A 40,559-nucleotide genomic window follows, 5' to 3' on the forward strand; every position below is an offset into this window, starting at 1 on the left:
AGAGACAACCGCTAATTCGCAAATTTATTCAGCGGCCGGATTTTGAATTCGCGAATTCGCGGTTTAATCATTTGTAGCGATAAAATTTCATTTCGTGTCGCTCTTGTTTTTGCCACAGATTGCTTTTGGCCAGTTCGCGTTGCTCGGGTCGTGTCCTGATATTTTATAGTTTTTGGCCACGAATACACGAATCTTTGCTGAGATTCGCGTTGCTCGGGTCGCGAATCTATCTTGATGTTGAAAGTAGAGAGTTTCCGTCGGTGGCTAACCTGCAAGGTTTTTTTCAACCTTGTAGGTTTGATGGGTTTTGTTGCGAGCTGTTTTTTTGATTCGCGGACGGATTTGGTTTTTCGCTCGGCTGCGTTAGGGATAAAAGCGGCATCCTTTTGCCAGTCTGAAAGTTCGTGGAAGTGCAAAAGCTGTAGCAAAAGATACAGCGGATAGCCCGGCGCCGGCAAGGATTTGATCTGGAACCCGGGTTTGGACCGGCGCAACGCCCGAAACAAGATTTAAGATTTTTACAGATTTTCTGTAATCAACCATAGCCAGAAAGACCGAAATTAGTAGGGCGGGCGGGTGAAAGTCGCGGTTCCGGTTTCGTGATCCAAAATGAGCGAGTCCAAAAGTCCGGGCGAATTGATTCCAAAAAAAAGCCCCGGAAAAAATCCGAGGCCATTTCTATATTCCAAACAAGAATTAAGCGCGTTGTCTCTTTTCTTCTTTGATCTTCGCTTTCTTACCGGTAAGTTCGCGGAAGTAGAAGATACGGGCACGACGAACGTGACCTTTCTTGTTGATTTCGACTTTCTGCAATGCAGGAAGATTCACAGGGAAGATACGCTCTACACCTACAGCTCCTGACATTTTACGAATCGTGAAAGTTTCAGTGTTACCTGAACCTCTGCGTTGGATTACAACACCTTTGAAAAACTGCGTACGCGTTTTCTCACCTTCCTTGATTTCGTAGTAAACCGTGATCGTGTCACCGGCTCCGAATTCAGGAAACTCTTTTTTAGCTACAAATTCGTCTTGAACGAATTTCATTAAATCTGCCATGATTTAAATTTTAAAAGTTTGAATATCAACGCAACATGCACGGATCTCGTCAGAGGTTGGGTCAATGTGGGCGCAAAAGTAATTAAAAATTGATAATTGGCAAGTAATAATTTGAAAAAGATGGAAGTGATAATTAATGATTGACCAAGAAGCAAATCCCGCTGACCCGCTTTTAGCTTTCTCAAAAACGCCCTGTTTTGCAAGCCCGCGCCAAGAGCTTCCGCTGGTCGCTTTGGCGCGGGTGCAAAACTAGGGCGTTTTTTTCAAAAGGCTAACCGCTTGCATCGGGGCTAGGCCGTGGTTTCCAAAGCGCGATTCGGGATAGGAATGCGTTTGGGTTTCAAAAGGCACAAGGTAAAACGGGAAACGACAGACTTTTCCGTCGGCAGTTATTCTCGCTCACATGAGGACAACGCGTGGATTTCGTCTGTCGTTGACCATTTGTTTTATAGCGATTCGGTTTTCTTTTTGTTGAAAAACCAGAATATGATCGGGAAGACCAAAAGCGTCAAGACAGTTGCGGTGACAAGTCCGCCAATGATTACGATGGCAAGCGGTTTTTGCGATTCCGAACCGATTCCCGTCGAGATCGCCGCCGGCAACAACCCGATCGAGGCCATCAAAGCCGTCATCACGACCGGTCGCGTCCTGACTTTCACGGCTTCAATTATAGAGTCGTCCAGCGTCATTTTTTCCTTGAGATTCTTATGGAATTCCGAGATCAGGATCACGCCGTTCTGGATGCAAATCCCAAGCAACGCAATAAACCCGACGCCGGCCGAAATCCCAAAGTTCATTCCGGTGCAATGCAAGGCGATGATGCCGCCGATTATTGCGAAAGGCACGTTGGCCAGGACCAAAAGCGAATCTTTGATGTTTCCGAAAAGCACGAACAACAACACGAAAATCCCGATAAGACTGATCGGAACCACTTGTCCCAAACGTCCGGTGGCGCGCACCTGGTTCTCGAATTCGCCCGTCCAGCCAATGTTGTAACCCGTCGGAACCTCGACTTTCTTGACTTTTTGTTGGGCTTCGGCGATCGTGCTTCCCAAATCGCGTCCGCGTACCGAGAATTTCACGCCTATGAAGCGCTTGGTGTCGTCGCGGTAAATAAAGGCCGGGCCGGTAATCTTGCGGATCGTCGCGATTTCCTTGAGCGGGATTTTTGCGCCTTCCAACGTCGGAACCTGCAATTTTCCCATATCGGCTTCATCCTTTCGGAACTCACCCGCATAGCGCACCCGAACATCGAATTTGCGCTCGCCTTCGTACTTTTGTGTCGCGGTCTTTCCACCAAAAGCCATTTCCAGAACGGCCTGGGCGTCCGACAAAGTCACGCCGTAAGCCGCCATTTTCTCGCGGTCAAGAATCACGCTGACTTCGGGTTGGCCGATGTTCCTGATGATTCCGACGTCTTCGATCCCTTCGACATTCTCGATCGCCGCGATCACCTTCGTGGCCATATCGTCGAGCTTTTCGAGATCTTCCCCATAAATCTTGACGGCGTTCGCGGCTTTGATTCCGGCGGCGGCTTCGGCCACGTTATCGATGATCGGTTGGGAATAATTGTACGTAATTCCCTGATGGTTCTTGAGTTTGGCGTCCATTTCCGAGATGATGTCATCCACGGATTTTCCGCCGAGTTCTTTCACGGGTTTCAGATCGACCTGGAATTGCACGAAATTGAATCCGTTCGGATCGGTTCCATCGTTCGATCGGCCTTCCTGGGAAAGCACTTTCACGACTTCGGGGAATTCCATGAGTTCCTTGCGCAGTTCGTTGGCGACCTTGGCACTTTCGGGTTGGGAATAACTCATCGGAAGTTCGGCCGTGACCCAAAGCGCGCCCTCGTTGAGTTGTGGCAAAAATTCGGTTCCGAGGAATTTCGCCGATCCGAAAGTCAACGCCATGAAAACCAATGAAATCCCGACGCTCAGTCGTTTGTTTCGATACGTCCACGCAAATCCTTTCTCGACAATTCTGTTCCAGAAGTTGACAAATCTGTTGTTTTTTTCGCGGACGTTCTTGTTCAATAGCATGTGTGCCAAAACGGGAACCAACGTCAGCGTAAAGATCAAAGCTCCGAGCAACGCAAAACCAAGCGTGTAGGCGAGAGGCGAGAACATTTTTCCTTCGACTTTCTGGAAGGCGAAAATCGGGAGCAAGGCCGTGATGATGATGAGTTTCGAGAAAAAGATCGCTTTTCCCATCTCGGTTCCGGTCTTTTTGATGATGCTCGCCTTGGCCAGTTTGTTGAATTTGTCCATGCCTTTTTTGTGGGCGACGTGATCCAAGGTCACGAAAATTCCCTCGACCATGACAACGGCTCCGTCGATGATGATCCCGAAATCGACCGCTCCGAGCGAAAGCAGATTCGCGCCCATGCCTTTCATCCGAAGACAGAAAAAGGCGAACAAAAGCGACAACGGGATCACGATGGCAACGGTCAAAGTCGTGCGCCAATCTGCCATGAACAGGAAAACGATCACCGTGACCAGCAAAATTCCCTCGAGCAAGTTGTGCATTACGGTTTCCGTCGTGAAATTCATCAAGTTGTCGCGGTCGTAAAACGTTTCGATTTTTACGTCAGACGGAAGCACGCGCTCGTTTATTTCGGAGATTTTGGCCTTGACACGACCCAGGACTTCCTGCGGATTCTCGCCTTTTCTCATGATGACGATTCCCTCGACGACATCGTCCCTTTCGTTCAATCCGGCTTGACCGACTCTAGGATAAGAACTGTCGGAAACATCGGCGACATTCTTTACCAGCACGGGATTTCCGCCCGCTTCCTTGACGATGATGTTTCCGATATCGACGCGGGATTGCAGTAATCCGACACCTCTCACGACATAAGCCTGTCCGTTTTTCTCGATCACGTCGCCGCCCACGTTGAGGTTCGATTTGTTCACGGCCTCAAAGACTTCCAAAGGCGTGATGTCATATTTGGTAAGGCGATTCGGGTCGACCGAAATCTCGTAGGTCTTTTCCTGTCCGCCAAAAGATGCGATATCGGCAACTCCCGGAACGGCGCGCAACTGTCTGTCGATGACCCAATTTTGCAGCGTCAAAAGGTTTTGGACGTCCCGGTTTTTGCCTTTGAGCACGTATCGGAAAACCTCGCCCGTCGGTCCGTAAGGCGGTTGCACTTCAGGATCGACATCGTCCGGAAGCGCAACCGTCGCAAGTTGGTTGTTGACTTGTTGTCGCGCGAAGAAATCCTCGACATCGTCGTCGAAAATGATCTTGATGACCGAAAGTCCGAACATCGAAATACTGCGCACACTCGTTTTTTTCTGCACGCCACTCATGGCGATCTCTACCGGAGTTGTCACGAAACGCTCGATTTCCTCGGCACTTCGGCCTTTCCATTGCGTCACGATCACGATTTGGGTGTTGGTCACGTCGGGAAAAGCCTCGATGGGCATTTCGCGGAACGAAAGATATCCGGCAACGGCCACGATTCCGACCCAAAAGAAGGTGAAGGCCTTGTTCTTGAGCGAAAAGGCGATGATGCTTTTTATGAATTTGTTCATGGTTTAGTCGTTTAGGGCGTCGTACACCAAAAGTTGGTTCTGTGTCATGACTTTTTCGTTCTCCGAAAGTCCGGACGAGATGTAAGTGATGTCACCGACTTGTCGAAAAACCTCGACCTGGCGCGTTTCTATGTTGTTCCGATCCTTGAAAACCATCACGAAATTCTTGCTCTTGTCGAAAATTATCGACTTGGACGGAACGGCGATCATCTGCTTGTTTTTTTCCTCGTAGAACAATTTGATGCTGGCTCGCATTTCGGGTTTGAGGCCAAAATCAGGGTTCGTCAATTTGATCACGACCTTCATCGCTTTGGTGTCGGGATCGATGATGTTGAAGATCTTGTCGACTTTGCCGTCGAAAACCTTGTCGGGATAACTCAACGTCGTGACTTGTGCCGATTCGCCTTCGTGCACGCGGTTGATGTCGCCTTCGGTCACGTTGGCGATCGCCCAGACTTCGTTGATTTCGGCTATGTCGAAGATGTTGTCGCTTCGGTCATCTCTCAAAAGCATGTCCTGGTTGATGTTTTTCTGGATGATAAAGCCGTTCAAAGGCGAGCGAACCTCGTAAACCGCACCCGATTTTATGTTGTAGATGCTGTAAGTTTCCTTGACGCGTTGCAGCTGCGACTTCGATTTCTCGTACTCGCTTTTGGCCTGGATGACTTCGCGGTCAGACGTGAGTTTTCCCTCATACATTTCCTGTGCGACCTTGTAATTGTTGCGCGCCACGATCACGTCGTTGTTCGCGTCGTCGAGTTCTTTCTGGAAATTGGCCACTTCGGTACTTCTGATCGTTGCCAAAAGCTGGCCTTTTTTGACGTAATCGCCCAATTCGACATAGACTTTCGAGACGCTTCCGCCAACAATCGGATAAACTTCTATCGTCTTGTTGTTGTCGGCCTGGATTTTTCCGTAAAAAGTGTCTTCGTTCCGCAGCGGTTTTACGGTTGCCGATTCGGTTTGTGTCGTTTTCAGCATAGCGTCGCTGAGTGCGAAAGTCTGGCGCATTTCTGGCGTCTCGCTTTTTTTACAGCCGAAAAGCACAGCCGATGTCGCGAAAAGTAAGATGATTTTTTTCATGGTTGGAATAAGGTATCGTTCACAAGATGATTCAGGGTTTCGCCCGACAAAATGAGTTGTTTGTAGCTTTCGTTCAGGTTGAGCACGCTCAGGTTGTAGCTTTCCATGAAGTCGGTGAATTCGTTCAGCGAAATGTTGCGCTTTTGGAAATTGCTGAGTATGCCTTTGTTGACCGATTCGAGATTGTCGTAAACCGATTCCTTGATGGCCAGAATCTGCTTGCGGTTCTCGTCCCAGATCGCATAAGCCGATTCAAGGTCAGCCTTGAGTTCGAAGAGTTTGCGTTCGCCGTCGGTCTTCGACTTGGCCAGTTCGGCTTCGGACACTTTGATGTTCCCTTTGTTTTTGTTCCAAAGCGGAAGCGGAATCCCGACCCGCATATTGGTCTCGTTTCGGAAAGCACCCGAAAACTGGTCGTATCCGGCGCCGACTGTAACGTCGGGAATGGCAAGTGATTTCTGGAATTTGATGTCGACCTGGCGCGCCTCGATTTCCAGCAAAGCAATTTTGTACTCCGGATTTTTCTCTTTTCCGATGAGCAACAGATCGTCTGGTTTCTCAAGTAGTTTGGCGAATTTTCCGATCAGGTTTTTCGATTCGGCCAAAGGTTCGACGGGCGTGTCGATTCCCGTAAGCAAGGCGAGATTGCGTCTTTCTTCGGACGCGTTTTTGAAAATCTCGATGCGTTCGTGCCTGATGTCGAGCAAAAGCGATTGCAGACGCACGACTTCCTTGAGCGCGACATTTCCTTTTTCGGCCTGGCTTTCGTAGGCCGATACGAGCTGTTCGATCTGGGAAATCTGGTTGTCGAGAAGTGCCAGTTTTTTGGCGTCGAAATAAATCGCGTAGAAGCTTTTGCGCAGTTCGAACCTGAGGTTGAAAAGCAATTCCTCGAATTCCAAGGCTGCGATTTCGGCTTTTTTCCGCGCGAGTCTTACCTCGTTTTTCTTTTTTCCGCCAAGGTAAATCAGTTGGTCGATCGCGATGGTTTTTTGTTTTCCGACGTCGAAGAAAGTGTCGGTCTCCGGATTGTACGCATTCCAGTCTGCCGAAATGTAAGGATGTTCCCAAATTTTGGCTTGGATGATTTCGGCTTGGGCGGACGCGATGTCATACTGTCGGGCGAGCAGCATCAGGTTGTTTTTCTGGAGCGCCTGTTCGCAATCCTCGAGCGTCATCGCATTTTTTTGCGCGAACGCCGAAGCCGCCAAAACGGAAATCAGGGTTAAGGTGATCGTTCTCATCTTTGTCATATTGACGGCAAAGATGTTGAGCCGACCTTAAATCGACCTTTAGTCCGACCTTAAAAATACCTTAATTCGAAGTGGTAAAAAGCAGTGTGAAAGTGTGGATCCCGCCAAATTCGAAATAGGAAACCGACACATTGTGATAGTCAAGAATCCTTTTGGCAATGCGCAGTCCGAGTCCCGAACCTTGAGTTGCCGCCGAATTTTCCCCGCGAACGAAAGGTTCGAAGATTTTGGGGATGATGTCCTGTGAAATCGGTTGTCCGGAATTCGAGATTTCGGCCACGAGCCCTTTGGCCGATTGGGAAATCCTCACGTTAACCTTCTTGTCATCGGAATACAGATAAGCGTTTCGGAACAGGTTCAGGAATACGATCTCAAGAAGCGACTTGATGCCGCGAATCTCCAAATCTGGATCCTGCTCGCCCGAAATAGCGAAATTCAGATGAAAATCAGGATAAACCGACTGTGTTTTCGAAAAAGCGTCGAAAATGATCTCGTCGATGCGCTCCAACCCGAATTCGGACGGCGATTGTTCGTTCATGCGCGCGAGCAGCAAAAGCGAGTGGATCAAATCGGCGATCTGACCCAGATCGGCTTTCATGTTCTGCAAGTAATTCTGCGTTTCCTCCGAATGGTTTTCCTGGCGCAAAAGTGAATCGAGCTGCAACGTCAGTCGCGAAACGGGCGTGCGAAGTTCGTGCGAAGCATTAGAGGTGAATTCCTTTTGGGCGTTGAACGAATTGTCGATGCGTTGCAACATTTCGTTGAAAGTCCGCGTCAACACGGCGATTTCGTCATTTTCACTTGACACTTCCAAGGTCGAATGAAGTTGATTGGCCGTGATATTCGTGATGTCGTTCTGGAAATCGTCAAGCGGTTTGAGCTGTTTCCGTATGAACGCGTAAGTCGAAAACCACACGATCGCCGTTCCCAGAAAAAAGGAGACCAACAAAATCTGCAACAAATAATCGAGTTGTTGGTGGCCGTATTTGTCCTCGGCCGCAATCAAGACGTAGTAGTCGTTCGTGCCTTTGAAATCGTAAAAAACGCCCACGAGATCTTTTTCGGCAACCGATCGGAAAATCTTTTTCTCGGTCTTGAGTCGCTTGAGATCGTTGAGATTCCAGGCGATCGTCGCATCGTCGATACTGCTGTAGATGAGTTTGTAACTGGCGTCGAACACCAAAGTCTTCTCGTTGTAAAGTTTGTTGATCGTATTCTGGTCGATCAGTTTCAGCATTTGCCTGTCGATCTGGCGGATCTCGAACAAAAGCCGCGTCGTAGTGAAAGCCTTGTCTTCGAGGCGATTTCGGAATTCGTCCTTTCGGAAACTCGCCGACGAAATATAAAGCAACACAGCGGAAAGCCCGTACAAAATCGAGAAGGCGATGCTGATGTTGATGGCTATTTTGCGTTTGAGCGTCATTCGTTCGACAGATAATATCCGAATCCCGGTCTTGTGTGGATCAATTTTTCTTCGAAATTCCTATCGATCTTCTTGCGGATATAATTGATGTAGACCTCGATCGTGTTCAGGTTCGTGTCGAAATGCGTGTCCCAAAGTTGTTCGGAAATCGCGGTTTTCGACAACACACGGCCTTTCGCGCGTGCCAAAAGCAATAACAACTGGTATTCTTTCTGCGTAAGCGGGATTTCGTTTCCGCCTCTTACCACTTTTGAGCTGGTCGTGTTGATTTCGAGATCGCTTATCGAAATGATCTCGTCCGATTGTTGTGGAACGTTGCTTCGCCTGAGCAAAGATTGGATCCGCATGAGCAATTCCTCGGGATGGAATGGTTTCACAAGGTAATCGTCGGCGCCCGACTGGAAGGCGTCTCTTTTATCCGATACGTCGCCATAAGCCGTAAGCATCAGGATTGGCGTGGCTTTGTCGGTTTCCCGAACCTTGGCGCAAACATCGAGTCCGTTCATTTTCGGAACGTTTATGTCGAGAACGAACAAATCGTACTTGTCGTTCTTGAGTTGACGGAAAAAAAGTTCACCATCGAATACCGCCTCGCAAACCATATTCTGGCTCGTGAGAAAACCGGCGACTTCTTTTGAAAGCACCGGATCGTCTTCGAGAAGCAGTATTTTGGGCATTCTATGTTTTTTACATTTCCGATGAAAACAATTCTGGATCAAGGTTCAGGGTTTATAACCCTGAGGTCACGGGTTTGGAAACAACGAAAAATTGTTACTCGTTCTCCAGCAAATCCGGACGCCTTGTCTTGGTGTGCTCGTAAGCCATGTCCTCGCGCCATTTTTCGATTTTGGCGAAATTCCCGCTCAATAGTACATCTGGCACTTTCCAACCTTTATACTCGGACGGACGTGTGTAAACAGGCGGCGCAAGCAAATTGTCCTGGAAACTGTCGGTCAAGGCCGATGTTTCGTCGGACAAAACGCCTGGAATCAACCTTATCAATGCATCCGAAAGAACCAGAGCACCAAGTTCGCCTCCGCTCAGGACATAATCCCCGATCGAGATTTCCTTGGTGATGAACTGATCCCGCACGCGCTGGTCGACACCTTTGTAATGTCCGCAAAGGATGATGATGTTTTCGTAAGACGACATGCGGTTGGCCATTTGCTGGTTCAGGGTTTCTCCGTCAGGCGTCATGTAGATCACTTCGTCATATTCGCGTTCAGACCTAAGGTGAGAGATGCAATCGTCTATGGGTTGAATCGTCATAACCATTCCCGCTCCTCCGCCAAACTGGTAGTCGTCCACGCTTTTTTGCTTTTGCTTGGTATAATCGCGCAGGTTGTGGAAATGCACTTCCACGAGACCTTTTTCGATGGCGCGTTTCATGATTGAACCTTCAAAAGGACTTTTCAGCAAGTCCGGCAGAACCGTAATGATGTCGATACGCATGGCTTTATTTTGTGGCTGCAAAGGTAATTATCTTGGCCGAGCAATTAAATTTAGGGAATCATAATATCGCCAATGCGTCTTTATATATATTAGCGCACGAAAAAGTTTGATGATGGAAGTAAAAGAAAATCTGAAGTTTGGCCAGGGATTGATCAGCGGATACGTATCTGTTTTCCTAGGTATAATGGCGCTTTTAGGCGTGATTTGTTTCAAATATCCCGAGTGGCTTACGACACCCGAATTTCGTGCGGTGTATACCGGAGCGTCGATGAAAATACTCTTGACGGCCTCTATCATCGCCGCGATGTTGTTTGCGATTCTGAGTTTTATGCTCAGCAGGAACAAAAAATGGCCTTTGATCGGGCTGTTGTTCATCACCGCTACGATTGTTGTCGGAGGATTCGACGTCGATCCGCGGCCGGTAAGCAATACGCGCTGGCATTTGGGACTTGACTGGCTTTTGCTGGATTTGTTGCTCATGGCTGTTATTTTTATTCCGATTGAAATGGTTTTCCCGAAGCGCAAAGGCCAACGCACCTTTCACGAGGAATGGCGTACCGACCTGGTTTATTTTTGCGTGAGCCATTTGTTGGTTCAGTTCTTTGGTATAATCACGCAACAGCCTGCCAAATTGCTGTTCGGTTGGATGGGATTGTCGGGTTTGCACGAATGGACGCAAAGCCTGCCGTTTGCCATCGAGTTGCTGTTTGCATTTTTCATCACCGATCTGGCCCAATACTGGACGCATCGTTTTTTTCACACGCATCACTTTTTGTGGCGTTTTCACTCGATTCACCACTCCACTGAAAATATGGACTGGCTAGCCGGATCGAGAACGCATTTCATTGATATTTTCGTGACGCGTTCCATGGCGTTCGTGCCGCTTTATGTCTTTGGTTTTTCAACACTGACCTTTAACGTCTACATTGTCTTTATGGCCATTCATGCCGTTTTGATCCATTCCAATACGCGAATCAACTTCGGTTTCCTCAAGTATGTATTTGCCACGCCACAATATCATCACTGGCATCATTGCAAGAATCCGAATCACTATGGGAAAAATTTCGCGACGATTTTTCCTTTCATCGACATGATTTTCGGTACGTATTACCTTCCCAAAAACGAATGGCCGGAAGACACCGGATTACTGGAAGCCAATTTTCCGAAAGGCTATGTGAAACAAGCGATTTATCCGTTTACGAAAAGCCCGTTTGACAGCGACCTCGAAATGGAAGAATACTCAAAACGATAAAATACGACTCCTGCATTGCGGGAGTTTTTTGTTGATGCCAGGCATTCTCTAAAGTGACGTTAGCGATGAACTTGTTCCTGTTCAGGAGCTTTGTCGTTTTTGAAATTTGATTCTCCGTTCGGATAAACATTTTTCCAATAATAGACTGCACGCGATAAAACGCAACGTTCAATCCGGTTGGTGCTGAAAACAATATCCGTTTCCGATACTAGTCATATGCTTGCAGCGCTTTCCTTTTTTGGTCGTGCCCAAGCATTGCATCGTTCCGGGTTTTTCGCCAGAGGTTGATGCCTTTTTAACGACACCCTGAATCTGGCTCGGTTTGCAAATTTTGCAAGGCGTCAATCCAATTGCCGAAGCATCTTCTACAGACAATGCCTCGGACGTATTCTTTACCGTATGGCAGTTCGAAGTGTGATACTTCTTGCCCGACGGTGTCTTATAGACAGTTTGCGCCTTGACAAAAATTGGGGATAACAGTAGCAACAGAACTAAAATTGCGTTTCTCATTCTTTTGGAATAGCGGAGATTCGCGAAAAATACAACTTTTGTTTCCTTTTGGACCGGTAATCACGTCGGTTTGAATTCTTTCCACCGATAACAAATATTGGTGTTGCTGATTTTTTTACCACGAATCCTGGAATTCATGGTTTGCTTTCGCACGATCGAAAATCGACTGCTTAAAAAAGCGTCGGGACAATCTGAATTTTATCAATGCTCAAATTTCTGCCACGGATGCACGTATTTGCACAGATCGAGGTCGCACGCTTCGAAAAACATTGGGACAGCCTTAATTTTCCTTGTGCATTTTTTTTGCCACGAATACGCGAATTTACGCGGATCGCACGAATTAAACGATTTGCTGTCGATTTCCACGGATCGAAGTTGGTTTCTTAGAAAAGCATCGGAAAAACCTTAACGACCTTAATTATCTTAATTGTTCAATTTTTTGCCACGAATACACGAATTTACGCGGATCACGAGTTAAACGATTTGCTGTCGAATTCCACGGATCAAAGTTGTTGTCTTCGAAAAGCATCGGAAAAACTTTAACGACCTTAATTATTTTAATGGTTTAATTTTTTGCCACGAATACACGAATTTACGCGGATCGCACGAATAGGCGATTTGTTGTCGAGTTCCACGGATCAAAGTTGTCGGCTTCGAAAAGCATCGGAAAAACCTTAACGACCTTAATTGTTCAATTTTTTGCCACGAATACACGAACTTACGCAGATCGCGCGCGTTAGACGATGCTGTCGAATTCCACGGATCGAAGTTGGTTTCTTCGAAAAGCATCGGAAAAACCTTAATGACCTTAATTATCTTAATTGTTCGATTTTTTGCCATGAATACACGAACTTACGCAGATCGCGCGCGTTAGACGATGCTGTCGAATTCCACGGATCGAAGTTGGTTTTTTCGAAAAGCATCGGAAAAACCTTAACGACCTTAATTATCTTAATTGTTCAATTTTTTGCCACGAATACACGAATTTACGCAGATCGCGCGCGTTAGACGATGCTGTCGAATTCCACGGATCGAAGTTGGTTTCTTCGAAAAGCATCGGAAAAACCTTAACTACCTTAATTATCTTAATTGTTCAATTTTTTGCCACGAATACACGTACTTACGCAGATCGCGCGCGTTAGACGATGCTGTCGAATTCCACGGATTGAAGTTGGTTTCTTCGAAAAGCATCGGAAAAACCTTAACTACCATAATTATCTTAATTGTTCAATTTTTTGCCACGAATACACGTACTTACGCAGATCGCGCGCGTTAGATGATGCTGTCGAATTCCACGGATTGAAGTTGGCTTCTTCTAAAAACATCGGAAAAACCTTAACGACCTTAATTATCTTAATTGTTCAATTTTTTGCCACGAATACACGAACTTACGCAGATCGCGCGCGTTAGACGATGCTGTCGAATTCCACGGATTGAAGTTGGCTTCTTCGAAAAGCATCGGAAAAACCTTAACGACCTTAATTATCTTAATTGTTCAATTTTTTGCCACGACTCTACGAACTTACACGGATCGCACGAATTAGACGATCTGGTGTCGAATTCCACGGATCGAAGTTGGTTCCTTCGAAAAGCATCGGAAAAACCTTAACGACCTTAATTATCTTAATTGTTCAATTTTTTGCCACGAATACACGAACTTACGCAGATCGCGCGCGTTAGACGATGCTGTCGAATTCCACGGATCAAAGTTGTTGTCTTCGAAAAGCATCGGAAAAACCTTAATGACCTTAATTATCTTAATTATCTTAATGGTTTAATTTTTTGCCGCGACTCTAAAACAAACTTAGCTTTCCAATCATCTTAATTGGTCTATCAGTGATAACAAACGGACAGCAACCCGAAAACCCAAACTTCAATCCATCCCGAACAGGAACCAAAATCACCGTTTCCGTAAACGTTGTGCAAAACATCCGTCACTTCGAACCTTGCAAACATAGCAAGTCGAAATGGATGAAGCCGTTTTTAAACGTTTACTGTCGTTTATAAGCGTTTACAAACGTTTACTGTCGGATAAATCGGGTGACAGGGTTCGGACAAACGCGCAATTATCCCAGCAGTCAAAAGGGTTTACGACAAAGTGAGAGGCAACCGAGCAATTTTTTTCGGAGGGAAAAATAGTTAGGAGACGATGGATTTCATTGCCGTTTACGTCCGCTCAGGGATCAAATCAGGTTGTGTTTTGTTGACCTGATAGACAAATTCCAACATGCAATAAGCGGCAATTGCGCCGAAAGTGTGCCACAGGAAATGCGTCCCGATCGAAATCCAGCCGTATTTGTCGATAACCCGGAAAGCAAGCGCGAACACGAACGAAATCCAGGCGAATCCAACCCATCGGCCATTGCGGAAATGGTTTTTGAAAAGGAAAGCCAATACGGGGAAAAGCACCAAAAGTCCCAGAACGGCATAGTTGAGGTTGATGTAGAATTGAATAGCATCGCCGTCACCCTGAAGCTGTTGCCTGATGAAATACTGGAAAAAGCCGTAACCCACGATCAAAAGCGCGCCTATGTACCAACGCGTGAGCTTGGCCACGAAGTAAACTCCGGTAAAAACGCACAGTAACATTATAGGTAGCCAGTCCATCATGATGAAGAATCCCCATTGGCGCAAACCGTGATAGATGCTGCCGCCAACGGCTCCGATCGTGAGCAGCAAAACGGAAAATGTCAGGTAGAGATGTTCGCGATAGGTGCCTTTGAGTTTCCAAAGCCAGAAAATGGCGAGCGCAAGAAAAAACAGTGACGTGATGGCGTTCAGCGGTTCTGGAAATAGGTTTTCCAGATTCGTTTCGGTGTAAGGCATTCCGCCGTCCAGCGGGATTTTTGGCGTTTCCATGTCGCAACTTTTCGACTAAAATTAAAGCAATCGAGCTTACCTCCGACATACATTTCACTAACTTTAACCGTTTCCTAACCCATAGCGATGAAACGGAACTTACTGCTGCTTTTTTTTATACTCGTCAAATTCGCGCTCAATTTCAAATTGGTCAATCCGGTTTACGAGCTGCATCGCGACGAATTCCTGCACTTGGATCAGGCCAACCACCTTGATTTTGGCTATTTGTCGGTGCCGCCTTTGACTTCGGTTTTTGCTGTCGTGATCCAGGTTTTTGGGAATTCGGAATTTTGGGTGCGATTTTTCCCATGTCTTTTCGGAGCCTTGACTCTGACAGTCGTGTGGAAAACGATAGAATCGCTTGGCGGAAGTTGGTTTGCATTGATTCTTGGTGCATTTTCGGTGCTTTTTTCGGCCTTGCTTCGCATCAATATGTTGTTCCAACCCAATTCTTTCGAGGTTCTGGCGTGGACATTTTCATGTTTTGCCTTTATACGGTATTTCCAGTCCGGGCAAATTCGTTGGATTTATTTCGCGTTTGTCTCGCTGGGATTTGGCTTCCTTAATAAGTACAACATCGCATTTTTGGCGATTGGATTTTTCGTGCCATTTGCTTTTTCGATGCATCGGAAATTGCTTTTGAACAGCCATTTTTGGTTCGCTGCATTGGTCGGTTTCGCGATTGTCCTTCCAAATTTGATCTGGCAGATTCTGAACGGATTTCCCGTCATCCATCACATGAAACTGCTCAAGGAAACCCAATTGGACAACGTATCGACAGCCGACTTTTTGAAAGAGCAACTCTTGTATTTTATAGGTGAAATCCACGTAATGATCGCGGCGATAGTGGGACTTTTGGTGTCGAAATCGCTGCGTCCGTATCGCATTTTTGTATGGAGCCTGATCTCGACGCTGGTCATTTTCGTGCTGCTTCACGCAAAAGGTTATTACGCGATTTCGTTGTATCCGATTTTCCTCGCGTTCGGATCTGTCGTCTTGGAGCGACGTCTCACAGGAAAATCCGGACTGATTCTGAGAGGTATTTCTCTGGCGCTTCCCGTCGGATTTTTGGTCGCGATTTACCCGATAGCGTTTCCTGTGAGCGAGCCATCGATCATGAAAGACCGCGTGGCCGACAATCCCGATTTGCACCTGGCGCGTTGGGAAGACGGAAAAGACCACGATCTGCCTCAGGATTTTGCCGATATGTTGGGTTGGAAGGAACTCGCAGCAAAGGTCGATTCGGCACTGGCGCAACTTCCGGCGAACGAAAGGACGATCGTGCTTTGCGACAATTACGGTCAGGCCGGAGCGGTAAATTTCTACAGTAAAAATCGCGCAATCAACGCCGTGACGATGAACGCCGATTACGTGAATTGGTTCGATTTGCGCCAGCCGATACGAAATGTGGTTTTGGTGCGCGAGAATTCCGAGGAAAATCGGTTCATAAGCCGCTATTTCGGTTTTTTCGAATCGGTTTACGAAACTGGGGAAATCGAGAATGCATTTGCGAGGGAAAAAGGAACTTCGGTTTACGTTCTCAAAAGTGCGTCGGCAAACATCAATTCGTTGTTGCAGAATGACATTGCGTCGGAAAAACAAAGCTGGAAAAATTGAGTCGTAACAATACCATCGTATTTGACGTTATGTTAAAAACCACGAGCATGATCAGAAATCTTACACTTTCGGCAGTTGCGCTGCTACTTTTTTCGTGTGACAAAAGAGAATCTTCAGTCAAGGTTGGGTCGGATCGCGATAGTTTAAAACCGATTTCATCCGAAGCGGAAAACGCAAATTCGATGTTTGACAGTGTTTCCGGAAAATCGAATTCCGAAGTAAAATCAGATCCAAAAGTCGAAAAATGGACGACACGACGTTTCGCAAAACCATCGGTTTCCATTGTGATCGATCCGAAAAAGGACACCATCATCACTTTGCCCGAAGGCACGAAACTCAATATCGCAGGCGACAGTTTCGTTTTCGCGACTTCACAAAATGCGGTTTCGGGGAAAATCACGCTCAAAGTCAGGGAGTTTTATCGTCTGGAAGACATTTTGAAAGCCGGATTGTCGACCACGAGCGGAAATCGGATGTTGGAAACAGGCGGAATGTTATTTATCGAAGCCGAATCCGAAGGCAAGAAACTTAAATTGGGTGAAGGAAAGGAAATGGAAATCGCATTCGCATCGGCGGTAAAAAGCGACATGGAACTTTTCCTGGGCAAAGAAGAAAAAGAAGGCATCGATTGGGAAAAGCCTGCTATGAGCGAGTATGTCGTGCCGAATGTCAGTCGCGTCACAAGCTTTTCTATGCAAGATATACGATTGAAATTCAAGTTCGATCTCTCCGAAGAAAAGCAAGGTCTTTACCGAATTAGGATGAAGCCCGACGGAACGATTCTCGAAGCCAAAACGATCCAAAGCATCACACCAACGATCGACGGACATATCGAACAACAGCTGATTGGGCAAAAGGTGCTGCTTTCCGGGTATTTACCGAACCACGAAATCACGAATGTCATGCCGGTAACCTTGAATCCGGCCGATAGAATAGGACAAAAGGCGATGAAGTACTCGATGGCCAAAACTGAAATTGAGAAAGGGAAAGCGCGTAAACAGGCAATCGCGCAAAAAGAAATTTCCAAAGTCACAAGATTTTTCAGGACACCACAACTTGGTTGGATCAATTGCGACCGTTTCCTGAATTTGCCCGGCGATAAGTCCGATCTCGCATTTGACATCGGGAATAATGAGTTGACCACCATTTTTCTGGTCTTCAGAAACAGCAAATCGGTTCTGGCGCGAACCACTTCGGCAAGTGCGGTAACCTTCGCAAATCTGCCAAGGGGCGAACCTGTGACGGCAATCGCGATCAAGTCGGACAAAGACGGACTTTACATTTCCAGGGAAAACATCGAGGTTTCTTCGGATAAAATGGCGTTCAATTTCCGTAAATCGGATGCGGTATCGGCCCAAAATGAAATTGCGGGCTGGGCGAACCAACAATGGTGATTTGGAAACCGTGTTTTATTTTCTACCTTTAAAACACAACATTTCCAACACATGAGATTGACCATCGCCATTTTGGCACTTACGGCTTCACTCCAAGCCCAGACTTACAAAGACATCAAAGCGACTGCCGACGAAAGAGCCGCGAGTCTGCTCAAAAAAATGACACTCGAGGAGAAAATCGACTACATCGGCGGCTACAAGGATTTTTACATCCGAGGCATTTCGCGCCTCAATCTTCCCGAAATCAAGATGACCGACGGACCTGTCGGAGCCCGCAATTACGGAAAAACCACGGCTTATCCGGCGTCGATCCTGGCTGCTGCCACTTGGGACACGGAACTTGCGTTCGCTTACGGGGACGCGATCGGAAAAGACGCAAGGGAACGCGGCGTGCACATTTTGCTCGCACCCGGAGTCAACATCTACCGCGCTCCCATGAACGGACGCAACTTCGAATATTTGGGAGAAGATCCGTTTTTGGCCGGAAAAATGGCCGTACACTATATAAAAGGTGTGCAGGGTCAAGGTGTCGTGGCGACTGTCAAGCACTTCGCGGCGAACAATCAGGAATGGGATCGCAACAATGTGAGTTCCGACGTGGACGAACGCACGCTTCGGGAAATCTATCTTCCCGCATTCAAAATGGCAGTTCAAGACGCAAAAGTCGGAGCTGTCATGAACAGTTACAATCTTATAAATGGCGAGCACGCGACACAAAATTCGCATCTGAACAACGACATTCTCAAAGGCGAGTGGAAGTTTGACGGGATTTTGATGTCGGACTGGGTTGCGACATACGACGGCGTTGCAGCGGCAAAAGGCGGACTCGATCTGGAAATGCCGTCTGGAAAATTCATGAACAGGGATACGCTTTTGCCCGCAATCAAGAAAGGAGAATTATCCGAAAATGTGATTAACGATAAGGTGATGCGGATTCTCAGGATCATTTTTAAATTCGGATTTTACGACCAACCGTACGAGATGGCCAAGGAATTGAAACCGAATAAAGAGAATGAGAAAGTGGCTCTGGAAGTCGCTCGCGGCGGAATGGTCTTGCTCAAGAACGACGGTGTACTTCCGTTGCAGAAATCGGTGAAAACCATTGCGATAATCGGGCCTAACGCCGATTCCAATGCTGCCGGAGGTGGAAGTTCTTACACGGCGTCTTTCCGTTCGGTTTCTTTGGTCGATGGGATCAGGAATGTGGCTCCGTCGGCAAAAATAACGGTGGTCAAAAACGCGATCCCGGTGTTGGAAACTTATGTGGAAAATTCGCCGTTTTTTGTTGCGAAAGGCGCTTCGGAAAAAGGATTGAAAGCAGAATACTTCGCGAACAAGAATTTTGAGGGGAAGCCGATTGCGACTGTAGTGGACAAAAACATAAACCACAAATGGACCGACAAGCCAGAAGTGGCGAGCGTTCCGGCGGACAATTTCTCGATTCGTTTTACCGGAGTCGTGCGTCCGGCGAAATCAGGATTATACAAGTTTGGAGTAAAAGGCGACGACGGCTTCCGATTGTGGGTCGACGGCAAGGAAATCCTCAACGAATGGGGCGACCACGCGGCTTTGCTCAAAGTCAAGGAATTGAATCTGGAAGCCGGGAAAGAATACGATATCAAACTCGACTATTATGAAAATGGCGGCGATGCGACGATTGTCTTTGCCGCCTATCAGGAAAATGTCGGTTTTGAAGATGCCGTGAAAGCCGCGAAAGCTTGTGAAATCGCGATCGTTTCCATAGGATTCGATTCGAGCGGGGAAAGCGAAGGTTTCGACAGGACTTTTGAGTTGCCGGCCTATCAGGCTGATTTGATCAAGGCGGTTTCGGCTGCGAATCCAAATACGGTTGTGGTTTTGAACGCAGGCGGAAATGTCTTTATGCAAGATTGGTTGCCGAAAGTGAAAGGCTTGCTACACGCTTGGTTTCCGGGTCAGGAGGGCGGAACGGCGGCGGCCGAAATCTTGTTCGGGAAGGTGAATCCGAGTGGTAAATTGCCGGCGAGTTTCGAAAAAGAGTGGAAGGACAACCCGACACACGACAATTATTACGACGCTGACAAAGACAAGAGGGTTTCCTACAAAGAAGGTTTGGATTTAGGCTATCGTTTTTATGACAAAAGCCAGACGAAACCGCAGTTTCCGTTCGGGTTCGGGCTTTCATACACGACGTTTGAGTATTCGGATCTCAAGATCGATGAGAGCTCGAAAGGCTTGGTTTTGGTAACTTTCAAGATAAGGAATGCCGGAAAGTTCGATGGTGCGGAAGTGGCTCAAGTATACGTTTCCCAGGAAAAATCGCCTGTCGAGCGTCCGTTGAAAGAACTCAAAGGCTTCTGCAAGACTTTTCTCAAAAAAGGCGAGAGCAGGACGATCACGATAAAATTGGATGCCGACGCTTTTTCGTATTACAAAACAGATAAAAAGGCATTCGGATACGATGCCGGTGTTTTTGGAATCCTCGTCGGATCGTCTTCCCAAGACATAAAACTCAAAGGCAAAGCCAATCTTTTCTGATAATCCAGACTAGTTCCCAAAATCAATTTGTGAGTGAAAACCGCCGTGAATAAAGGCACAGGCTAAAGATATCCAAGAAATTATCCGACAGTAAACGCTTACAAACGTTTATAATCGACAGTAAACGTTTAAAAACGGCTTCGTACGAAAAGGTTGTTTAAGTTGCGGTCGGATTTGAAATGCAAAAAATTTAGTGTTGCATACAAGGTTGTGTCGCGTTATCGGGATTTGTGAGAAAGTCCGGAATGTGATCTGAATTTTGAAGATAACGATGTTGGACAAAAAGGTAATTTGGCATAGCGCGTATTTCGGTACTGTCGAACGGTGTTGGGTTCGCAAGTTCGAATATGGCTATCGCGTGGATTCGGAAATTGAAATGTCGAATTTTCAGAATCGCGTTTTCGGGAACGCTGTTTATTCCATTGCTACAGACGTGGACTGGAATGTGACCGCTTTTGAAATCACATCTACTTTGGGCGGATCGCGTTTTGTGCTGGCTGGAAAGTCCGATGGTAAAGGCAATTGGGAAATCGATGGCAAAGACGCGCCAAGACTGAGCGGTTGTTTTGATATCGACATTTTGCCGACGCCTTTTACGAATTTGCTCCCTGTTCGCAGGTTGGATTTTACGCAGCAAAAAGTTTGGGAGATTGATGTGATTTACATCGATTTGACGACTGGTTCGTTCGAGCGTAAACGCCAACGTTACACGAAACTGTCTGAACGTGAATTCAGGTTCGAGACGATTCCCGAAGATTTCGAGGCCGTGATTCTCGTGGATGAAATCGGATTGGTGATGGACTATCCGGGATTGTTCCGAAGACAGGATTCCTAGCCCCGATGGCAGTGGAAAGCCCGCAGCGACTGCGCCTTTATTTTTAGGTTTTGGCAAAGCGACCAACGGAAGCTCTTGCCAAGGCCATAAAAATTTGGCGAGGGCGTGAGGACTTGCAGCAGACAGCGGGAATCAGCTACTAAAACCAGTGAAAGTTAACACCGAAAAATGGGCGTAATGCCTACCTTTGTTAAAATTTTATACCATGCAAAATATCATCGACCGTTTCGTCAGTTATGTGACGATCGATACCGAGAGCGACGCCAAGTCGAATACAACGCCAAGCACGCCAAAACAGTTGGTTCTCGCAAGCCTTTTGGCCAAAGAACTCGAGCAAATCGGGATGACTGAAGTGACGCAAGACCAAAATGGTTATGTGATGGGAACTTTGGAAAGCAATATTAGACACGAAGTTCCAACCATAGGATTCGTTTCGCATTACGACACTTCGCCTGATTTCACGGGAGCGAACGTCAAACCACAAATTGTGGAGAATTACGACGGAAAAGACATAGTACTTAACAAGGAACGGAACATAGTGCTTTCGCCAGGTTATTTCAAGGATCTATTGCAATACAAAGGACAGACTTTGATCACGACCGATGGAACGACATTGCTCGGAGCCGACGACAAAGCCGGGCTTACCGAGATCGTCACAGCAATGGAATACCTGATCAAAAATCCCGAGATCAAGCACGGCAAAATTCGGGTTTGTTTTACTCCTGACGAGGAAATCGGGCGCGGTGCGGATCATTTCGACGTGGAAAAATTCGGGGCGCAATGGGCTTACACGATGGATGGAAGCCAGATCGGGGAACTCGAGTATGAGAACTTCAACGCCGCCGGAGCGAAAGTTACCTTCAAGGGAAAAAGTGTGCATCCGGGTTATGCGAAAGGCAAGATGATAAACTCCATGCTGATTGCAAATGCGTTCATCAATGAACTTCCGAAAGGCGAAATTCCTCAGGAAACCAAAGGATACGAAGGGTTTTTTCACGTTGTAGGACTTTCGGGAAGCATAGAGGAAAGTGTGGTCGAACTGATTATCCGAGACCACGATATGGCCAAGTTCCAAAAACGCAAAAAGCACGTGGAAAAGGTCGTCGGGCAAATCAACAAGAAGTTCGCCAAGCAATTTGGTGAAGACATAGCCGTCGCTGAAATCACTGATCAATATTACAACATGCGCGAAAAGGTCGAGCCTGTGATGCACATTGTAGATCTGGCCGAACGCGCTATGAAGGATTTGGGTATCAAGCCGCTTATCAAACCAATCCGCGGTGGAACTGACGGAAGCCGCTTGTCTTATATGGGATTGCCTTGCCCGAATATTTTCGCCGGCGGACACAACTTCCACGGAAAATACGAATACGTTCCGGTGGAAAGCATGCAGAAAGCCGTCGATACGATCATTCGAATCGCCGAACTTACCGCGACGACTGATTTTTCGGCAAAACCAAAACACAAAAAGGACAAAAAAGGCAAGAAGAAAAAGTAATGTTTTTTAGTATAAGGCATCGCAACAAACGGTGCCTTTTCAATTTCCATGATTTTATAACTTGCCCGAAAATAACGCTAGTGTCAACGTCAGAAAAGAAAAATCCGTGGGACAAATCGGGTCAGTGGCCTGAAGAAATGAATGCGCTCAAAGCCATTATCGCCAAAACCGAACTCGTGGAAATGACCAAGTGGGGCGGACCGGTTTTTACTATAGGCATTAAGAATGTGATTGGGATTGGCGGCTTCAAGAACTATGTTGCGCTTTGGTTTTGGAATGGCGTTTTCCTAAAGGACAAAGATAAAAAACTCGTGAACGCGAACGAAGGCGTGACCAAAGGTTTGCGTCAGTGGCGATTTGATTCCAAAGCCGAAATCGAATGCGATGAAAAGCTGATATTTGCCTATATCGAGGAAGCGATCGCGAATGAGAAAGCGGGTTTGTCGATAAAACCCGAGAAAAAGCAGACCGTGATTTCCGAATACTTTCAAAACGCTTTGGACAGCGATTTCGAACTTCAGTCGGCATTTGAAAAACTCAAGCCAGGAAAGCAACGGGAATATCTTGAGTATGTCGATACGGCAAAACAGGAAAAGACAAAAGATGCGCGTTTGGAGAAAATTGCGCCAATGATCAAATCAGCTATCGGGCTCAACGACAAATACAAAAAGTAGTTCTGTCGACCGTAAGCGGATCGATCAAGAAAGCTTTTGAAAAGAAGCCAGCGCAAATTTTCCTATTCAATTACAAATTTTCCAAAAAAAAAAGCCGCCCGAATTAACGACAGCTTTTTGTAATATCTCGGAAAAAAATTACTTTTTCTCTACGACAGGCGCATTCAAAGCGGCGCTCATTTCCATTGAGATTGCCGAACGCTCGTACTTGATTTTTCCGGCCATCGTCTCGATTACGACCGTTTTGTCGTTCAATTCTGAAACGCGTCCGTGCATTCCGCCTTTGGTGATGACCTTGTCACCCACTTTCAGCGTGCTTTCAAAAGCTTTTTCCTTTTTCATTCGTCTTTGTTGCGGCAATATCATGAACAGATAAATGACCACGAACATCAAGACTAACGGTATGATTTGATTGTATCCCATTATTTTATTGATTTTTATCTTTGATCGAAGCGTGAATCTGAAGGCGCTCCATTCCTTTTTCGGTATTGGTTTCCAAAGTCACCGATTTTGTTTGTTTTCCGTGTTTTCCGGTAGAGTTGAACGACACCTTGATTTCGGCTTCCTGGCCTGGTTTTACTGGCTCTTTAGGGTATTCCGGAACCGTGCAACCGCAAGAACCTTTCGCATTTGAGATCAAAAGGTCGCCTTCGCCCGTATTCTTGAACTTGAAGTTGTAAGTGACTTTGTCTCCCGGATTGATCAAACCGAAATCGTGCTCGCTTTTTTCGAAAGCGATGACAGGATATTTCCCGTCGGCCGGTGGCGCAGGTTTTGTTGCGGGAACGTCTGGTCCGCCGATGTTTGGTTCAGGATTTGGAGTCGCATTCGAAATTGGCGTATCCTGTGCATTTGGATCGATTTTGTCCGAAGCGTTCTCCTGTTTGCAAGACGTAAGCACGATAGAGGAAAGTGCCAACGCAAAAACGAGTTTTTTCATTTGGATGATTACTGTTAGAGCAAGCCGCGGCCCGCTTTGTTCAACTTATTGGCTGTCTGGAATTCCTTGACGAGGTTGTCGAGAATCCCGTTTATGAAAATGCTGCTTTTTGGGGTCGAGTATTCTTTGGCGATCTCAAGGTATTCGTTGATCGTGACTTTTATAGGAATTGACGGGAATTTCAAGAACTCACAAATCGCCATTTTGAGGATGATCGTGTCGATTTCGGCAATCCTTTCGGTGTCCCAATTCGGTGTTTTGTCCATGTATTCCTTGGCAAGTTCACTTTCGTTAAGAACAGTCTTGCGGAACAATATCGTCACGAAATCGCGGTCTTCATTGTCCTTGTAAAGTTTGGACACGCGAAACTCCTGACCTGCTTCGATAGCCCTGAATTCTTTCTGTAATTGGGTGTTTACCAACGGAATGTCATCTACCCAAGTCAGTCTGTAATCTTCGAGATAGTCGTAAAGTTTCTCGTTCGGAACGATCACATCTGTAAACAAATCGACCAAAAACTGCTTGTCCTCGGCGAAGTTGTTTACGCGATTCGACATGTATTTTTCGTACAATGCGCTCGCCTTGATGTCTTTCAACAACAGCAAGATGTAATCGTCGTTAAGTTTCCAGTTGTTGATTTTCCTGTCCTCGATGGCGATGCTCAAAGAGTTGCTTTCGTCCAGCATCGTAAGGATGCCGTTGTTGACGAATTTGAGGTTCGGATTGCGTTCGTCCTGAGTACTGAGGTGTTTTTTGCTGGCTTTTTCGAGGTAATCGGATTCGCTGCTGCGGATTTCGATCAAGGCCGACAACATGATGAGATAGAGGTCGAACATGCCCTCGATGCTGTGAAGGAGAAACTTTTCCTGTTTTTCCAAGTTGTCTGAACCATTCTGATGCATCGCGTAAATCGACTGCATCACCTTGATACGGATATGTCTTCTGTTTAACACCTGTAAGAACTTTTTCTAATTAAAAACGGAGCGAAACCATTTTTGATTTCGCTCCGCAAAAATACTATTTATTTCGGGTTCCCGAATTATTTCGCGTTCTCTTTTTTACGGTCGTCGATGCGTTTTTCGGCAATGGCCATCGCAGCTTGAGTCGTCGTGAGATTCTTGGCGTCGGCCAGGTCGAAGATTTCGAGCGTGGTGTTGTAGATGTTCTCGGTTCGCTTCAAAGCTTCCTCTTTTCCGTAGTTTACGATTTCGCCGTAAACGTTGATGATTCCGCCGGCGTTGATCAAGAAATCAGGTGCGTAGGCGATTCCTCTTTCGCGAAGGATCTGACCGTGGATTTTCTCGTTCGCCAATTGGTTGTTAGCGGCTCCGGCAACGACTTTGGCCTGGATTCTGTAAACCGTGTCGTCGTTGATCGTGGCTCCAAGCGCGCAAGGTGCGTAAATGTCGACATCGGCATTGTACAAATCTTCGCCTTCGTAGATCGTAGCTCCGTATTTCTTGGCGACTTCCTCCATTCTGCTTTGGCTGATGTCGGAAATCGTGATGATCGCGCCTTCGTCAGTCAAATGCTTTACCAAAGTTTCGCCTACATGGCCGGTTCCTTGTATGAGGATTCTTTTCCCGCCAAGATTGTCGCTTCCGAATTTGTATTTCGCGGCCGCTTTCATGCCCATGTAAACGCCGTAAGCAGTTACAGGCGAAGGGTTTCCGGACCCGCCGCGGCTTTCTGAAATTCCGGTTACGTAAGGCGTGATGTCGCGGATCAAATCCATGTCAGGAGTTGTCGTTCCCACGTCTTCGGCAGTGATATATTTTCCGCTAAGGGAATGAATGTAACGTCCGAAAGCTTGGATAAGCTCTGGCGTCTTGTCTGTTTTCGCGTCTCCGATGATAACGGCTTTTCCACCGCCAAGGTTCAATCCTGAAATCGCCGACTTATAAGTCATTCCGCGGGAAAGGCGCAAAACGTCGTTCAACGCTTCCCACTCGTTCTCATACTTCCACATACGCGTTCCACCCAAAGCTGGTCCTAAAACTGTGTTATGGACACCGATTATTGCTTTCAAACCGGTATCTTTGTCGTGGCAAAAAACAATCTGCTCGTGGTTGTCGAATGAAGCTTGACCGAATACCGGATCAATCTTGTGCAGGTCTTTTGCAGTAGTGAATTCAGTTATCATATTTCAAGATTTAATTTTGAGGCTTTTGTAAAAAGCTAATGCAAAACTAACGATTAAATCAAGAAAATTCACTCAGAAGCGTTTAAATTAGGGAATTGTTAATAAATGTTCCGAATGTGGGCTTTTTGAAAAATTTCATTTTCCGTTCACTTTTAACAGTTTCCACTTCAGATTTTGTCCGTTCCGGCTTAGAATAATGAAAGAACTACAGTATTTAAATAAATATTTCGTAAAGTACAAATACCACTTTTTGGGCGGTATCCTGATTACGATCGCATCGCAGATTCTGTCTTTGTACACGCCTGAGCTCGTTCGCGACTCGTTTCAGGTCGTGGAAGATTACACCAATGGAAAACTCACCGATGTCACGGTCTTGAGAGACGAATTGATCATGAACATGGTCTACATCGTCCTGACCACGATTCTGTCGGGACTTTTGTTGTTCATCACGCGACAGACATTGATCGTGATGTCGCGCCACATCGAGTTCGATCTCAAGAATGAGGTTTTTGGCCAATACGAACGTCTGACGCAAAATTTCTACAAACAACACCGCACCGGAGATTTGATGAACCGAATCAGCGAAGACGTCGGAAAGACGCGAATGTACGTTGGGCCGGCGGTGATGTATTCGCTCACGACCGTGATCACTTTCATCGTCGTTATCGGATACATGGTGAGCATTTCGCCATTGCTGACGTTCTACACGATTTTGCCATTGCCGCTGCTTTCGTTCGTGATCTACAAATTGAGCGTACAAATTAACAAGCGAAGCACGGTTTTCCAACAGTATCTTTCGAAAGTCTCGAGTTTTTCGCAGGAAGTTTTTTCGGGAATCCGAGTGATCAAGGCTTATTCCCTGGAAGAGCAACAAACCGACAGAATGCGAGATCTGGCAACAGAAAGCAAAGCCAAAAGCATGCGTCTGGCAAAAGTACAATCGCTTTTCGGACCGTTGATGATCGCCTTGATCGGAGCGAGTAACCTTGTCGTGATTTATGTTGGCGGAATGATGTACATAAATGGCGACAAGAACATCGCGAGCATCGGAGTCATTGCCCAATTCATATTATATGTAAACCGACTGACTTGGCCGGTCGCGTCTCTCGGTTGGGTTTCGTCCATGATCCAAGAGGCCGAGGCTTCGCAGAAACGCATCAACGAATTCCTCAAGATCGAGCCCGAAATCAGGAACGAGAATCCGCAGCAAAGCGAAATTTCAGGGGAAATCGAATTCAGGAACGTCGGATTCACTTATGATGACACAGGCATTCGCGCGCTCAAAAACATTTCGTTCAAGGTCAATAAAGGAGAAACACTTGCTATTTTGGGCAAGACCGGATCAGGGAAATCGACGATTTTGTCTTTGGTGACAAGGCTTTACGATTCGACCTCAGGAGAAGTTTTGGTCGATGGGCTTCCGATAAGGAAACTGAATCTCGAAAACCTGCGTTCATCGGTAGGAAATGTTCCGCAGGACGCTTTCCTGTTTTCGGATTCCATCAAGAACAACATCAGATTCGGAAAGGAAGAAGCCTCGGAAGAAGAAGTGATCTCAGCGGCAAAACTCGCGGCCGTCCATGACAATATCGCGGCGTTCAACCTGCAATACGAGACGATTTTGGGCGAACGTGGCATCACGCTTTCGGGCGGACAAAAACAGCGCGTTTCCATTGCGCGTGCAGCAATCAAGAACCCGAAAATATTGTTGCTCGACGATTGTCTGTCGGCTGTCGATACGGAAACCGAGGAAACGATTCTCGGAAACCTGCTCGAATTCTGCAAGGACAAGACGACCATCATCGTGAGCCACAGGGTTTCATCTGCCAAGAACGCCGATCGCATCCTGATCCTCGACGAGGGAAATATCATCCAGCAAGGCACTCACAATCAACTCCTAAACGCCGACGGCTACTACCGCGAGCTTTATCTGAAACAACTTTCGGAAAAAGAATTGACCTAATGTTTGGTGAAATAACGTTTTTTTTACATTTTTGGAAGTAGAAATAACGATAACAACTAGAATGCTGAGGTTATGAGAGAACATGATATGCTGGAGAAGGAGGAGATTTTTTCGAAAGTGCTGCGCGCCGGTAGAAGAACTTATTTCTTTGATGTGCGTGCCACGCGTGCCGACGATTACTACATCACGATAACCGAGAGCAAGAAATTCACCGAAGACGACGGATCTTTCCACTTCAAGAAACACAAGATTTACCTTTATAAGGAAGATTTTGCCGCTTTCGCCGAAATCCTGGACGACATGACCAACTATGTATTGTCGCAGAAAGGCGAGGAAGTGATTTCAGAGCGCCACCAAAAAGACTTCAAACGCGAATACAGCATCGACAATAGGATGGAGGAAACCGCCAAAGCTGCGAGTTTTACCGATGTCGATTTTGACGATATCTGATTTTTCGATCGAAGATTTTCAAATAACGAATCCGGACTTTTGTTCGGATTTTTTTTTGCTTGCCACTTATTGGTTAGACTGATTTGCCCGTAACTATTTTTTAACCGCGAATTCGCGAATTTATACTCGTTTCGAGGTCAAATTCGCGAATTCGCGGTTAAAAATTTCGCGTTGAGACGATTCGTAGTTTGCCCTGAATATTCAGATACAATTTTATTTCGTAGCCAATAACAAATAACGAGCAGCGAACAACGAAGTTTCTAGCCGATCCGAAGCCCGTTCGCGACCTCAAAATCAGGAGAAAGCAAAACGATATCGTTGTCATTTCCGACCGATCCCAAAACCAGGCATTCGCTCATGAATTTGCCGATCTGTTTGCGCGGAAAATTCACGACGGCGACAATCTGTCGACCAATCAGCTCCTGTTTGGAATAGCGTTTCGTGATTTGTGCCGATGATTTGCGCACACCGATCTCGCTCCCGAAGTCGATCGTGAGTTGAAACGCCGGTTTTCTCGCTTCGGGAAAGTCGTTCGCTTCCACAATCGTGCCTACGCGCATCTCGACGCGTTCGAATTCGTGCCAGGTCAAATCCATCAAAAAATGTTTTTGCTAATATCGGAATTCGGGTTTGTCCTCGAAAGTGAAACAGCAAAAAACCGACAATTTGCAAAATTTTGGAAGCTTGTTGAAAACCCTGTCATTTCTTAACAAATGCTTAGTAGCAATCGTAGGAAATCTCAAGGCATTTTGCGTAAATTAGAGGGCAACTTCACACTTCTTCAATGGAAATCTATCATCTTAGCGCCGAGTGTTTTCCGGCGGCGAAAGTGGGCGGTCTGGCCGATGTGGTCGGAGCTTTGCCAAAATATCTCAACCGTTTCGGGCATTCGGCAAAAGTCGTGATTCCGGGTTATGACACCAAATTTTCGCAAGAGCAGGAATTCGATGATGTTTTTCAGGGCGAGTTGAAGCTTGGCGTTTTCCATTTCCACTATTCGGTTGTCAAGGAGCGACAGGATTTGTTGGGCTTCGAGTTGTACCAGATCAAGATTCCGCAGCTGTTCGATCGCCCGGAAGTTTACGGATACGAAGACGATACCGAGCGATTCGTCGCCTTCCAGATCGCATTTCTCGATTGGCTTACGGCAACCGGAAAACGTCCCGATATCGTGCATTGCCACGATCATCATACAGGTTTGGTGCCGTTTATGATGCAACATTGCCATCGCTACGGACATTTCAACCGCACGCCGACATTGCTGACGATCCACAACGCGCAATACCAGGGCTGGTTTTCGTTCGACAAATCGCATTATTTACCTGATTTCGATGCTGTCAATGGCGGCTATCTTGAATGGAACGGCGTGATCAATCCGCTGGCGAGCGCGATCAAATGCGTGTGGAAAGTCACGACGGTTTCCCCGACATATCTTGAGGAAATGGCCAACAACGCCAACGGACTCGAGAATTTGCTGCGTTACGAAAGAGGAAAATCGGTCGGGATTTTGAACGGCATCGATTCGGAAGTCTGGGATCCGGAAACCGACGCGATGCTGGAAGCTAATTTCGACGTAAAAACGATGAAGGTCGGTAAAGCGGCGAACAAGAAAGCGTTGTGCAAAAAATTCGGTCTTGATGAAAAGCTTCCTATTTTCTCGTTCATCGGACGTTTGGTCTACGAAAAAGGAGCGGAGTTGCTTCCCGAAATCTCGCGTAGGATTTTGACCGAATTTACCGGAAAGGCAAATGTGCTGATCTTAGGTTCCGGCGATCCGAGCGTGGAGGAACATCTGCGCGCCATCGGACATTTCCATCGCGAGAACTACGATTGTTATATCGGATACAACGAACAACTGGCGCATTTGGTCTATGGCGGATCGGACTTTTTGCTGATGCCGTCACGCGTCGAACCTTGCGGACTGAACCAAATGTACTCGTTGCGCTACGGAACGGTTCCGATCGTAAGAAGAACCGGCGGACTTCGCGACACGGTAATCGACATGGGCGACGGCGGCTTTGGAATCTGCCACGACCAAACCAGTGTGGAAGACGTGCTTTGGTCGGTGAACCGCGCGCTCGGACTTTTTTCCGACCAAAAGAAATTTGACGCGATACGAAAAACGGGGATGGAAATCGACCATTCGTGGGATTCGGTCGCACAACAATACATCGAACAATATCTGAACCTAAAGAAATAGCACATGAATAACAAGACACTTGCCATAATTCTCGGTGGCGGACAAGGCTCGAGGCTTTCGCCACTTACCCAAAGCCGATCCAAACCGGCCGTTCCGATTGCCGGAAAATACCGTTTGGTAGACATTCCAATCTCGAATTGCATCAATTCCGACATCAAGCGCATTTTCGTTTTGACACAGTTCAATTCGGCCTCGCTCAACAAACACATCAAGAACACTTATCATTTCAGTACGTTTTCGACTTCTTTCGTCGATATTCTGGCCGCCGAACAAACGCCGGACAACGCCACCTGGTTTCAGGGAACGGCCGACGCGGTGCGACAATGCATGCAATATTTCCTGAACCACGAGTTCAAATATGCGCTGATTTTGTCGGGCGATCAGTTGTACCAGATGGATTTCAACGAAATGATTACCAAACACGAGGAAAGTGGTGCCGAGATCTCGATCGCGACGCTTCCGGTAAACGCTAAAGACGCGCCTGGTTTCGGAATCCTCAAAACCGATACGGACGATTGGATCACGGCTTTCACCGAAAAACCAAGTGCCGATGTCTTGCAGGATTGGACATCGCCCGTGAGCGAGGAAATGCAAGGTCAGGGCAAGCACTATCTGGCTTCGATGGGAATTTACGTGTTCAATCGCGACTTGTTGGTGAAATTGATGTCAGACCAAACGACTACCGATTTCGGAAAGGAAATCATGCCGCAATCGGTCGGGAAACACAAAATCCGCAGTTTTCAGTATGAGGGTTATTGGACGGACATCGGAAACATCGATTCTTTTTTCGAGGCCAATCTCGATTTGACAGATGAAATTCCGCAGTTCAATCTTTTTGACAACAGCAACCGTATTTTTACGAGGGCGCGCGTACTTCCGCCTTCGAAAATCATCGGAACGTCGACCGTTAGCCGATCTTTGATTGCCGAAGGTTGCATTCTGAACCATTGTTCGGTCGATCATTCGGTGATTGGCATCCGGACGAGGATCGGACGCGATTCGGAAGTCAGGAATTCGTATATCATGGGAAGCGATTTCTATCAGAATCTGCAGGAAATCTACACGAATCTGGAACATCGCGTGATCAATATCGGAGTAGGCGAGCGGTGCGTGCTGAACAATACGATCATAGACAAGAACGTGCGCATCGGAAATGACGTCAAACTCAACGGCGGCAAGCATCTCGAAGATACCGATCACGAACTTTACACGGTCAAGGACGGAATCATCGTCGTGAAAAAGAACGCGACTTTGCCCGACGGATTTGTAGTCGAATAACGAAAAAGCCTCCAAAATCAGGAGGCTTTTTTTATTTCAGTTCCGAAAAGATGTAGTCGTGGATGAATACCATGTCTTCGTCGGTGAGACGTGCTTTTCGCTGCATGCGTTTCAGGATCGGTTCCCAGTCTTCTTTGGATTCGTCGGTAGGGGCAAATAATTTGTGGCATTTTCCGCAATTGTTCGCGTACAGATCGCGTCCCTTGGCGATGCCTTCCGGGCTTGGCATTGGAGAAGTTGTTTCTGCGACTTCGGGTTTAGGAGTTTCTGTTGCTGCCGGCGTCGAAGGTTGTACGACGACTTTTGGCGAACAGGAGAACGCTACTGCCGCGAGGGCAAAAACGAGGATTCGTGATTTCATCTGAATTTGGTTTTGTCGTAAAAATAAACGAAATCTTCCGAATTTGGCCTGGTCACTCGAACTCTGGTTTTCGCCTTTTGATTTTCATGGTTATGAGATTGACCGTCATCGTATCTTCGTCGGCTTGCTCGTTGCGAAAAATCGCTTGAATTTGGTTTTTCCCGATTTTCCTGACCAATCCTGGCCAGGCTTTGAGTTGATTTTCGAGTTCGATGTTGGCTTTGTCCTGTTTTGGGATCGATACCTTTCCCGAAGTTCCGAAAAGACCGTATTCGCCCGTTGCATCGGGAAGCTGCGGCAATTGCCATTCCAAGATATCGAATTTGAAAAGTTCCTTCCATTTGCCGTTTTGGTAAGTGTAGATTCGCCAGCTGTTGCAACTCGAAAAGTCGGCGTGGTCGATTACCAGCGAGATTTCGTCGTTTCCGTCTCCGTTGAGATCGCCATCGTTCTTTAACAAGTGCAATCCGAAACACAGACTGTTTCCAATTTTGAGACTGTCTATTTCCGGGTTGGAACTCAAAACAAAAGCATCGGTATTTCTTTTATCTGTCCATTGGATCAAGTCGCCATATTCGAGATCGTCTCGGAACTTGAAAGTTTCCTTATTTGTATCAGTGTCCCAATAGTGTTCGGTCAATTTTTCCGATTTTCCGTCTCCGTCAAAATCGCCCTCGATCTCGAATCTGTAGCCGAAAATTTCGTGGGATTTCGGTTTTTCGATTTTTGATTTTCCAGACGTGATTTTGGGTTTGACTTCAGAATTTTTGCATCCGATGAAAATCGCCAAAAACAAAAGAGGAAACCACATGACGCGATTTCCTCTTTTCGATATTTTGTTCGGATGCATGAATTAGCGAACGTCCATCAACTCTACGTCGAAGACCAAAACGGCGTTTGGTGGAATGACTCCGCCGGCGCCTCTCGCTCCGTAACCCAAATCTGGTGGAATCACGAAACGCGCCTTGTCGCCAACTTGCAACAATTGGATGCCTTCGTCCCAACCTTCGATCACATTGCCCATTCCGAGCGGGAACTCGATTGGTTTTTTACGTGGATAAGACGAGTCGAAAGTCTTGCCGTTCTCGAGCGTTCCGGTGTAATGAACCGATACCGTCTTGCCTTTTGCAGCTTTCGTTCCGTTTCCTTTTTGGATGATCTGGTAACGCAAACCGCTTTCCGTCTGTTCGAATCCGGCCGACAATTTCTCGAGTCTGGCTTCGGCTTCCGCCTTTTCGGCAGCTTCTCGCTTCGAACGCGATCCTTCGAAAACGCGGAAAGCCTCGACTGCATTCCATTTTTGGGCTTCTTCGCCAACGCGCACGATCTCGAGTTTTTCGATCGCGTCACCTTGCTTGATTTCGTCGACTACGTCCTGACCTTCAATGACTTTACCGAAAACGGTATGTTTGTCGTCCAGCCAGGGCGTAGCCACGTGCGTGATGAAAAATTGTGATCCGTTAGAGCCCGGCCCGGCGTTTGCCATCGAAAGCACGCCCGGAGTATCGTGGCGCAAATCCTGGTGGAATTCGTCGTCGAATTGGTAGCCCGGTCCACCGCTTCCTGTTCCATTCGGATCGCCGCCTTGAACCATGAAGTCACTGATGACGCGGTGAAACGTCAAGCCGTCATAATAGGGTTTTCCTTGCGGACGCGCTTTGTTCTCGAGATTTCCCTCGGCCAAAGCCACGAAATTCCCAACCGTTCCCGGCGTCAGTTCTGGTGTAAGTTTGACCAAGACTTCACCTCTTTTGGTGACGAATTTGGCATATATTCCGTTTTCCATGTTCGTATTTTTAAAGTTGGCACAAAGGTAAGCAATGAAGATTGTACTGGCAATCGGAAATCAAAAACCGCACATTTGCAAAATGCCTTCCCAATTTGTACTGTCGCTGTCATAACCGAGTTCTTTTGCGCGTTTCATGTCGTCACAGGCTGAAATCGCGTAGAATTTGCCACTCAATTTCTTCGAAAGTCCGCGAAAGAAATAACCGTGTGCCGCGTCCTTGGCGGAAGATTCGATCAATTTCGTATAATCCGCGACAGCGTTGTCGAACTCGTTTATCGCGAGATATTTCATGCCGCGATCTTTGTGGATCTTCGCTTTATCTTTTGAGGAATTGAGTTCCGCGGTCATTTTGGCGATATCGTTGCGTATAAGTTGCGCGGTTTCATCTGAAACTTCAACCGAACTTAGTTTCGCGTCGACTTGCGCTTTCGAACCGAGGCAAATCAGCAGAAATAAGACACATATAATCGATTTCATCAATTGAGTTTGTTGATGTCGTTGGCCGTTTTGTAATCCTTTCTCGCGATCGTGTAGAGTTGGTTTCCGCTTTCGTCCGTGATGAAGGCCTGTGTTTCGTCGTCTGTGGGGAAATAGATTTTGTATTGTCTTCCGTCTGAAATCTGGATGCCGTAAGTCGTCGTGGAATTTTTCATGGAAACCGAATTCTGCGAGTATTCGAATTTGGTTTTCTTTCCGCTTCCGTCGTCTACCGAAAAGGATTTCTCGGCGAAATTGATCTGGAATTTGTTGCCGTCAGCGTCTGTGGCTTTCCAGTTTCCGCGATAAGTGTCCGATCCGCTGCACGAGATCAGTAAAATCATCAAAAAAGCCGAGAGCAAAAGTGTAATTTTTTTCATATCCGATTGATTTATCTGCCTACAAATTAGTGAATTTGCGTCAAAATCAGACAATCAATTTTGCCCGAAATCCGCGTGCGGCATAATACGATTGGGCGCCGTTGTGATACGTGAAAACCGTGTCGTATCGGCGATCGCAGAAAAGTGCGCCCGAAAGTTTCCGGATTTTATCTGGCGTCTTGACCCAACTCGAGGTTTTGAGGTCGAACTTTCCCAGCGTCTGTAAATGTCGGTATTCGTCTTCGGATAAAATTTCGACACCCATTTTTTGGGCCATGTCCAAAGCGTTGTTTTCAGGTTGGTGCTCTTTTCTCGAAAGTTGGCCTTCGTGATCGAAACAAGTGCTGCGGCGACCGGCCGGACTTTCTGGCGAACAATCAAAAAAGGTGTATTCATTCGATTTTTCGTCGAAAGCGATCACGTCAGGTTCGCCTTTTGTCCTTTCCATTTCGTGCAACGACCAAAGTTTGTCGGGATTTACCTCGAGTTTTTCGGACACTTTTTCCCAATCGATATTTTTATGCCGATCCGGATTTGTTTCAAAACGCGCTTTCAATGTCGCAAATATTTGTTCTTTTTCGTTTGGCGTCAATATGTTTTTCATGACTTCTAATTTGTTTCCAAGTTACGCAAAAGCCATTTGTTGCGCGAGTTTGCTGTTATGTCAAATGCCAGAATTTCGATTTACGATAGCTTGATCGTTTCCGTGCACTTCGGATAATTTGTACAACCGAGAAATTCGCCGAATCGCCCCGAGCGACTGACCATAAATCCGCTTTGGCAACTTTTGCACAGTAACGCATTATCGAGGATTTTGATGTCGTTGTACGTCTCGTTGCAAATAGGGTAGTGCGTGCATCCCAAAAACTGTTTTGCCTGTATGGGATTTGTCCGGATCACGAGTTTTCCCGTTTGGCAGTACGGACAATTTGCCGAGGTCAATGTTCCGTTTTCGATGGTCGTCAAGTAATTTATGTCCGAAATCAATTCGCTCGCAAAAATCGAAATGTCCGACGGCACGAACAATAGGACTTCGTTTTTTGTTCGCGTCAATGCTACGTAAAACAAGCGGCGTTCTTCGGCGAATCTGTACTCTTCGTCATCGTTCAATAATAAGGATAAAATTGGGTCGTCGGTCATTTTGTTCGGAAAGCCAAGTAGGTGATTTTTGAGGTTCAGGATTATGACGTTGTCGGCTTCCAGCCCTTTTGATTTGTGGATCGTGAGAAATTTGATGTCGACATCTTCAAAGCCTTTGACTTGCAATTTGTTCGATCGCTCAATGTATTTCACACTGTTGTTTTGGGTTACTTTTATAAGGTCGTCGATGTCGAAACTGTGTCGGCCCAAAACCAGAATCGGCTTGTTTCCATATTTTTCGACGAGTTGCCGAATTTGGTTGAGAAATGTCTGCTCGATCGTATTTGGTTCATACCCGACCAATTTAATCGGGTTTTGCAGCATTTCCTTTTTTGACGTTGGACTTTTTGGAAGCTGGCTTTTGTTTTTGAGGATGAATCTCGAGGTGATATCGATCAACTGTTGCGAATTCCGATACGTTTGTTCGATCAGTAATTTTTCGTGTTTTCCGACGTGTTTCTCGAAGTTCCGAAGCAGCGAAACGTCGCTTCCGGCAAAACGGTAAATAGACTGCCAATCGTCTCCTACGGCAATCAATTTCGCTCCGGACAACTCGCGGATCGCCTTGATCAAATTGAATCGGGAAAATGAAATGTCCTGATATTCGTCGATGATGATGTATTTGTAGTTTGGTTTTTGGTTTTGGATCTCGTCAGCCGCGCGATTGATCATGTCGTTGAAATCGATCTCGTTTCGCTCCTTTAGCACGCGATCGTATTTGTCGAGAATAGGTAAAGCGAACTGCAGGAATATTTTTTGGCGTTCCAGCATGAAGTCGCTTTTGGAATTCGGGTTTTTCGAAAGTAAATGCTTTAGCGAATTCGTGTCCATCCGTCGCGATTTCCCAAGGTTTATGAAGCTTTCGATGAGTTTGATCAGTTCACTTCCGAATTTTTTGTCGTTTTTGGTGATTTTGTCGTAAATGGTTTTGGTGTCTCTAGGTTTGAAAACGACAGCTTCGTCTTTGAGCATTTTTTCCAACTTCGGAAGCAAAGCATTATCTCGATTATAATAGGAATAGGTCTCGAGCAATTTTGTGTTATTGTCTTTGTGATTCTGTTTTTTCAACGCCATTTCCTGACGTAATTTTCTGCGTTGTGCGGCGTCAGCCATTTGGCATTGTTGTTTTCGTCCACGCCAAAATGTTCCAGCCAGATGTCGTATTCCGATAGATGGAAATCGGGGCGATACATGACGTTTGTATGCGGATATTTCTTTTCGTATTCGTATTCGATTCCGTTCAGATACAGGAAATTCGCTATTATAAGTTCTTCGACGCTCTTGACTTTTTCGCCCTGCAAAGTGTCGAGATCTGCGGTCGCAATTTTGTTCAGCGGTTCGGTTTTTGCCTTCAGGGTCTCGAAATCGATTCCCTTTTCCACATCTGATTTTTCTCCCAACGAAGTGTATTTTTCATGCTCTTCGGGAATGTTCATGTAGCACGCGATGTATCGGATGTAGGAATTTATCGCTTCCGGGTTTTCGAGAATATCAGATCTTAAATATTCCGTTACAATTTGTTTGAGCGTATTGTCGTTTGTGATCGCGGGAACATCGATGCTGGCACTTTTTATCGTGTCGTAGCCAAGTTTGTGAAAGGTAGTCGCTTTGGTAGCCAATGCTATTTTGCCAAGCCTTTCGTTGAGTTCGTCGACCGTTTTTTTGGTGAACGAAAGCAGTAGAATTTCTGATGGTTTTACGTTTTTGATTGCTGTCAGATACTTGATTTTGGCCAGAATTGTCAGTGTTTTGCCCGAGCCCGCGCCCGCGATTATCAGGTTGGAATATTCGTCGGTAATCACGGCATTTTGCTGTTGGTCGTCTAATTTCTTTCCTTCGATATCTTCGAAAAACCACTTTAGATTTTCCTTTTTTCTTAAGATATAATTCGTATTATAATTGGCGATGTAGTTGTCGAAATTGTCAAATATCTCATTGAATATCTTGACTTTCTCTTCCTTTTTGTAATAGTTGGTTTTGTTCCTGAAATAGGTGCCAATTTCAATGAAATCGGTTTTGATTTCCTCGCGATACGGCCAAGTGCAATAATCGTTCAAGGAGTCAATTTTGGAATTGAATTCAGTAATTCCGGCCAAATTTTTCAAATAGATTTCGCTCTGGTATTTTTTCTTGTGAGTGCGTTTTTTAAGTAGAAATAACAACGCGGTAAGCGCAATCGATATGGTTGTGATCAGTAGTTCCATATAGACTTTTTTCTAGTTTTTGCCGATCTTGAGCCCAAATTATTGCGCAAAAAAGAAAGGTTACCATTTGAATGGGTTTTTTCAAAATGTCCTGTAACGTGAGGCCGCTAAATGCCGTATCTCACGGACGGAAACGAAGTTAAGAAAAAAGTGTGTCCATTTCACTTGAAACCGGCAATAGATCATAGTGCGCTGTTACCAGAGGTGTCGAATTTGGCGCGGTAATTCAGAACTTAGTATTATAAAAATAGAGAGTGACTAACTTGGTCACTCTCTATTGTGTTTTACGCTGTCACTTTTAAATGCTGGATTTGCCCATCAACTATATCGAAGTGAAATTTTAGCTTGATCGGGCTTCCTGGAAATGTTCCCGAGCATTCTGCGGTTAAGATGCTTGATGTACCATTTTCGTTATACTCCAGTGGTTTCATCACTGATTGGTAGTTCTTGTTCGAGTGGTCGATCCAACGCTCTATTTCAAGTTTTCCCTTATGCGTTTTGCCTTCGTCAAACACTACGGCGGTTTCTGAAAACAGATTGGCGTAGCTCACGGCGTCAAATTCGTTTTGTGCTTTGACCAAATCTGCTACTACTTTTGGTAATTTCATTGTTGTTATTTTTGAAGATTATTAGATTGTTGGTACTGTACCGCCATCGATTACGTATTCAGTTCCCGATAAATAGTTGGCTCTCGGAGAAACAAGAAAACCAACGAATTCAGCTACTTCTTCAGGCTCAGCAGGTCTGCCGAATGGTATTCCACCCAAAGCATCCATCACACCTTGCTGCGCTTCTTCTACAGTGCCATTGGCGTTTCTTGCAATCTCGGCCAACCAAGCTTTCGAGGCTCCCGTGTTGATCCATCCTGGCGATACACTCAGCACGCGAACACCTTTAGGCGAGACTTCATTCGATAAACTTTTGCTGTAGTTTCTCAAACCTGCTTTTGCAGCTGCATAAGGCAAGGTGGAATCATAGAGTGGAAGTTTCCCCTGGATAGAAGCTATGTGAATGATAACTCCGTTTTTACGATCGATCATTTGAGGTAAAAATCCCCTGTCAAGTCGAACCGGAGCCAGCAGATTAGCCTGTAGCGTCGATTCCCAATCTTCATCGGACAATGCCTTAAAGCCACCGGCAGGTGTGGTGGAAGAACCCAGATTGTTCACTAAAATGTCAAGTCTTCCGTAAGTTGTGAGCACTTCGCTGATGACTTTTTGTGTTCCTTCTGCTTTACTTAAATCGGCCGGAATGAAATGTAATTTGCCGTTTTCAATCTCCGGAGTATTTCTTGCGCTGATAATAACCGTTGCCCCAGCTTGTAGCAGCCTTTCTGCAATCGCCTTTCCTGCGCCTTTTGTGCCTCCTGTCACCAAGGCGATTTTGCCTGATAATTCGTTTTGATAGTTCATTTTACATTCGTTTTAAAATTGTTAAGTACAAATTTCAGAAGTATGTAAGTTTCTCACAAGTACGGAGTTACGATTTGCATAGGGATAAATTTTTCCCCTATTGCACGGAATGGGAGATAGGTCTAAATTTGTGGGATGTATGAAAGAAAAACAATACCGAACTTAAATTGTGGACTCGATCTTATTGGTGAAGTGCTCTACGGCAAATGGAAGATACGTTTGCTTTGGTTTATTAGTGAAGGATTTCATAGACCGAGCGAATTGCAACGCAAAATACCGGATGCTTCCCGCAGGGTTCTAAATATTCAGCTCAAGGAATTAGAAGATCACGAACTTGTTTCAAAAATAATTTACCCTGTTGTGCCGCCAAAAGTAGAGTATAGCCTGACGGACTTTGGAAAAACGCTAATTCCAATAATTGCAGCCATCGGTGGGTGGGGAGATGAGCATGAAGAGCGTTTACGAAAGGTAATATTGAAAAGGTTGGAAAATTAGAATTTTTGTTAGAAACAGCATTGCGACATATCTTTTTTAGTTTAGGAAGGATTTTCTACTGTAAAAATTGGTCGAAAAATTGTAGTTGAACGTGTCGTCAGATGTAATTGTTTGTCGTAAGGGTGTCCAGGCTTTGTGGTAGCGAGACGTGACTGAAGGAAGTGGGGAAAATCGGAGATTGTACTCTCTGATAACGCAATCGAAGTTATGGAAAATGAGCGGTCGACAATCCGAAAGCCAGGCATTTTAGCGGCGGTTATGTGAGGTTCCTAGATTTTACTTTTCAATTCCATCATTCCGTGAAGAACTCTCGCAATTTCAATTTCGTCTTTTAAAATTTCTCGATAGAAAATAATATGCTCTCC

At 46.1% G+C, this 40,559-nt stretch carries 36 protein-coding genes; 12 read left to right on the plus strand and 24 right to left on the minus strand.

The genetic code is table 11. From position 1 onward, the window contains the following. Positions 1 to 696: 696 nt before the first annotated feature. From rplS to trmD, 7 genes are all read right to left on the minus strand, one after another. Positions 697 to 1,056 carry a 50S ribosomal protein L19 gene (gene rplS / locus EOO49_RS17350; RefSeq protein WP_290848019.1) on the minus strand — a complete coding sequence of 120 codons (360 nt, stop codon included), beginning with the start codon at positions 1,054 to 1,056 and terminating at the stop codon, positions 697 to 699. Positions 1,057 to 1,502: 446 nt separating this feature from the next. Next, positions 1,503 to 4,595 carry a CusA/CzcA family heavy metal efflux RND transporter gene (locus tag EOO49_RS17355; RefSeq protein WP_290848021.1) on the minus strand — a complete coding sequence of 1,031 codons (3,093 nt, stop codon included), beginning with the start codon at positions 4,593 to 4,595 and terminating at the stop codon, positions 1,503 to 1,505. Positions 4,596 to 4,598: 3 nt separating this feature from the next. Then, entirely contained in the window at positions 4,599 to 5,678 is a 1,080-nt protein-coding gene (locus EOO49_RS17360; protein ID WP_290848023.1) for an efflux RND transporter periplasmic adaptor subunit, read from the minus strand. Next, a complete protein-coding gene (locus EOO49_RS17365; RefSeq protein WP_290848024.1) occupies positions 5,675 to 6,922 on the minus strand; it encodes a TolC family protein in 1,248 nt (415 codons plus the stop codon). The genes EOO49_RS17360 and EOO49_RS17365 overlap by 4 nt, the downstream gene beginning before the upstream one ends. Before the next feature lie 70 nt (positions 6,923 to 6,992). Continuing rightward, on the minus strand, positions 6,993 to 8,354 hold the full coding sequence (locus tag EOO49_RS17370; protein ID WP_290848026.1) for a HAMP domain-containing sensor histidine kinase: 1,362 nt from the start codon (positions 8,352 to 8,354) through the stop codon (positions 6,993 to 6,995). Then, positions 8,351 to 9,031, minus strand: a complete 681-nt coding sequence (locus tag EOO49_RS17375; RefSeq protein WP_290848028.1) for a response regulator transcription factor — start codon at positions 9,029 to 9,031, stop codon at positions 8,351 to 8,353. The genes EOO49_RS17370 and EOO49_RS17375 overlap by 4 nt, the downstream gene beginning before the upstream one ends. 94 nt (positions 9,032 to 9,125) lie before the next feature. After that, a complete protein-coding gene (trmD, locus tag EOO49_RS17380; protein ID WP_290848029.1) occupies positions 9,126 to 9,806 on the minus strand; it encodes a tRNA (guanosine(37)-N1)-methyltransferase TrmD in 681 nt (226 codons plus the stop codon). 109 nt (positions 9,807 to 9,915) lie between these two features. Between trmD and EOO49_RS17385 the strand changes: the two genes are divergently transcribed. Further along, complete coding sequence (locus tag EOO49_RS17385) at positions 9,916 to 11,058, plus strand: sterol desaturase family protein (protein ID WP_290848031.1); 1,143 nt, start codon at positions 9,916 to 9,918, stop codon at positions 11,056 to 11,058. 168 nt (positions 11,059 to 11,226) lie between these two features. Here EOO49_RS17385 and EOO49_RS19325 read toward each other — a convergent pair whose 3' ends face one another. Beyond that, positions 11,227 to 11,568 carry a DUF5763 domain-containing protein gene (locus EOO49_RS19325; protein ID WP_366927246.1) on the minus strand — a complete coding sequence of 114 codons (342 nt, stop codon included), beginning with the start codon at positions 11,566 to 11,568 and terminating at the stop codon, positions 11,227 to 11,229. 2,166 nt (positions 11,569 to 13,734) lie between these two features. Next, positions 13,735 to 14,427 carry a hypothetical protein gene (locus EOO49_RS17390; RefSeq protein WP_290848033.1) on the minus strand — a complete coding sequence of 231 codons (693 nt, stop codon included), beginning with the start codon at positions 14,425 to 14,427 and terminating at the stop codon, positions 13,735 to 13,737. 87 nt (positions 14,428 to 14,514) lie between these two features. Between EOO49_RS17390 and EOO49_RS17395 the strand changes: the two genes are divergently transcribed. The 6 genes from EOO49_RS17395 (at position 14,515) to EOO49_RS17420 (ending at position 22,962) form a co-directional block, all read left to right on the plus strand. Continuing rightward, positions 14,515 to 16,044: a glycosyltransferase family 39 protein gene (locus EOO49_RS17395; protein ID WP_290848035.1), complete on the plus strand. Its 1,530-nt coding sequence runs from the start codon at positions 14,515 to 14,517 to the stop codon at positions 16,042 to 16,044. Positions 16,045 to 16,091: 47 nt separating this feature from the next. After that, a complete protein-coding gene (locus tag EOO49_RS17400) occupies positions 16,092 to 17,438 on the plus strand; it encodes a hypothetical protein (RefSeq protein WP_290848037.1) in 1,347 nt (448 codons plus the stop codon). A 51-nt stretch (positions 17,439 to 17,489) separates the two neighbouring features. Continuing rightward, on the plus strand, positions 17,490 to 19,955 hold the full coding sequence (locus tag EOO49_RS17405) for a glycoside hydrolase family 3 C-terminal domain-containing protein (protein ID WP_290848039.1): 2,466 nt from the start codon (positions 17,490 to 17,492) through the stop codon (positions 19,953 to 19,955). Between the two features lie 271 nt (positions 19,956 to 20,226). Further along, on the plus strand, positions 20,227 to 20,790 hold the full coding sequence (locus EOO49_RS17410) for a putative glycolipid-binding domain-containing protein (protein WP_290848080.1): 564 nt from the start codon (positions 20,227 to 20,229) through the stop codon (positions 20,788 to 20,790). Between the two features lie 205 nt (positions 20,791 to 20,995). Beyond that, complete coding sequence (gene pepT, locus EOO49_RS17415) at positions 20,996 to 22,288, plus strand: peptidase T (protein WP_290848041.1); 1,293 nt, start codon at positions 20,996 to 20,998, stop codon at positions 22,286 to 22,288. Positions 22,289 to 22,368: 80 nt separating this feature from the next. Further along, positions 22,369 to 22,962: a YdeI family protein gene (locus EOO49_RS17420; protein WP_290848043.1), complete on the plus strand. Its 594-nt coding sequence runs from the start codon at positions 22,369 to 22,371 to the stop codon at positions 22,960 to 22,962. Positions 22,963 to 23,100: 138 nt separating this feature from the next. Here the strand turns inward: EOO49_RS17420 and yajC are convergent, their stop codons facing one another. The 4 genes from yajC to EOO49_RS17440 all read right to left on the minus strand — a co-directional run bounded on the left by yajC (position 23,101) and on the right by EOO49_RS17440 (position 26,045). After that, entirely contained in the window at positions 23,101 to 23,385 is a 285-nt protein-coding gene (gene yajC, locus EOO49_RS17425) for a preprotein translocase subunit YajC (RefSeq protein ID WP_290848045.1), read from the minus strand. Positions 23,386 to 23,389: 4 nt separating this feature from the next. After that, positions 23,390 to 23,902 carry a DUF1573 domain-containing protein gene (locus EOO49_RS17430; RefSeq protein ID WP_290848047.1) on the minus strand — a complete coding sequence of 171 codons (513 nt, stop codon included), beginning with the start codon at positions 23,900 to 23,902 and terminating at the stop codon, positions 23,390 to 23,392. 14 nt (positions 23,903 to 23,916) lie between these two features. Then, positions 23,917 to 24,822 carry a transcription antitermination factor NusB gene (gene nusB / locus EOO49_RS17435; RefSeq protein ID WP_290848082.1) on the minus strand — a complete coding sequence of 302 codons (906 nt, stop codon included), beginning with the start codon at positions 24,820 to 24,822 and terminating at the stop codon, positions 23,917 to 23,919. Positions 24,823 to 24,941: 119 nt separating this feature from the next. Then, positions 24,942 to 26,045, minus strand: coding sequence for a Glu/Leu/Phe/Val dehydrogenase dimerization domain-containing protein (locus tag EOO49_RS17440; RefSeq protein WP_290848049.1), 1,104 nt, complete (start codon positions 26,043 to 26,045; stop codon positions 24,942 to 24,944). Positions 26,046 to 26,241: 196 nt separating this feature from the next. Between EOO49_RS17440 and EOO49_RS17445 the strand changes: the two genes are divergently transcribed. Both EOO49_RS17445 and EOO49_RS17450 read left to right on the plus strand, forming a co-directional pair. Further along, on the plus strand, positions 26,242 to 28,008 hold the full coding sequence (locus EOO49_RS17445) for an ABC transporter ATP-binding protein (RefSeq protein ID WP_290848050.1): 1,767 nt from the start codon (positions 26,242 to 26,244) through the stop codon (positions 28,006 to 28,008). 72 nt (positions 28,009 to 28,080) lie between these two features. Continuing rightward, positions 28,081 to 28,458, plus strand: coding sequence for a PUR family DNA/RNA-binding protein (locus EOO49_RS17450; protein WP_290848052.1), 378 nt, complete (start codon positions 28,081 to 28,083; stop codon positions 28,456 to 28,458). Between the two features lie 260 nt (positions 28,459 to 28,718). Here the strand turns inward: EOO49_RS17450 and EOO49_RS17455 are convergent, their stop codons facing one another. Then, positions 28,719 to 29,054, minus strand: coding sequence for a tRNA-binding protein (locus EOO49_RS17455; protein ID WP_290848054.1), 336 nt, complete (start codon positions 29,052 to 29,054; stop codon positions 28,719 to 28,721). 188 nt (positions 29,055 to 29,242) lie between these two features. Between EOO49_RS17455 and EOO49_RS17460 the strand changes: the two genes are divergently transcribed. After that, positions 29,243 to 30,658 carry a glycogen synthase gene (locus EOO49_RS17460; RefSeq protein WP_290848055.1) on the plus strand — a complete coding sequence of 472 codons (1,416 nt, stop codon included), beginning with the start codon at positions 29,243 to 29,245 and terminating at the stop codon, positions 30,656 to 30,658. Between the two features lie 3 nt (positions 30,659 to 30,661). Beyond that, entirely contained in the window at positions 30,662 to 31,936 is a 1,275-nt protein-coding gene (locus tag EOO49_RS17465) for a glucose-1-phosphate adenylyltransferase (protein WP_290848057.1), read from the plus strand. 31 nt (positions 31,937 to 31,967) lie between these two features. Here EOO49_RS17465 and EOO49_RS17470 read toward each other — a convergent pair whose 3' ends face one another. The 10 genes from EOO49_RS17470 to EOO49_RS17515 all read right to left on the minus strand — a co-directional run bounded on the left by EOO49_RS17470 (position 31,968) and on the right by EOO49_RS17515 (position 39,699). Continuing rightward, positions 31,968 to 32,297: a cytochrome c gene (locus EOO49_RS17470; protein WP_290848059.1), complete on the minus strand. Its 330-nt coding sequence runs from the start codon at positions 32,295 to 32,297 to the stop codon at positions 31,968 to 31,970. Positions 32,298 to 32,349: 52 nt separating this feature from the next. After that, entirely contained in the window at positions 32,350 to 33,108 is a 759-nt protein-coding gene (locus tag EOO49_RS17475) for a hypothetical protein (RefSeq protein ID WP_290848061.1), read from the minus strand. 42 nt (positions 33,109 to 33,150) lie between these two features. Next, positions 33,151 to 34,083 (minus strand): peptidylprolyl isomerase, encoded by a 933-nt coding sequence (locus tag EOO49_RS17480; protein WP_290848063.1) that lies wholly within the window; start codon positions 34,081 to 34,083, stop codon positions 33,151 to 33,153. Between the two features lie 60 nt (positions 34,084 to 34,143). After that, positions 34,144 to 34,563: a hypothetical protein gene (locus EOO49_RS17485; RefSeq protein WP_290848065.1), complete on the minus strand. Its 420-nt coding sequence runs from the start codon at positions 34,561 to 34,563 to the stop codon at positions 34,144 to 34,146. Beyond that, the gene (locus EOO49_RS17490) at positions 34,563 to 34,943 is read right to left on the minus strand and encodes a hypothetical protein (protein ID WP_290848066.1); all 381 of its coding nucleotides are present in this window, start codon (positions 34,941 to 34,943) and stop codon (positions 34,563 to 34,565) included. Before EOO49_RS17490 ends, EOO49_RS17485 begins: the two co-directional genes overlap by 1 nt. Positions 34,944 to 34,989: 46 nt before the next feature. Next, positions 34,990 to 35,547, minus strand: coding sequence for a DUF4256 domain-containing protein (locus EOO49_RS17495; RefSeq protein WP_290848068.1), 558 nt, complete (start codon positions 35,545 to 35,547; stop codon positions 34,990 to 34,992). Between the two features lie 80 nt (positions 35,548 to 35,627). Next, positions 35,628 to 37,196: a UvrD-helicase domain-containing protein gene (locus EOO49_RS17500; RefSeq protein WP_290848070.1), complete on the minus strand. Its 1,569-nt coding sequence runs from the start codon at positions 37,194 to 37,196 to the stop codon at positions 35,628 to 35,630. Further along, positions 37,148 to 38,287 carry a UvrD-helicase domain-containing protein gene (locus EOO49_RS17505; protein ID WP_290848072.1) on the minus strand — a complete coding sequence of 380 codons (1,140 nt, stop codon included), beginning with the start codon at positions 38,285 to 38,287 and terminating at the stop codon, positions 37,148 to 37,150. The genes EOO49_RS17500 and EOO49_RS17505 overlap by 49 nt, the downstream gene beginning before the upstream one ends. A gap of 284 nt (positions 38,288 to 38,571) precedes the next feature. Continuing rightward, complete coding sequence (locus tag EOO49_RS17510; RefSeq protein WP_290848074.1) at positions 38,572 to 38,895, minus strand: nuclear transport factor 2 family protein; 324 nt, start codon at positions 38,893 to 38,895, stop codon at positions 38,572 to 38,574. Positions 38,896 to 38,916: 21 nt separating this feature from the next. Next, positions 38,917 to 39,699: an SDR family oxidoreductase gene (locus tag EOO49_RS17515; RefSeq protein WP_290848076.1), complete on the minus strand. Its 783-nt coding sequence runs from the start codon at positions 39,697 to 39,699 to the stop codon at positions 38,917 to 38,919. A 135-nt stretch (positions 39,700 to 39,834) separates the two neighbouring features. Between EOO49_RS17515 and EOO49_RS17520 the strand changes: the two genes are divergently transcribed. Continuing rightward, entirely contained in the window at positions 39,835 to 40,194 is a 360-nt protein-coding gene (locus EOO49_RS17520) for a helix-turn-helix domain-containing protein (protein WP_290848078.1), read from the plus strand. The last annotated feature ends 365 nt before the right edge of the window (positions 40,195 to 40,559 follow it).

It is taken from the genome of Flavobacterium sp., from assembly GCF_004295795.1.
Classification (GTDB): domain Bacteria; phylum Bacteroidota; class Bacteroidia; order Flavobacteriales; family Flavobacteriaceae; genus Flavobacterium.

Excerpts from the sequence above, each read along its gene's own strand:
- rplS (WP_290848019.1), bottom strand. The coding sequence starts at position 1,056 with ATGGCAGATTTAATGAAATTCGTTCAAGACGAATTTGTAGCTAAAAAA.
- EOO49_RS17355 (WP_290848021.1), bottom strand. The coding sequence starts at position 4,595 with ATGAACAAATTCATAAAAAGCATCATCGCCTTTTCGCTCAAGAACAAG.
- EOO49_RS17360 (WP_290848023.1), bottom strand. The coding sequence starts at position 5,678 with ATGAAAAAAATCATCTTACTTTTCGCGACATCGGCTGTGCTTTTCGGC.
- EOO49_RS17365 (WP_290848024.1), bottom strand. The coding sequence starts at position 6,922 with ATGAGAACGATCACCTTAACCCTGATTTCCGTTTTGGCGGCTTCGGCG.
- EOO49_RS17370 (WP_290848026.1), bottom strand. The coding sequence starts at position 8,354 with ATGACGCTCAAACGCAAAATAGCCATCAACATCAGCATCGCCTTCTCG.
- EOO49_RS17375 (WP_290848028.1), bottom strand. The coding sequence starts at position 9,031 with ATGCCCAAAATACTGCTTCTCGAAGACGATCCGGTGCTTTCAAAAGAA.
- trmD (WP_290848029.1), bottom strand. The coding sequence starts at position 9,806 with ATGCGTATCGACATCATTACGGTTCTGCCGGACTTGCTGAAAAGTCCT.
- EOO49_RS17385 (WP_290848031.1), top strand. The coding sequence starts at position 9,916 with ATGATGGAAGTAAAAGAAAATCTGAAGTTTGGCCAGGGATTGATCAGC.
- EOO49_RS19325 (WP_366927246.1), bottom strand. The coding sequence starts at position 11,568 with ATGAGAAACGCAATTTTAGTTCTGTTGCTACTGTTATCCCCAATTTTT.
- EOO49_RS17390 (WP_290848033.1), bottom strand. The coding sequence starts at position 14,427 with ATGGAAACGCCAAAAATCCCGCTGGACGGCGGAATGCCTTACACCGAA.
- EOO49_RS17395 (WP_290848035.1), top strand. The coding sequence starts at position 14,515 with ATGAAACGGAACTTACTGCTGCTTTTTTTTATACTCGTCAAATTCGCG.
- EOO49_RS17400 (WP_290848037.1), top strand. The coding sequence starts at position 16,092 with ATGATCAGAAATCTTACACTTTCGGCAGTTGCGCTGCTACTTTTTTCG.
- EOO49_RS17405 (WP_290848039.1), top strand. The coding sequence starts at position 17,490 with ATGAGATTGACCATCGCCATTTTGGCACTTACGGCTTCACTCCAAGCC.
- EOO49_RS17410 (WP_290848080.1), top strand. The coding sequence starts at position 20,227 with ATGTTGGACAAAAAGGTAATTTGGCATAGCGCGTATTTCGGTACTGTC.
- pepT (WP_290848041.1), top strand. The coding sequence starts at position 20,996 with ATGCAAAATATCATCGACCGTTTCGTCAGTTATGTGACGATCGATACC.
- yajC (WP_290848045.1), bottom strand. The coding sequence starts at position 23,385 with ATGGGATACAATCAAATCATACCGTTAGTCTTGATGTTCGTGGTCATT.
- EOO49_RS17430 (WP_290848047.1), bottom strand. The coding sequence starts at position 23,902 with ATGAAAAAACTCGTTTTTGCGTTGGCACTTTCCTCTATCGTGCTTACG.
- nusB (WP_290848082.1), bottom strand. The coding sequence starts at position 24,822 with ATGCAGTCGATTTACGCGATGCATCAGAATGGTTCAGACAACTTGGAA.
- EOO49_RS17440 (WP_290848049.1), bottom strand. The coding sequence starts at position 26,045 with ATGATAACTGAATTCACTACTGCAAAAGACCTGCACAAGATTGATCCG.
- EOO49_RS17445 (WP_290848050.1), top strand. The coding sequence starts at position 26,242 with ATGAAAGAACTACAGTATTTAAATAAATATTTCGTAAAGTACAAATAC.
- EOO49_RS17450 (WP_290848052.1), top strand. The coding sequence starts at position 28,081 with ATGAGAGAACATGATATGCTGGAGAAGGAGGAGATTTTTTCGAAAGTG.
- EOO49_RS17455 (WP_290848054.1), bottom strand. The coding sequence starts at position 29,054 with ATGGATTTGACCTGGCACGAATTCGAACGCGTCGAGATGCGCGTAGGC.
- EOO49_RS17460 (WP_290848055.1), top strand. The coding sequence starts at position 29,243 with ATGGAAATCTATCATCTTAGCGCCGAGTGTTTTCCGGCGGCGAAAGTG.
- EOO49_RS17465 (WP_290848057.1), top strand. The coding sequence starts at position 30,662 with ATGAATAACAAGACACTTGCCATAATTCTCGGTGGCGGACAAGGCTCG.
- EOO49_RS17470 (WP_290848059.1), bottom strand. The coding sequence starts at position 32,297 with ATGAAATCACGAATCCTCGTTTTTGCCCTCGCGGCAGTAGCGTTCTCC.
- EOO49_RS17475 (WP_290848061.1), bottom strand. The coding sequence starts at position 33,108 with ATGTGGTTTCCTCTTTTGTTTTTGGCGATTTTCATCGGATGCAAAAAT.
- EOO49_RS17480 (WP_290848063.1), bottom strand. The coding sequence starts at position 34,083 with ATGGAAAACGGAATATATGCCAAATTCGTCACCAAAAGAGGTGAAGTC.
- EOO49_RS17485 (WP_290848065.1), bottom strand. The coding sequence starts at position 34,563 with ATGAAATCGATTATATGTGTCTTATTTCTGCTGATTTGCCTCGGTTCG.
- EOO49_RS17490 (WP_290848066.1), bottom strand. The coding sequence starts at position 34,943 with ATGAAAAAAATTACACTTTTGCTCTCGGCTTTTTTGATGATTTTACTG.
- EOO49_RS17495 (WP_290848068.1), bottom strand. The coding sequence starts at position 35,547 with ATGAAAAACATATTGACGCCAAACGAAAAAGAACAAATATTTGCGACA.
- EOO49_RS17500 (WP_290848070.1), bottom strand. The coding sequence starts at position 37,196 with ATGGCTGACGCCGCACAACGCAGAAAATTACGTCAGGAAATGGCGTTG.
- EOO49_RS17505 (WP_290848072.1), bottom strand. The coding sequence starts at position 38,287 with ATGGAACTACTGATCACAACCATATCGATTGCGCTTACCGCGTTGTTA.
- EOO49_RS17510 (WP_290848074.1), bottom strand. The coding sequence starts at position 38,895 with ATGAAATTACCAAAAGTAGTAGCAGATTTGGTCAAAGCACAAAACGAA.
- EOO49_RS17515 (WP_290848076.1), bottom strand. The coding sequence starts at position 39,699 with ATGAACTATCAAAACGAATTATCAGGCAAAATCGCCTTGGTGACAGGA.
- EOO49_RS17520 (WP_290848078.1), top strand. The coding sequence starts at position 39,835 with ATGTATGAAAGAAAAACAATACCGAACTTAAATTGTGGACTCGATCTT.